57 protein-coding genes, 2 tRNA genes and 1 riboswitch (2 of these 60 running past the window's edge) are annotated in these 55,329 nt (G+C 61.0%); of the genes, 31 read left to right on the plus strand and 28 right to left on the minus strand.

Annotated elements, in window-relative coordinates:
- On the minus strand, positions 1-491 hold the 5' portion of the coding sequence (locus ELH03_RS10155) for a rhomboid family intramembrane serine protease (protein ID WP_128404133.1). 301 nt of this gene lie to the left of the window's left edge; only the first 491 of its 792 coding nucleotides appear in the window; its start codon is at positions 489-491; its stop codon lies beyond the left edge, outside the window.
- Between the two features lie 264 nt (positions 492-755).
- Here ELH03_RS10155 and ELH03_RS10160 point away from each other — a divergent pair, with 264 nt between their 5' ends.
- From ELH03_RS10160 to ELH03_RS10185, 7 genes are all read left to right on the plus strand, one after another.
- Complete coding sequence (locus ELH03_RS10160; RefSeq protein WP_128404132.1) at positions 756-1,400, plus strand: PAS domain-containing protein; 645 nt, start codon at positions 756-758, stop codon at positions 1,398-1,400.
- Between the two features lie 124 nt (positions 1,401-1,524).
- Positions 1,525-2,136, plus strand: a complete 612-nt coding sequence (locus ELH03_RS10165) for a PilZ domain-containing protein (RefSeq protein WP_018072182.1) — start codon at positions 1,525-1,527, stop codon at positions 2,134-2,136.
- A gap of 312 nt (positions 2,137-2,448) precedes the next feature.
- Entirely contained in the window at positions 2,449-3,414 is a 966-nt protein-coding gene (gene pip, locus ELH03_RS10170) for a prolyl aminopeptidase (protein WP_130658905.1), read from the plus strand.
- A gap of 31 nt (positions 3,415-3,445) precedes the next feature.
- Positions 3,446-3,571, plus strand: coding sequence for a hypothetical protein (locus tag ELH03_RS38490; protein ID WP_261319854.1), 126 nt, complete (start codon positions 3,446-3,448; stop codon positions 3,569-3,571).
- 227 nt (positions 3,572-3,798) lie between these two features.
- Positions 3,799-4,404 (plus strand): transglutaminase-like cysteine peptidase, encoded by a 606-nt coding sequence (locus ELH03_RS10175; RefSeq protein ID WP_011652094.1) that lies wholly within the window; start codon positions 3,799-3,801, stop codon positions 4,402-4,404.
- Between the two features lie 203 nt (positions 4,405-4,607).
- On the plus strand, positions 4,608-5,393 hold the full coding sequence (locus ELH03_RS10180) for a hypothetical protein (protein WP_128410013.1): 786 nt from the start codon (positions 4,608-4,610) through the stop codon (positions 5,391-5,393).
- A 134-nt stretch (positions 5,394-5,527) separates the two neighbouring features.
- Positions 5,528-7,129 carry a serine hydrolase gene (locus tag ELH03_RS10185; RefSeq protein ID WP_128404129.1) on the plus strand — a complete coding sequence of 534 codons (1,602 nt, stop codon included), beginning with the start codon at positions 5,528-5,530 and terminating at the stop codon, positions 7,127-7,129.
- Between the two features lies 1 nt (position 7,130).
- Here the strand turns inward: ELH03_RS10185 and ELH03_RS38495 are convergent, their stop codons facing one another.
- Positions 7,131-7,253: a hypothetical protein gene (locus ELH03_RS38495; RefSeq protein ID WP_261319857.1), complete on the minus strand. Its 123-nt coding sequence runs from the start codon at positions 7,251-7,253 to the stop codon at positions 7,131-7,133.
- Between ELH03_RS38495 and ELH03_RS10190 the strand changes: the two genes are divergently transcribed.
- Complete coding sequence (locus ELH03_RS10190; RefSeq protein WP_128404128.1) at positions 7,243-7,521, plus strand: hypothetical protein; 279 nt, start codon at positions 7,243-7,245, stop codon at positions 7,519-7,521. The two genes, ELH03_RS38495 and ELH03_RS10190, sit on opposite strands and share 11 nt — an antisense overlap.
- A 91-nt stretch (positions 7,522-7,612) precedes the next feature.
- On the opposite strand, the gene ELH03_RS10195 is transcribed toward ELH03_RS10190, so the two are convergent.
- Together ELH03_RS10195 and ELH03_RS10200 are read right to left on the minus strand one after the other, a co-directional pair.
- Complete coding sequence (locus ELH03_RS10195) at positions 7,613-8,050, minus strand: DUF1489 family protein (protein ID WP_105008146.1); 438 nt, start codon at positions 8,048-8,050, stop codon at positions 7,613-7,615.
- A 61-nt stretch (positions 8,051-8,111) separates the two neighbouring features.
- Positions 8,112-9,515: an L-serine ammonia-lyase gene (locus ELH03_RS10200; protein ID WP_128404127.1), complete on the minus strand. Its 1,404-nt coding sequence runs from the start codon at positions 9,513-9,515 to the stop codon at positions 8,112-8,114.
- A 514-nt stretch (positions 9,516-10,029) separates the two neighbouring features.
- On the opposite strand from ELH03_RS10200, the gene ELH03_RS10205 reads away from it, so the two are divergent.
- Positions 10,030-10,467, plus strand: coding sequence for a VOC family protein (locus ELH03_RS10205; protein WP_128404126.1), 438 nt, complete (start codon positions 10,030-10,032; stop codon positions 10,465-10,467).
- A 3-nt stretch (positions 10,468-10,470) separates the two neighbouring features.
- On the opposite strand, the gene ELH03_RS10210 is transcribed toward ELH03_RS10205, so the two are convergent.
- The 6 genes from ELH03_RS10210 to ELH03_RS10235 all read right to left on the minus strand — a co-directional run bounded on the left by ELH03_RS10210 (position 10,471) and on the right by ELH03_RS10235 (position 17,725).
- Positions 10,471-11,667 (minus strand): acyltransferase family protein, encoded by a 1,197-nt coding sequence (locus ELH03_RS10210; RefSeq protein ID WP_130766269.1) that lies wholly within the window; start codon positions 11,665-11,667, stop codon positions 10,471-10,473.
- Between the two features lie 435 nt (positions 11,668-12,102).
- The gene (locus ELH03_RS10215; protein ID WP_128410012.1) at positions 12,103-13,737 is read right to left on the minus strand and encodes an FGGY-family carbohydrate kinase; all 1,635 of its coding nucleotides are present in this window, start codon (positions 13,735-13,737) and stop codon (positions 12,103-12,105) included.
- Between the two features lie 52 nt (positions 13,738-13,789).
- Positions 13,790-14,518, minus strand: coding sequence for an SDR family oxidoreductase (locus ELH03_RS10220; protein ID WP_027667473.1), 729 nt, complete (start codon positions 14,516-14,518; stop codon positions 13,790-13,792).
- Positions 14,519-14,539: 21 nt separating this feature from the next.
- Positions 14,540-15,790 carry a sugar ABC transporter permease gene (locus ELH03_RS10225; protein WP_164902143.1) on the minus strand — a complete coding sequence of 417 codons (1,251 nt, stop codon included), beginning with the start codon at positions 15,788-15,790 and terminating at the stop codon, positions 14,540-14,542.
- Complete coding sequence (locus tag ELH03_RS10230; protein WP_128404123.1) at positions 15,787-16,605, minus strand: ATP-binding cassette domain-containing protein; 819 nt, start codon at positions 16,603-16,605, stop codon at positions 15,787-15,789. Before ELH03_RS10230 ends, ELH03_RS10225 begins: the two co-directional genes overlap by 4 nt.
- A gap of 73 nt (positions 16,606-16,678) precedes the next feature.
- Complete coding sequence (locus ELH03_RS10235; protein WP_128404122.1) at positions 16,679-17,725, minus strand: ABC transporter substrate-binding protein; 1,047 nt, start codon at positions 17,723-17,725, stop codon at positions 16,679-16,681.
- 283 nt (positions 17,726-18,008) lie between these two features.
- On the opposite strand from ELH03_RS10235, the gene ELH03_RS10240 reads away from it, so the two are divergent.
- From ELH03_RS10240 to ELH03_RS10255, 3 genes are all read left to right on the plus strand, one after another.
- On the plus strand, positions 18,009-19,055 hold the full coding sequence (locus tag ELH03_RS10240) for a LacI family DNA-binding transcriptional regulator (RefSeq protein ID WP_128404121.1): 1,047 nt from the start codon (positions 18,009-18,011) through the stop codon (positions 19,053-19,055).
- Positions 19,056-19,466: 411 nt separating this feature from the next.
- Complete coding sequence (locus ELH03_RS10250) at positions 19,467-20,231, plus strand: DUF599 domain-containing protein (RefSeq protein ID WP_128404139.1); 765 nt, start codon at positions 19,467-19,469, stop codon at positions 20,229-20,231.
- Positions 20,231-21,220, plus strand: coding sequence for a heparan-alpha-glucosaminide N-acetyltransferase (locus ELH03_RS10255; protein WP_130658908.1), 990 nt, complete (start codon positions 20,231-20,233; stop codon positions 21,218-21,220). The genes ELH03_RS10250 and ELH03_RS10255 overlap by 1 nt, the downstream gene beginning before the upstream one ends.
- Before the next feature lie 24 nt (positions 21,221-21,244).
- On the opposite strand, the gene ELH03_RS10260 is transcribed toward ELH03_RS10255, so the two are convergent.
- Both ELH03_RS10260 and mgtE read right to left on the minus strand, forming a co-directional pair.
- On the minus strand, positions 21,245-21,637 hold the full coding sequence (locus ELH03_RS10260; RefSeq protein ID WP_018242133.1) for a MerR family transcriptional regulator: 393 nt from the start codon (positions 21,635-21,637) through the stop codon (positions 21,245-21,247).
- Positions 21,638-21,700: 63 nt separating this feature from the next.
- On the minus strand, positions 21,701-23,116 hold the full coding sequence (gene mgtE, locus ELH03_RS10265) for a magnesium transporter (protein ID WP_128410009.1): 1,416 nt from the start codon (positions 23,114-23,116) through the stop codon (positions 21,701-21,703).
- 242 nt (positions 23,117-23,358) lie between these two features.
- Here mgtE and ELH03_RS10270 point away from each other — a divergent pair, with 242 nt between their 5' ends.
- From ELH03_RS10270 to ELH03_RS10280, 3 genes are all read left to right on the plus strand, one after another.
- Positions 23,359-23,853, plus strand: a complete 495-nt coding sequence (locus ELH03_RS10270) for a peptide deformylase (protein WP_130658909.1) — start codon at positions 23,359-23,361, stop codon at positions 23,851-23,853.
- Between the two features lie 83 nt (positions 23,854-23,936).
- The gene (locus tag ELH03_RS10275) at positions 23,937-24,446 is read left to right on the plus strand and encodes a BON domain-containing protein (protein WP_128404116.1); all 510 of its coding nucleotides are present in this window, start codon (positions 23,937-23,939) and stop codon (positions 24,444-24,446) included.
- A gap of 322 nt (positions 24,447-24,768) precedes the next feature.
- Positions 24,769-25,134 (plus strand): hypothetical protein, encoded by a 366-nt coding sequence (locus tag ELH03_RS10280; protein WP_128410007.1) that lies wholly within the window; start codon positions 24,769-24,771, stop codon positions 25,132-25,134.
- Positions 25,135-25,272: 138 nt separating this feature from the next.
- On the opposite strand, the gene lipB is transcribed toward ELH03_RS10280, so the two are convergent.
- Positions 25,273-25,992, minus strand: coding sequence for a lipoyl(octanoyl) transferase LipB (lipB, locus tag ELH03_RS10285; RefSeq protein WP_128410006.1), 720 nt, complete (start codon positions 25,990-25,992; stop codon positions 25,273-25,275).
- A 182-nt stretch (positions 25,993-26,174) separates the two neighbouring features.
- On the opposite strand from lipB, the gene ELH03_RS10290 reads away from it, so the two are divergent.
- From ELH03_RS10290 to sugE, 8 genes are all read left to right on the plus strand, one after another.
- Positions 26,175-26,259, plus strand: a tRNA-Leu gene (locus ELH03_RS10290).
- A 97-nt stretch (positions 26,260-26,356) separates the two neighbouring features.
- The gene (locus ELH03_RS10295) at positions 26,357-27,307 is read left to right on the plus strand and encodes a DMT family transporter (RefSeq protein ID WP_197729760.1); all 951 of its coding nucleotides are present in this window, start codon (positions 26,357-26,359) and stop codon (positions 27,305-27,307) included.
- 97 nt (positions 27,308-27,404) lie between these two features.
- A complete protein-coding gene (locus tag ELH03_RS10300; RefSeq protein ID WP_128410004.1) occupies positions 27,405-28,109 on the plus strand; it encodes a hypothetical protein in 705 nt (234 codons plus the stop codon).
- Positions 28,110-28,184: 75 nt separating this feature from the next.
- Positions 28,185-30,206, plus strand: a complete 2,022-nt coding sequence (locus ELH03_RS10305) for an acetyl-CoA carboxylase biotin carboxylase subunit (RefSeq protein WP_128410003.1) — start codon at positions 28,185-28,187, stop codon at positions 30,204-30,206.
- 113 nt (positions 30,207-30,319) lie between these two features.
- Positions 30,320-31,447 carry an S-(hydroxymethyl)glutathione dehydrogenase/class III alcohol dehydrogenase gene (locus ELH03_RS10310; RefSeq protein WP_018480245.1) on the plus strand — a complete coding sequence of 376 codons (1,128 nt, stop codon included), beginning with the start codon at positions 30,320-30,322 and terminating at the stop codon, positions 31,445-31,447.
- 290 nt (positions 31,448-31,737) lie between these two features.
- Positions 31,738-32,100, plus strand: a complete 363-nt coding sequence (locus ELH03_RS10315; RefSeq protein WP_020397550.1) for a hypothetical protein — start codon at positions 31,738-31,740, stop codon at positions 32,098-32,100.
- A gap of 43 nt (positions 32,101-32,143) precedes the next feature.
- On the plus strand, positions 32,144-32,611 hold the full coding sequence (locus ELH03_RS10320) for a YaiI/YqxD family protein (RefSeq protein WP_128411317.1): 468 nt from the start codon (positions 32,144-32,146) through the stop codon (positions 32,609-32,611).
- A gap of 213 nt (positions 32,612-32,824) precedes the next feature.
- A complete protein-coding gene (sugE, locus tag ELH03_RS10325) occupies positions 32,825-33,139 on the plus strand; it encodes a quaternary ammonium compound efflux SMR transporter SugE (protein ID WP_018072208.1) in 315 nt (104 codons plus the stop codon).
- Between the two features lie 42 nt (positions 33,140-33,181).
- Here the strand turns inward: sugE and ELH03_RS10330 are convergent, their stop codons facing one another.
- From ELH03_RS10330 to crcB, 7 genes are all read right to left on the minus strand, one after another.
- On the minus strand, positions 33,182-33,574 hold the full coding sequence (locus ELH03_RS10330; protein ID WP_128402577.1) for a DoxX family protein: 393 nt from the start codon (positions 33,572-33,574) through the stop codon (positions 33,182-33,184).
- A gap of 153 nt (positions 33,575-33,727) precedes the next feature.
- Complete coding sequence (locus ELH03_RS10335; RefSeq protein WP_130658913.1) at positions 33,728-35,260, minus strand: acyl-CoA carboxylase subunit beta; 1,533 nt, start codon at positions 35,258-35,260, stop codon at positions 33,728-33,730.
- Positions 35,261-35,367: 107 nt separating this feature from the next.
- On the minus strand, positions 35,368-35,826 hold the full coding sequence (locus tag ELH03_RS10340; protein WP_128402579.1) for a calponin homology domain-containing protein: 459 nt from the start codon (positions 35,824-35,826) through the stop codon (positions 35,368-35,370).
- A gap of 67 nt (positions 35,827-35,893) precedes the next feature.
- Positions 35,894-36,679, minus strand: a complete 786-nt coding sequence (locus ELH03_RS10345) for an ATP12 family chaperone protein (protein WP_128402580.1) — start codon at positions 36,677-36,679, stop codon at positions 35,894-35,896.
- Positions 36,680-36,688: 9 nt separating this feature from the next.
- Entirely contained in the window at positions 36,689-37,342 is a 654-nt protein-coding gene (locus tag ELH03_RS10350) for an HAD-IA family hydrolase (protein WP_128402581.1), read from the minus strand.
- Positions 37,339-38,331: an RluA family pseudouridine synthase gene (locus ELH03_RS10355; RefSeq protein WP_018242151.1), complete on the minus strand. Its 993-nt coding sequence runs from the start codon at positions 38,329-38,331 to the stop codon at positions 37,339-37,341. The genes ELH03_RS10350 and ELH03_RS10355 overlap by 4 nt, the downstream gene beginning before the upstream one ends.
- Before the next feature lie 94 nt (positions 38,332-38,425).
- The gene (gene crcB / locus ELH03_RS10360) at positions 38,426-38,803 is read right to left on the minus strand and encodes a fluoride efflux transporter CrcB (protein WP_128402582.1); all 378 of its coding nucleotides are present in this window, start codon (positions 38,801-38,803) and stop codon (positions 38,426-38,428) included.
- Positions 38,804-38,925: 122 nt separating this feature from the next.
- On the opposite strand from crcB, the gene ELH03_RS10365 reads away from it, so the two are divergent.
- Positions 38,926-39,192 carry a hypothetical protein gene (locus ELH03_RS10365; protein ID WP_128402583.1) on the plus strand — a complete coding sequence of 89 codons (267 nt, stop codon included), beginning with the start codon at positions 38,926-38,928 and terminating at the stop codon, positions 39,190-39,192.
- Positions 39,193-39,317: 125 nt separating this feature from the next.
- Here ELH03_RS10365 and ELH03_RS10370 read toward each other — a convergent pair whose 3' ends face one another.
- Positions 39,318-40,310, minus strand: coding sequence for a DUF1775 domain-containing protein (locus tag ELH03_RS10370; RefSeq protein WP_130766271.1), 993 nt, complete (start codon positions 40,308-40,310; stop codon positions 39,318-39,320).
- A gap of 73 nt (positions 40,311-40,383) precedes the next feature.
- On the minus strand, positions 40,384-40,764 hold the full coding sequence (locus ELH03_RS10375) for a hypothetical protein (RefSeq protein ID WP_128402585.1): 381 nt from the start codon (positions 40,762-40,764) through the stop codon (positions 40,384-40,386).
- Between the two features lie 157 nt (positions 40,765-40,921).
- Positions 40,922-41,014, plus strand: a riboswitch (glycine riboswitch).
- Positions 41,015-41,170: 156 nt separating this feature from the next.
- Between ELH03_RS10375 and gcvT the strand changes: the two genes are divergently transcribed.
- The 4 genes from gcvT (at position 41,171) to ELH03_RS10395 (ending at position 45,796) form a co-directional block, all read left to right on the plus strand.
- Positions 41,171-42,307: a glycine cleavage system aminomethyltransferase GcvT gene (gene gcvT / locus ELH03_RS10380; protein WP_130766272.1), complete on the plus strand. Its 1,137-nt coding sequence runs from the start codon at positions 41,171-41,173 to the stop codon at positions 42,305-42,307.
- A 23-nt stretch (positions 42,308-42,330) separates the two neighbouring features.
- Positions 42,331-42,693, plus strand: coding sequence for a glycine cleavage system protein GcvH (gcvH, locus tag ELH03_RS10385; RefSeq protein ID WP_017994172.1), 363 nt, complete (start codon positions 42,331-42,333; stop codon positions 42,691-42,693).
- Positions 42,693-45,557 carry an aminomethyl-transferring glycine dehydrogenase gene (gcvP, locus tag ELH03_RS10390; RefSeq protein WP_130766273.1) on the plus strand — a complete coding sequence of 955 codons (2,865 nt, stop codon included), beginning with the start codon at positions 42,693-42,695 and terminating at the stop codon, positions 45,555-45,557. Before gcvH ends, gcvP begins: the two co-directional genes overlap by 1 nt.
- Before the next feature lie 163 nt (positions 45,558-45,720).
- Positions 45,721-45,796 (plus strand) — tRNA-Thr (locus tag ELH03_RS10395).
- A gap of 51 nt (positions 45,797-45,847) precedes the next feature.
- Here the strand turns inward: ELH03_RS10395 and ELH03_RS10400 are convergent.
- On the minus strand, positions 45,848-46,813 hold the full coding sequence (locus tag ELH03_RS10400; protein ID WP_165447335.1) for an SDR family NAD(P)-dependent oxidoreductase: 966 nt from the start codon (positions 46,811-46,813) through the stop codon (positions 45,848-45,850).
- 95 nt (positions 46,814-46,908) lie between these two features.
- Here ELH03_RS10400 and ELH03_RS10405 point away from each other — a divergent pair, with 95 nt between their 5' ends.
- Both ELH03_RS10405 and ELH03_RS10410 read left to right on the plus strand, forming a co-directional pair.
- On the plus strand, positions 46,909-47,532 hold the full coding sequence (locus ELH03_RS10405; RefSeq protein WP_128402589.1) for a TetR/AcrR family transcriptional regulator: 624 nt from the start codon (positions 46,909-46,911) through the stop codon (positions 47,530-47,532).
- A gap of 332 nt (positions 47,533-47,864) precedes the next feature.
- Positions 47,865-48,911, plus strand: a complete 1,047-nt coding sequence (locus ELH03_RS10410) for a glycoside hydrolase family 25 protein (RefSeq protein WP_130766274.1) — start codon at positions 47,865-47,867, stop codon at positions 48,909-48,911.
- A 30-nt stretch (positions 48,912-48,941) separates the two neighbouring features.
- Here the strand turns inward: ELH03_RS10410 and ELH03_RS10415 are convergent, their stop codons facing one another.
- Positions 48,942-51,227, minus strand: a complete 2,286-nt coding sequence (locus ELH03_RS10415; protein ID WP_128411322.1) for an FdhF/YdeP family oxidoreductase — start codon at positions 51,225-51,227, stop codon at positions 48,942-48,944.
- Between the two features lie 694 nt (positions 51,228-51,921).
- On the opposite strand from ELH03_RS10415, the gene ELH03_RS10420 reads away from it, so the two are divergent.
- A complete protein-coding gene (locus ELH03_RS10420) occupies positions 51,922-52,227 on the plus strand; it encodes a flagellar basal body rod protein FlgC (RefSeq protein ID WP_128402592.1) in 306 nt (101 codons plus the stop codon).
- A 59-nt stretch (positions 52,228-52,286) separates the two neighbouring features.
- On the opposite strand, the gene sufA is transcribed toward ELH03_RS10420, so the two are convergent.
- From sufA to sufD, 4 genes are all read right to left on the minus strand, one after another.
- Positions 52,287-52,679, minus strand: a complete 393-nt coding sequence (gene sufA, locus ELH03_RS10425) for a Fe-S cluster assembly scaffold SufA (RefSeq protein ID WP_018483745.1) — start codon at positions 52,677-52,679, stop codon at positions 52,287-52,289.
- 93 nt (positions 52,680-52,772) lie between these two features.
- Positions 52,773-53,153, minus strand: coding sequence for an SUF system Fe-S cluster assembly protein (locus ELH03_RS10430; RefSeq protein WP_128402593.1), 381 nt, complete (start codon positions 53,151-53,153; stop codon positions 52,773-52,775).
- Positions 53,154-53,165: 12 nt separating this feature from the next.
- Complete coding sequence (locus ELH03_RS10435; RefSeq protein ID WP_130766275.1) at positions 53,166-54,407, minus strand: cysteine desulfurase; 1,242 nt, start codon at positions 54,405-54,407, stop codon at positions 53,166-53,168.
- 12 nt (positions 54,408-54,419) lie between these two features.
- Positions 54,420-55,329: the 3' portion of a Fe-S cluster assembly protein SufD gene (gene sufD / locus ELH03_RS10440; protein WP_130766276.1), read on the minus strand. 365 nt of this gene lie beyond the right edge of the window; the window shows 910 of its 1,275 coding nt (coding positions 366-1,275); the start codon falls outside the window, past its right edge — the gene reads right to left on this strand; it ends in the stop codon at positions 54,420-54,422.

Raw genomic sequence — 55,329 nt, forward strand, 5'->3', positions numbered from 1 at the left:
CAGGCGGCGCCCATCAGCCCGGAGATGACGCCCGACGCGCCGATCAGCAGTGACACGTCCCCCCAGTTCAGGACCGCGTGCAGGGCGGCGGACGCGACGGCGGAAAAAACCCAGAAGAGCACGAAACGCAGCGTCCCGATGCGGCGCACGACCGGCGCGCCGAAGGCCATCAGCCAGAAGGCGTTAAAGAGGATATGCTGGACGCTGCCGTGCAGCAGCGAATAGGTGACGGGCGTCCAGAACAGCTCCGGCCCCTGCTGCGACAGCGGAATCACATAACGGGCGGGAACGAAGCCGAAGGTGAAGAACAGCCAGTTCAGCGCATCGTCGGACAGCAACAGCTCCTGCACCGCATAGATGACACCAAGCAGGCAAAGACTGAAGAACAGCGCCGGTGGAAGGTTGAAGACCGGTTCGCGCGGTGGCCGTGCCGGCGGCTGGACCTCGGGAGGTTCGGGCGCCTTATGCGGCTCGGCCGTCTGCTCATTCATCTGTGTTTCGCCTCGTTGAGGCCACAGCCATACAGGAGCGACTGTCAAAAAAAAAGCCGTCCGAAGGGTCGGACGGCGTACCGGGAACTCCAGGGAAAGACCTCGGCCCGGGCAGGTTGTGCTGAACTTCGAAAGTCGAAGCGATGGCAGGACAGTGTCACGATAGGTACTGCATCTCAACCGAAACCATCTCTTAACCTTAACCGCCGTGATTTGGCATGAAATCCGCAAGGTAGAGTCTGTAAGGGCAATGACTGCCCGAAAATGCTCCGGAATGGGACAGGTTGGTGTGAAATGCGTGTGCAAACGACCATCGAAATTTTTGACTATTGGAACCGTATCCGCGGCGCTGCCGATGCGCCGCTGAAATCACAGGTCGAACCCTCCGCCGTCCCCCACCTGCTCCAGAGTCTGTTCATTCTTGAGCGGCGCGAGGGCGGCGACATCGGTTTCCGGCTCGCCGGCACCCGCATCTGTGATCTCTTCGGGCGAGACCTGCGCGGCGAACGTTTTTCGTCTCTCTGGGCAAATGGTCAGCTCGCGGACATCGAACGCACGGCGATGGGCGTCATGGACCATGCCATGCCGGCCCTGTTCAACGCCACCGGCTACAGCACCGTCGGTCATCAGGCCTCCTTCGAGATTATCATGATGCCGCTGCGTTCGCCGGACGGCGCCTGCGACAGGCTGCTCGGCGCAATCGCGCCGGCAGCGGCCGCGAGCTGGCTGGAGATCGTACCGCTCGAATTCCTGGCACTCGACCGCAGCCGGCTGCTGCCCGGAAAATTCGACAAGCCAGCACCGGCCGAACCGCGCCGCATCAACAGGATCGTCGCTGGCAAAAGCATCCATTTCGGGCAGGTCATGCGCCGCATGGTGTCGCAGCTGCTGAGCGTGGAGGCTCGCTGACGGTCCCACTTTAGGACATCGGGCATACTCGTTTTCCGCTATGTCGGGACTGGGCGAAACAACCTTCTGTTAATGGATTGTGGGTAAAGATCGGTCTCTGCGATTTTCATGAAGAAGCCCTTTGATGCACTCGTTCCAGCCAGCTCAGACGCAACGACCTGCGCCGCGCCCTGAACAGGGCGTTTTCCAGCGCGTGCCCATCAATATGCAGGGCCGGCTGATGCTTGCGAACTACGAGGAATTCGAATGCATGGTGATCGACATGTCGCCTGGCGACATGTACGTCACCTGCCCCGGCCGGCCGCGCGCCAACGAACGCGTCGTCGCCTATATCGACCATCTCGGCCGCGTCGAAGGTTACGTCCAGACGATCGATGGTCGTGGCTTCACCATGTCGATCAACGCCACCGATCGGAAACGCGAGAAACTCGCGGCCCAGCTCACCTGGCTTGCCAACAAGCATGAACTCGGCCTGCCCGAGGATCGCCGCCACGACCGTCTGACGCCGCGCGACACGAAGACCGAGCTGACGCTCGAGGACGGCACGCGTTATTCCTGCCGTATCATGGACCTTTCGCTGTCGGGCGCTGCCGTCGACGTCGAGATGCGCCCTTCGATCGGAACGGCCGTGCGCCTCGGCAACATGCGTGGTCGAGTCGTACGCCACTTCGTCGAAGGTGTGGCGATCGAATTCTTATCGATCCAGTCCCGCGAGACGCTGCGGGAATTCCTTTAACAGCTGCTGAAAATGGCGCTGCCCTCCGGTGCGCACCCGGTCAGGTCGTGTTGAAAAGCCTGCACTTCACGGCAAGAGATTTGCAAGCGGCAACAAATCTGGCTTTGGAAAGCAGGCGCGAATTCCTGTCGCAAGTCGTTCCACCCAGTCGGAAGGTAATATTATGTGTGGAACAAGCTGCGACACCGATTGGCATCCAGTTCGTTTGCCCAAAATTGTGCAGTGATTTGCGTCCCGGAGTGCCCGCCCTCGCCCGTCTTCCCTTTGTCAGCGATATGATGGATAAGGTCCGCTTCGACCGCAGGCGCACCGATGTCAGCTCTCTATCCGGAAATCGAACCTTATGATCATGGTCTGCTCGATACGGGCGACGGCAACCTGATCTACTGGGAGGCCTGCGGCAATCTGGCGGGTCGCCCGGTGCTGGTGCTTCATGGCGGCCCTGGCTCCGGCTGTTCGACCACGGCGCGCCGCTATTTCGATCCCGATGCCTACCGAATCATTCTGTTCGATCAGCGCAATTGCGGCCGCAGCCTGCCGAGTGCTGCCGATCCCGAAACTGATCTCTCCCTCAACACCACCTGGCATCTCGTTGCCGATATGGAACGGCTGCGGGCCTGTCTCGGCATCCACACCTGGCTGCTTTTCGGCAATTCATGGGGTTCGACGCTGGCGCTCGCCTATGCCGAAACCCATCCAGAGCGGGTCGCGGCGATCGTCCTGTCAGGCGTGACTACCACCCGACGCTCGGAAATCAACTGGCTCTATCGCGGCATGGCGCCGCTCTTTCCGGAAGAATGGCACCGTTTCCGCCAGGCGGTTTCCCCAGGCAGCCAGGAACGAGATGAGGACATGGTTGCCGCCTATCATCGTCTCCTCAACGATCCCGACCCGGAGACGCGCCTCAAGGCGGCGCGCGGCTGGCATGATTGGGAGGCGGCTTCGATTCTGCTCGCCGATCCCCAAGGCCTGCCGCGCCGCTGGGCCGATCCGGCCTATTTGCTGACGCGGGCCCGCATCATCACCCACTACTTCAGCAATGGCGCCTGGCTGGAGGACGCCCAGCTTTTGAAGAACGCCGCGCGGCTCACCGGCATCCCCGGTATCCTGCTGCAGGGAAGGTTCGACATCGAGGCGCCGCTTGTCACCGCCTGGGAACTGGCCCGCGCCTGGCCGCAAAGTGAGCTCAACATCCTTGCGCATGCTGCCCATTCCACCGCAAATCCCGATATGAGCGCGGCGATCGTCGCCGCCATCGATCGATTCCGCGATATCTAGCAAAAATAATTTTCCCGCCGGAATCGGGGATATGAGCGATATTCTGCTTTTGAACCGGCCGAATCGGCCCATTCCGGCGACATCGCCGGTCGGCTGCGCGCCGCCGCAGATCGCCGGCCGGCAGCTGAGATTTACCCGGCTCAACGAAATTCCTTAACATACGGACGGCAACGTAACCCTTTCGCGGGCGAAAGCCTTGTTGCGTGGATTACAATTTTAATCGATTTCGAGACAAATCCGCGTCAAATTTTATGCGCATTCGAATCTGTTTTTAGTCAAGTTTTCTCGGCATTTAAATCAACTAAGCCTTTAATTCTATTGCGTAATTTTGCGTGAGATAAAAACGTCTGTGCCATTGTCACCTCAACTTACGGGGAGACGGCAATGACAACTGCGAATATCCTGAAAGGCGGCCTTCTGGCCGGTGCCATCATGATGGCAATGGCGGGTTCGGGACAGGCGATGCCCGCCAGCATGGCACTGGCAGGCAATGCCAGCCCGCCGATCGGACACTATGAATTCTGCAAGGCGAATCCGACGGAATGTGTCGAAGTCGGCGGCGATGCCGGACCGGCCATTCTCACCGAGGATCGTTGGAAAGAAATTCTCAAGGTCAACTACACCGTCAATTCGACGATCCAGCCGATGACGGATGAGCAGATCTACGGAGTCGAAGAGCGCTGGGCCTATCCGCGCACCGTCGGCGACTGCGAGGACTACGCTCTGCTGAAGCGCAAGATGCTGATCGACGACGGTTTCTCGCCGTCCGACACGCTGATCACCGTCGTGCTGCAGCCGAATGGCGAAGGCCATGCCGTGCTGACGGTCCGCACCGATCACGGCGACTTCATCCTCGACAACATGCGCAACAAGGTGCTGCTGTGGTCGGATACCGAATATACCTATCTGAAGCGCCAGTCCGCCGACGATCCGGCCCGCTGGTCGAAGCTTCAGGACGGCCGCGCTGTCGCGGTCGGTAGCGTCAAGTAAGAACAGCCTGCCGGCCAATGCCGGCTGCTGCCTGCGGCCCGGTCAGTCCCCGCATCCCGTCCCCGACCGGTGCCCAAGAGCCGTTCCCGCTGTCCCGGGAACGGCTCGCCCCTTTTCAAGCCCTACCCACCAGCATCTTAGCGAATTGTTAACCCTGTCGGTCCGATCATGGCGATGAGATTCATCATCGGTACCGGCGGCTCATGTTCTTCCTGCGGCGGACCGAAACCCGAAGAACCGCCATGAGCCATGCCGCGCACAGCGCACCCGACGAGCAGCCGCTTCTTTCCATGGGGTTTCTCCTCCGCACGATGGCGGTGATTGCCGTTCTGGCGGTCCTGACTGTTGCCATCAGCATTGGCGGCCGTTGGTTCGGCCGGCATATCTCGCTTGCCGGCAACACCGACAGCACGGTTGAAATCAAGCTGGCCATCGGCCGCGACACCGTGAAATTCCCCGAGAATGCCATCCGCTTCCCGAGTCAAAGGCACGAAGGCGCCGCCGAGCGTGTCGATCTCTACCTCGCCTGGCCTGAGATGCAGGGTTACGGCAAGGAAAACCACCTTCGATTCGACGATATCGCCCAATCCTCCGGGCTGATCTTCCTGCAGATCACCCAGAGCACCATGTCGCGCGACATGTCCGGGCGGCTGGAACCGATCTATTCGCATCTGCTCGAGGGCCCGGCCGAGCCCTTCCGCGATGGGCTAACGCTGCACCGTCTTCGCGCCGATGCGGGGTACGGCGATGAAGTGCTGCTGACGGCGCCCGTCAAGGGCGGGCCGGATTACGTGGTGCGCTGCATATTGCCGTCAGCCCCGGATAAGGCGGCGGGCGGAGATTGTCAGCGCGATATCAAGGTCGGCAGGGATCTCAGCGTTCTCTACCGTTTCTCGAGCAGTCATCTCGGCGACTGGGAACATATTGATGCCGCTATCCGCACCTTTGTGGAAGGCCGTCTTATGAACCGTTCTACGACAAGTCCCTAAAATGCTCTCCGGACAGCGAAATAAACGATTCATCATAAACGGATTGGTAACGCCCAACCGGTAATTTTAGAAGACGAACTGTACGGCGGGAGGTGTGCGGTTCCTGCCAAAATCTGAAGTGCCAAATATCTGAAATGCAAGCGAAGAGTGGAATAGTGTCAAGGTCAGTCTCCTCCGTATCATCGTCCCGATCCGGCAGCTTTTTCGCAAAGTTGCTGGCGATCCTTTCGGTGGCCGTCACGATCGTCCTGGTCGATTCGGTGAATGCCGACGCGGAAGCGGCAAATCCGAAATATGCAGGCATCGTCGTCGACGCCAAGACCGGCAACGTTCTCTACAGTGAGAATGCCGACCGGCTGCAATACCCCGCCTCCCTGACCAAGATGATGACCCTCTACATGACCTTCGAGGCGTTGGAGCAGGGTCGCATCCGCCTCGATACGCCGGTCCCCTTCTCCGCCCATGCGGCAGCCCAGGCGCCGACCAAGCTCGGCGTTCGCGCCGGCGGCACGATCACCGTCGAGCAGGGCATTCTCGGTCTCGTCACCCTGTCGGCCAATGATGCAGCAACTGCGCTCGGCGAAATGCTGGGCGGCGGCAGCGAGGATCGCTTCGCCCAGCTGATGACCGCCAAGGCGCATGCGCTCGGCATGACGCGCACCACCTATCGCAATGCCAACGGCCTGCCGAATACGGCGCAGATGACGACAGCGCGCGACCAGGCCCGCCTCGGCATCGCCCTTCGCCAGCATTTCCCGCAATATTACGGCTATTTCTCCACCCGCGCCTTCAAGTTCGGCAGCCGCACGATCCGCAGTCACAACCGCCTGGTCGGTTCGGTGCGCGGCGTCGACGGCATCAAGACCGGTTACACGCGCGCTGCCGGTTTCAATCTGGTGAGCTCGGTGCAGGTCGACGGTAAGTCGATCGTCGGCGTCGTTCTCGGCGGAGCGTCGACGCCTGCCCGCGATGCCCAGATGCGCAATCTGATCGCCAGTTATCTGCCGAAGGCATCGAGCCGCAGCGGATCGTCGGCGCTGATCGCCCAAGCAGCCCCTGCCCCGGCGATGATCGAGACACCCGCTCCGGTCCAGCCGCAGAAGGCCCAGCAGAAAGCTCAGCCACAAATGGCTGAACAGCAGGTCGCAAAGACGATCACCGCAGCGCAGCCGCCGATTTCGGCAGCGGCTGCAGATCTCAGCCTGCCGCACAAAGGCCCGCTGCCGGATGCGCGCTATCAGGTCGCCGAGACCGAAGTCGCCTATGCTGAGACCGCTGCGCCGAAATCCGACAATCCACTGGTGGCGCAGCCGATGCCGGCGCCGAGCAAAGTCAAGACCATGACCTTCAAGCAGCAGGCATCGGTCGCCGTACCGACGCCGGCACCCGCCTACATGCCGCCGGAACAGGGCGATACTTCGGTCGATGAGGTCACCACCGCCTCGACCACTCCCTCCCCGACTCGTGCGGCTTCAACCAACAACGGTCCGACCGGCTGGGTAGTGCAGGTCGGCGTCTCGCCGAGCCGGCAGATGGCCATGGATCTTCTGGAAAGCGCCAAGAGCAAGGGCGGCAAGGCTCTGGCCTCGGCGAAGCCCTTCGCGGTCGCCTATGCCGCTGGTGGTGACCAGCTTTATCGCGCCCGCTTCGGCGGCTTCGACGATCAGCGCGACGCCGTCAACGCCTGCAAGGCCTTGAAGAAGGCCGGCATCAAGTGCTGGGCGGCTGCCCAATGAGCTATTCGATGCTGCCTGCAAGATGGCCGGCGGCATCGGTGACGGCCGGAGTCGGTGTTTGCGTTTCCGGCCACTTTTCTTGAACTCGATCAGTATTGCGTACGGGGAAAACAATGGCGATCAATGAGAATTTTCCAGGAATGCCTTCAGACCGTCGCATGGCGGCCAAAGGGCGGCGCTCATCGCTTCATCCGCTGCACGAGGCGGCTTTGCGCCTTGCCGAGATCGGCCTGCAGCGGCCGAAGGCGAAGTCTCCGAAGACCCGCGATCTCATCAATCTGCTGCTTTGCCATGGCGCCCGCGCCTGGCGCTACTCTCAGCCCGAAGCCCGCATCCATCTGCATGTGACCTCGCCGGACGGCAGCGCGCCGGTGCAGTTGCGCCTGCGCTGAACTTGCGGAGTGCCGCGCGTCCGAAAGGACGCGCGGAGGACGTTCAACCCACGCATAAGCCTTTCCGGAAATCGGCTCCGGTTTTCGGGGCTTACAGCAGACCAAGGTCCGTGAGTTCGCGGCGAAGATCAGCGGGCATTTCCGCAACGCCGGCGCCAAGGCTTGTCAGGTCGCGCGGCACGTCATCCTCAGTATAATAACGCCAGCCCTGGAACGGACGCTTCGGCTGCACGGCCGTCTCGATGACCTCCGGGCCGAGCATCAGGCGGCAGCGCGAAATCCCCTCGCCGTCGGTGAAGGTCTCGATGTCGAGCAGCTTCTGCCTCGCCTGCACCTGCCCCTTGATCACCCAGTAGAGCGAGCCGCCGTCAAGCAGCTCCTCCATCCGTTTCGGCGCCATGCGCGTCGTGTGCACCGAATGCGGCTCGAGCCCGGCGGCGATGGCGCGCAGTGAGCGTTCCGCCACCCATTCGCGCAGATCGTCTATTGAGTCGGCGCCGACACAGAGTTTGATGAGATGCAATGCCATGCTGCCGTTGAAATCCTTTTGGCAGCGAGCGTCAAGCTTCAAGCATCAAGCATCCACAAACTCAGCATTCGACGACGTTGACGGCGAGCCCCCCGGTCGAGGTTTCCTTGTATTTCTCGCTCATGTCGTGACCGGTCTGGCGCATTGTTTCGATGCAGGCATCGAGCGGCACGAAATGCTGGCCGTCGCCCTTGATGGCAAGTGATGCCGCGGTGACCGCCTTGACGGCACCGAGCGCGTTGCGCTCGATGCAGGGAACCTGCACTAGACCTGCGATCGGATCGCAGGTCATGCCGAGATGATGTTCGAGCGCGATCTCGGCAGCGTTCTCGATCTGCTCCGGCGTTCCGCCCATAACAGCCGCAAGGCCCGCGGCAGCCATCGCCGCTGCCGAGCCGACCTCGCCCTGACAGCCGACCTCGGCACCCGAGATCGAGGCATTGTGCTTGATGATCCCGCCGATGGCAGCGGCCGTCAGCAGATAGTCGCGGATGCCGTTCTGGTCCCAGTCCTCGTGGAAATGCTCGTAGTAGCGGATCGTTGCCGGAATGACGCCGGCCGCCCCGTTGGTCGGCGCCGTGACGACCCGCCCGCCGGCTGCATTCTCCTCGTTGACGGCCATCGCATAGACGCTCAGCCAGTCGTTGGCGAGCAACGGGTTGATGCGGTTGCTGCGCCATTCCTCTTCCAGCTTGTCGTGAATCCTGCGCGCGCGCCGCTTGACGTTGAGGCCGCCCGGCATGATGCCCTCGACCTTGAGGCCGCGCTCGATGCAGGAACGCATCGCCTCCCAGATGCGGTCGAGCCCCTGGTCGAGCTCCTCGGGGCTGCGCTGGCTTTCTTCGTTCGCCCGCTTCATCTGCGCGATCGACAGCCCGGAGCGCTCTGCCATCTCGAGCATCTGCTTGGCGGTGGAGAAGGGATAGGGCACGCGCGTCCCACCAGCCGCGTTCTTCTTTGCCCGCATCTGTTCCAGCTCGGTGTCGGTGACGACGAAGCCGCCGCCGACCGAATAATAGATGCGCTTGACGAGCAGCCGGCCGTCCCTGTCATAGGCGGAAAAGACCATGCCGTTGGCATGCCCCGGCAGCGGCTGTTTCTTGTCGAAGATCAGGTCGGTTTTCGGCTGGAACTGATAGCCGGGATGGCCCTCCGGCGTGATGCGGCCGGTGCGCTCCACCGTGTCGACGATGCCGTCCATTCTATCGGGATCGACGCTGTCGGGCGCTTCGCCCATCAGCCCGAGAATGACAGCCCTGCCCGTGCCGTGGCCGATACCAGTGTGGGCGAGCGAGCCGTGCAGGCTAACCTTGATGGCTGTGACTTGTGCGCCCGATGACGGGCGCGGCCATTCGTTCGACAGGATCAGCTCGAGGAACCGGTTGGCCGCCGACATCGGACCCATCGTGTGCGAGCTCGACGGCCCGACACCAATCTTGAAGACATCGAATACCGAGAGAAACATGGGTGCGCCTTCTGAATATGAGATGCAAGCTTAAGCGAGGCCGGTTTCGAATCCGTGCGGCGCACCGACATCGCATGGAGCCGGTGCGACATTCGGACTGCAGACTAGAGCGCCGCGACTCCAATAGGACGCGCTAGGACGTTCTAGCACTTTGAGCTTGCGCATAATCCTCTCCGAAAATCGAATCCGATTTTCGGAATAGCTTTGTGCCGATATCGGCGTGGAACCCATTGGACAAAGCGTCGGAAAAGACTGGATCGCGATCTGAGCGTAAGCGCAGGGGTGATGAGGGCTATGCGGCGGAAGAAATGGTTGCCTTATCTTGACAGTCTGCACCGGCTCCCAATGTCCTACGGACGTCGATGCACCAGGACTGACGGGCGCCGGCTTGGACAGCGCCCGGCAAGTTGAACTCCTTCGTTGATGCGGGCTCCCCGGATGAGGGCCGGGCAAGGTTGAGCAACCTGTCCGTTCTTAGATTAGACGACACCTTGCAGATTGGGAGATTGGACATATGGCGCTCAAACGGATGGACAACGTGGGAATCGTCGTCGAAGACCTCGGAGTGACGATTGATTTCTTTCGCGAACTCGGCCTCGAACTCGAAGGGCGGGCCACGATCGAAGGAGAATGGGCCGGACGCGTCACTGGACTGGGCGATCAGCATGTCGAGATTGCCATGATGCGCACACCTGATGGCCATAGCCGGCTCGAGCTCTCCCGCTTCCTCACGCCGCCTGCCGTCGAGGATCACCGCAACGCCCCGGTCAACGCCCTGGGCTACCTCCGCGTCATGTTCACCGTGGACGACATCAATGACACGCTTGAAAGGCTCCGCAAGCGCGGCGCGCAGCTCGTAGGCGACGTAGTGGACTATCAAGACACGTATCGGCTCTGCTACATTCGCGGGCCTGAAGGGCTTCTTATCGGACTCGCCCAAGAACTCAGCTGAGCGCTATGCGCGAAGCTTCTCGTTGCGATTATCCTGAATGACCGTGCCGTCGGCCCCATCGGGTTCGGGCGTCGTCGAGATTTGTCGTTGATCGGCCGTGGTTGAAGTTGCGCTGCTCTGCAGGCGCTTTTCGATCTGTTGCAGATTGAGGATCGCGCGGTCCATTTGATCAGCCGGAGTTTCGCGCGAAACCATACGCGAGCGATTATCCTGCCATATCAGGACCAGCCGCCGCCGGCCGGGAACCTCGATCGTCTCGTGGATGAACCATGCCCCGACCGCCGCAACGAAAAGCGTCACCACGATGAGCGCCGGTTCTGGGATCAAGGCATCAAAAGTCAGACGCGCCAGGAACATTATGGGGACATGAAAAAGGTAAAGTGAGAAGCTGATCTTCCCTAGAAACCGTACTGGTGCAGCTGCCAGGACATGTGCGGCGATGGGCGGCTGTCGAGCGACGAGCCCGACAATGACGGCCGCGGCCACCGCACTTTGCAGGCTCCAAAATTCAGGGGAAAAGCCCGACAGGACATGCCTGTAAGTGAAGAACACCGCCAGAAGGAAAAGCGTTAAAATTCCTGTGAGGGCAGATGGAATCCATCCTTTCCAGTAGGAATGCATCATCCCGGCAATTGCGCCGAAAAGAAAGTAAGGAAGCTTGGAGACGAGCATTATTCCCGGGCCTGGCAATTCAACCAGCCCATCCACGACGACGACCACCGTGAGGCCGACAATCACGCCGCTATAGCGGTGCGGTTGGGCCAGGCAAAGCCACAGGACAGGAAAGAGCAGATAGAATTGGATCTCGGGTGGTATCGACCAGAAAACACCACTCGAGCCGAGAAGAAAGACATGACGCACGAAATCTGTGACGCCAACGATAGGCTGAACAAAATCCAGATTGTGCATGATCGACAGCACCGCCACGAAAACGACGGCCGCCAGGTAAACCGGATAGATGCGAGCAAAGCGGCTCACAAGAAAATCCAACACGTTTTCTCTCGTGAATGCCCGTGAGCCGTAGAGATGAGCCATCAGGAAGCCACTGAGAGCAAAAAACAAACCGACAGCTTCGTCGCCCAGCGTCACGAGATGTGGCGCTGTGATTGGAAAGATAAAGCCAATATGGGCTTCAACGACCAGAAGCGCAGCGACACCGCGCAGGCCATCGAGACTGGGAATGTAATCCGGCCGGCTCATGGGTCACTTTTGAATCAAGTTTTCAGTCCTGAACAATTGGCTATCACGACTTTACAAGCGGTTAACACGGCGCCCCGCCCGTGCACCTCTAGACTGGTGCGGCGCTAGAGCGGGATTGTTTTGGTCGGAATAGGGATTCCCTTTCCTGTGCAAATCAGATTCACCGTTCTGGCCGGTGAAGAAAGCCGGCCTGAATGGCGAGACCTTTTTCGGATGATCTTCGTGAGCGCGTTGTTGGTGCGGTGACACGTGGTTGTCGTGCCAGACGGCGGGCAAAAGCCGCGTCCGACTGCGGGAGACCACCGGGTCACGCCCGAAGAGTGCCAAAACTACTTCAGCGAAGCCGGATATGAACGGACCTAAAACAATCCCCGCCCTAGCCGGTGTATTTGCCGGCGGCGACTTCGCGACCGCCGGGGCGGCTCTGAGCAAAACTCAACTATCTTTCAGCCCTCTGGCCAGCTTCTGTAATGCAGCAAAGGCCGAGTAGCGTTTGGCATGAATCTCTGCCAACGCGCCCACCGCCGGCCTATAAACATACGCGGGACTGCAGAGCCGTTTCATCGCCGAGACTACGTCCGGAAAGGCACCGCCTGCGACCGCTCCAAGGATAGCCGAACCAAGCAGAACCGGCTCTTCCGATACGGTCCCCACCACCGGCGTGCCACAGGCGTCGGCAAGTATCTGTCGGACCAGTTCATGCTGCCCCGCACCGCCGCTGATGACGACGTTTTCGATATGCGCACCGGACTGAGCTTGGGTCTCGATGATCTGTCGCAGACCGTAACCGATGCCACAGAGCCCTGCCACATACAGCGCCACGAGACTGTCGAAATCGCGTTCCATGCCAAGGCCTGCGATCACCGCTCGGGCATGCGGATCGGCAAAAGGTGCGCGATTGCCAAGAAATTCTGGAACGACATGCAGGCCAGTCGCCAGACGTACGGCCTCCGAAGTGGTGCCGGCTTTTTCAGCGGCGGCATTTGCGATCAGGACTGGCAGCGGCACACGTCGTTGTTCTGCCATCCCATGCGCTTCGACTGCGGCAGGATGAAACGCCAGCAGTTGATCGATCGCGGCACCGGCCGCGCTTTGTCCCCCTTCGTTGAGCCACATGCCAGGGACCATGGCTGAATAATACGGTCCCCAAACACCCGGCACGAAGACGGGCTCGATGGTCGAAGTCATGGTACAGGACGAGGTTCCGAAGACATAGGCAAGATTGGCACCCGGGCGGCCCCCGATACCAACGGTGCCGATGCCGCCAGCATGAGCGTCGATCATACCAGCAGCGACTGCAATTCCTGACTGCAATCCCATGGCCTTCGCGGCCTCCGCCGTCAGCCCCTGCCCTAGCGGCGTTCCTGGCTCGACGATGCGCGTGCCGATCCGGGCGAAGCCTTCGTCGGCAAGCGACCCGAGACCGATTTCTTGGAAATAGGTTGAGTCCCATCTTTGCTCGTGGGCAAGATAGGTCCATTTGCAGGTCACGGTGCAGGTGGAGCGCGCGAGGTCGCCGGTCGCCTTCCAGGTGAGGAAATCGGCGAGGTCGAAAAATTGCCACGCCGCATCGAAAGTTTCCGGACGATTCTCCTTTAGCCAAAGGATCTTCGGCGTCTCCATCTCGGGCGAAATCCGCCCGCCCACATATCGCAGGACATCGTGCCCCATATCGTTGATCCGTTCCGCTTGGGCGACAGCGCGGTGGTCCATCCAGACGATGATGTCGCGGTTGGGATTCTCCGACGAACCAATAGCCAGGGGGCGCCCGCCCTCGCCGAGCACGACCAGCGAGCACGTCGCATCAAAACCAAGACCAATGATCGCCGTCGTATCCACCCCGGCAGTCATGACCACCTCACGGACAACAGTACAGACGGCGTCCCAGATTTCAGTACTCGACTGCTCGACAATGGTGCCGGCTTCCCGGAAGAGGGAAATGTCGCGCTTGGCCACCGCCAGCAGCCGGCCCGCCAGATCAAAGAGCCCGGCACGCGCGCTTCCAGTGCCGACATCGACGCCGATGAGATAGCGTGAGGCGGGCGCTGTGGTGTTCGCTGCGTCGATCATGATGTTGGCTCTTGCATATCTTGGGATGTTGGGAAGGTGCCGTCGGCGTCGATCAGAGATCGACGCTGTTGGGCAGGATGACGAGGTCGCGGATGGTGACATTGCGAGGGCGAGACAGCATGAAGAGCACGGCATCCGCTACTTCCTTCGGCTGCATCAGACTGCCATTGGCTAGCGCTTCCTCCATCTTCGCCTTCGGCCAGTCGTCGAGCAGAGCGGTGACCACCGGACCAGGCAGAATGGCGCCCACGCGCACCCCATCCTTTGCGACCTGCCGGCGGGTCGAATGAACAAAAGCCTGAACCGCGAATTTCGACGCCGTGTAGATCGGCTCCCAGACAACCGGCACGACACCGGCAATCGAACTGGTGAACAGGATGTCGCCCGACTTTTGCGCGATCATGTACGGCAGCACTGCGTGGACAGAGCGGAAGGCGGCGTTGATATTGAGGTTGAGCATACGGTCCCAGGCATCCGGATCGCCTTCCGCGACCGGACCGCCAATATAGCCACCGGCATTGGCATGGAAGATGTCGAGACTGCCGGCGACCTCGAGAATGCGCGGCAGAATGCCGGACAATTCCTTACCGTCGAGCAGATCGACCACCAGCGGCTTGGCACGGTCTCCGAGTTCCGAGCACAGCGCTTCGAGCTTGTCCTTGGCCCGGTCGATCAGCACTACGGTTGCGCCTTCCGCCAGCAGGGTACGGGCGCATTCCAGACCGATGCCCGATGCGGCGCCGGTGATTGCGGCAACTTTGCCCTTCATGAGTTCAGCCATGAGATTTCCTCCAGTTTATTGTTAGGCACGGCCATGGCTGACACGCGAACGGCGCGCAAGCGAGTCGACGATGACAGCAATCGCCAGCACCGCGCCGGTGATCATGTAGCGCAGGGACGAACTGAGATTGAGCAGGGTAAGGCCGTTGGAGATCGCCTGGATGACAATGATGCCAAGCAGGGCCGAATAAGCGCTGCCACGGCCGCCAAACAGGCTCGTCCCGCCGATGACGGCTGCCGCGATCGCATTCAGATTGACATCACCGGTGCCGGCCTGCTGGCTGGATGATGCCAGGCGAGATGCCGAGAGGATGCCACCGAGGGCGCCCAAGGTCGAGCAGAGCATGAAGGCGCTCAGGTAGATGCGACGGACATTGATGCCCGAGCGGCGGGCCGCTTCACGGTTTCCGCCGACGGCGAACATCGACCGTCCCCACTGCGTCTTCGTCAGCGCATAGTTCAAGATGACGACCAGCGCGACGAACAGGCCGAACATCCACGGCACGCCGCGGCCGAGGTTCAGATAATAAACAGCGAATTCCAGAGCGACCGTTAGCACGGCCACCTTGACCAGGAGATTACTCAACGGTCGCGAGGAGAGATTGACCGATTGCCTGCGCTTGCGAATGGCAAAGCCGGCAATGACCATGACGAGACCCGGCACCAATGCCAGAATATGCGACATCCAATCCGGCATCACCAGGATCTGACCGAAGCGCACCAGGGGTGAGGCATAGGGAAGATTGATGCTTCCGGTCGCGCCAAGGATATAGAGCTGCAAACCGAGGAGTGCGAGTAGGCCTGCAAGCGTGGCAACGAAGCTCGGCATGCCCAGTCGGTTGTACATCAGGGCGTAGAGCGCGCCGACAAAAGCGCCGGTTGCGAGCGCCGCGAAAATCGCGACGATGACAGGCAGACCCGAGTTGACCCAGAGCACACCGATGATAGCCGATGACAGGCCGCTCATCGAACCGACAGACAGGTCGATCTCGCCCAACAGTAGGACGCAGACGATGCCGAGCGAGATGATGCCCACGGTCGCGCAATCGAACAGCAGATTCACGAGATTGTTCGGTGCCAGGAAGATCGGGTTGAGAATGCTGAAGACCGTTGAGATGACGATCAGCCCCACCGCCACCGGCAGCATGCCGAGATCGCCGGAGCGCACGCGATTAACGAAACTCCTGAGCATGCCGGCCAGGCCATCATCATGTTTGACCCTGATGTCGCCGCGGTCCAGGGCCTGATCCTTGTTTGACATATTCTCGCTCATACGATGCTCCCGCTGCTTTCGTTTTGGCCCACCTTACGATCCAGGCGGCGCGACACGGAGTTTTCCATGGCTCCGGTGATGGATGCGACGAGTTCCTGATTGGATGCGTCGGGGCTGAAGATGCCGTTGTTGCGCCCGAGGCGCAGGACAACGATGCGGTCAGCAACCGCACGCACATCTTCCATGTTGTGGCTGATGATGATGACGCCCAACCCGCGATCACGGACGCGTTCGATGAGGTTCAGCACCTCGGCTGTCTGCGCCACGCCGAGAGCCGCGGTGGGTTCGTCGAGCATGATAATTTTCGGGTCGAGAAGCAGGGATCGCGCGATGGCCACTGTCTGGCGCTGACCACCCGACAGAGAAGCAATGGGCTCTCGTACCGATGGAATGCGCGCCGCCAGCTCTTTCAAGAGCGTCCAGGCGCGGACCTCCATGGCGATTTCATCGAGATTCCACGGCGACAGTTCATGACCCAGGAAGAGATTGGCGACGACGTCGAGATTCTCGCAGAGGGCCAGATCCTGAAACACTGTGGCGATGCCGAGTTCAAGGGCGCGGCTTGGACTGTCGAGCGACACCTCCTGGCCACAGAACTCGATTTTTCCGGACGAGGGCTGGTGCACGCCTGCCAGAACCTTGATCAGGGTCGACTTGCCCGCGCCATTGTCTCCGACGAGAGCAACGACTTCACCGGCACGCACTTCCAGATCAATATCGGTCAGCGCCGACACCGCACCAAAATTCTTTGAGATATTGGTGAGCCGGAGAATGGGACTATCTTTCTCCGGGTTCGCCCTGTGTTCTTGCACCATGGTTTGACGCTCTTTTTAGGTTCGGGGTATCTCCGACCACGCCTTGGCGCGGCCGGAGATCTTGGGAGAACTATTACTTGGTAATGCCGAGCTTCTTGCAGCCTTCGGCGTATTCACCGGTGCAGACCTCTTCAGGAGTCTGGATCTTCTTGTCGAAGATTTCTGCCTTGATGTTGTCTGCCGTCACGACGGCCGGCACGAAGAGTTCGGACGGCGTGTCGTAAAGCGAGGTCTTCGCCTTCGGCTTTTCGCCCTTCAGAAGCTGTACCGCCACCTTGGCGGCAGCGGCAGCCACGATTTCCGACGGTTTGGAAATCGTGTTGTACTGGTCTCCGGAGATGATCAGCTGCAAGGCCGCGATCGTCGCGTCATTGCCGGTGATGGGCGGAACAGGGTTTACGCCTGCAGCCTTGAAGGCAGCGATCGCGCCGCCGCCCGTGCCGTCATTGGCGGCGACAACGCCCTTGATATCTGCGCCAAAGCGGGTAACCTGACCGGCGGCCCATTCCTGGGCCTTCGGCGGCGCCCACTCCGGCGTGTCGAATTCCGCAAGTGTCTTGTAGCCGGAATCCTTCAGGCCGCGATGGATACCGTCACGGATAAGACCAGCCGCCGCGTCGGTCGGAGAGCCATTGATCTGCAGTAGCCCGGCGCCCTCTGCAACGCCGCTTGCCTTGAGATGCTGAACCAGCGACTCGGCGATGGCATGGCCGATGCCTTCATTGTCGAAGGACACATAGAAATCCGCTGGCTTGGCAGGGATCGGACGGTCATAGGCAATGACCTTGACGTCCTGGGACTGTGCGATCTCGACGAGCGCAGCCGCAGCGGCCGAGTCGACCGGGTCGATCACGACAACCTTGGCGCCCTGGGCGATGACCGAATTGAACTGCTGCTGTTGAAGCGCCGTATCGGCATTGGCATTTTGGTAGATGACCGTGCATTTCGCGCACAGCTTCTCCATCTCCGCCTTGAACCCAGGATAGTCATGGTTCTCGTAGCGCGTCGACGCCTGGTCCGGCATCAGGAATGCGACCGTAGCGGCCTCCTGCGCATAGGCCGAACCGGCAAACATGGCGGCGGCAGCAACCGACACCATCATCATTGAACGGAATTTCATGTTTTCCTCCTTTTTGAATGCATAAACCCGTGCCGAGAGGCGCGTTCCGGTTTCATGCCCAAGCCTCTCCTCAAGCCTTGCTGCAAAAGCAGCAAAGCGTGCATATCACCGCCCCGCCAACCCAGGTCGACGTGGGTCATGATCGTGGATTTTCCCGGACACCTCCCGGTCGACTCTCCACAGCCAACCAACTTCATCGATTGAGCAACGGTGCTCAATCGATGAAGCAACAATTGCCACCTTCCTTCAATAATGTCAAGCTGCGCTCGAAGTGGAGATATCAGTGAATCAGGACAGGCCGACAAAAAAGACCACGATCTATGATCTGGCCGAGCTTGCGGGAACGTCGGCCAGTGCTGTCAGCGCCGTGCTGAACGGGAATTGGAAGAAGCGCAGAATCAGCAGCCAATTGGCGGAAAAGATCACCCGGCTAGCGGAGGAGCAGGGTTATGCCATCAACATGCAGGCCAGCCTGCTTCGACGAGAGAAGTCGAAAATCATCGGCATGATCGTGCCCAAATACGACAACCGCTATTTCGGATCAATTGTCGAGACCTTCGAAACCATGGCACGCGAGCGGGGTCTTTTCCCGATCATCACCTGTACACGCCGCGACCCTGAACTGGAGGTCGAAGCGGCCCGGACCATGCTTTCCTATCAGGTCGAATGGCTGGTCTCGACCGGCGCCACGGATCCCGACCGCATCAGTGATATCTGCGGGGCCGCGGGCGTCGGAAGCCTCAATCTCGATCTGCCCGGCACCAAAGCGCCTTCCATCATTTCCGACAATTTCACCGGCGCCCGAGAATTGACGCGGCGCATCCTCGTCAACAGCAAGCGCAAGCTGGGCGCGGCTCGCCCGCTTCTCTTCATCGGTGGCCGCGGCAGCGATCACAACACAGTGGAGCGCGTGCGCGGCTTTCGCGCGGCCCATGCCGATATCGGTGTAGCGATCGACGAGAGGCATATCCTGACCTGCGGATACGCTCCGGAAAAAGCCGAGATATCTCTTCAGGCGCTGGCCATGGCAGAGCGTGAACTGCCGAGCGGCATGTTCGTGAATTCCACCATTTCGCTCGAAGGCGTCATGCATTGGATCAAGCGCTCCGGCCACTATGTCAATCACTCGCCTGTCATAGGCTGCTTCGACTGGGACCCCTTCGCGGCACTGCTCGGCGACGAGATCGAGATGGTGCGGCAGGACGTTCAGGGCATGCTGAGCGCCGTATTCGAGGTCATCGACCATGGAGCCAAAGGCGCCTCGCTGATCGAGATCCCGCCTATCTTTGTGGATAGCAACTATGCCCTCATCAATGATCCAATGGCGTGAGAGGCATCGAGCCGTACCGGCGTCAGAGACGTAGTTCCGTCTTCTTTGTTTGGGGGCCTGACCGGCGGTATGAAGGTCCTTCGCGGGACGATGGATGAAGTGAATTCGGTGCAAGCATGGGTATGTCATGCGACGCGGGTGGGGATGATTGAGGCGCTGGAGGGATAGCGCCGTCCTTTTCTCCTTCTTTGGGTTCCATCCCTAATCCCCAAGCTGAAGGATGACCGCATTGTTGTCATTACTTCCAGAAGATGCCAGTCCGCTGTCCACCAAGCCTTGTCGTTTCCCGACGGCTCGATTATGCCGAACTGCCGCATGGCCAAAAACTCGCGTAAAGCCGCCGAACTCGGCCATGCAGCACAATCCGGCTTGCGGCATAATGGCCGCGTTCATGCGGAGACTGAATCACTGATGACGACGGCGGATTATATCGCTCTGGCCTTCTTTGCCTTTGTCTGGATGGGCTATTCCTGGCTGCTGCACGGCCGCACCTTCTTCGGACGCACCAGCCTGACCCATGCGATGACCGAACGGCGCCGGGAGTGGATCTATAATTCGCTGCGCCGCGACCTGAAGATGATCGACACGCAGATCATGGCCGGCCTGCAGAACGGCACCGCCTTCTTCGCTTCGACCTCGATCTTCGCGATCGGCAGCTGCTTTGCTTTGCTCGGCGCGACGGAGAAAGTCGACGCGGTCTTCGCTGACCTGCCCTTCGTCTTCCATGGCGGCCATGCCGTCTTCGAGATGAAGGTCGGCGGGCTGGCAGCGCTTTTCGGCTATGCCTTCTTCAAGTTCGGCTGGTCCTACCGGCTGTTCAACTATTGCACCATTCTCTTCGGCTCGATCCCGATGATGCGCGACAGCGAGCGCGACATCATCGCCGCCGAGCGGGCCGCCGAACGCGTCATCCGCATGAATGTCATTGCCGGCAGCAATTTCAACGAGGGCCTCAGGGCGATCTTCCTGTCGATCGGGTATCTCGGCTGGTTCATCAACCCTTATGTCTTCATGATGACGACGGCGATCGTCATCTTCGTGCTGGCACGGCGGCAATTCTTCTCGGAGGCGCGACTGGCGATCATGGATGCCGGCCCGCCATCAAATCTCCACCTTTCTGCTATTCGCCGCGATATGCCGTCGAGCGACGGACGTGATTTGCCCGAGGGACTTTGATGACATTGCCGGCAACGGAAACCGATGCGGCGGCAAGGCCACCGCGCATCGGTCTATTGGATACGGCGCGCGGCGTCGCGCTGATCGCCATGGCGAGCTACCATTTCAGCTGGGATATGGAGTTCATGGGCTATCTCGCGCCGGGCACGGCCGAGACCGGCTGGCTGAAGATCTATGCCCGGGCGATCGCCACGACCTTTCTCTTCATCGTCGGCATCAGCCTGGTGCTGTCGAGCAAGCCCGAGATTCGCTGGCCCTCCTTCTGGAAGCGCTTCGGCATGATCGCGGCGGCAGCCGCGGTGATCTCGATCGCCACGCGCATCGCGATGCCGGACGAGTGGATCTATTTCGGCATCCTGCATTGTATCGCGGTGCTCACCCTCATCGGCGTCGTTTTCTTGAGACTGCCGCACGCCTTCACCCTCATCGCCACGCTCGCGCTCTTTGCCGCCTGGATCACCGATAATTTCGGCCCACCCGGCCTACTGCGCTCATCCTTCTTCGATCCCCGATATCTCGCCTGGATCGGCCTTGCGGTGATGCCGGAACGGTCCAACGACTACGTGCCGCTGTTTCCCTGGGCAACGCCCTTCTTCGCTGGATTGAGTATCGCCTCGATCGCCATCAGAACCAGGCTGCTGCACCGGCTTGCCGCCATCGGCACCGGCTCCTGGTGGCCGGCAAGGCTTGGCCGCCACAGCCTTGCCTTTTACCTCATCCACCAGCCGGTGTTGATCGGTATCGCCTATGGGCTGTCCCTCGTCGTCCCACCGCAGGCGCCTGATCCGGTTGCGACTTACCTAAGGCAATGCAACGCCTCTTGCGTCATGCAGCAAGGCGAAGCGCTCTGCCGCAGCTTCTGCCAGTGCACGCTGGAGAAATTGCAGGCGCAAGCCCTGTTCACGCCGCTGCAGGCGGGCGCGATCGATATACAGAACGACGAGCGGGTCCAGACGATTGCCGCCGAATGCAGCGCCGAGGCTGAATGAATTCGCCGGCAATACGGCGTGTGATCAGGTGGTGACGCCGATTTCGGCGAGGCGGCCGAGGCAGGTCTCTTCGATAGCGTCGAGTTCCGCCAGCGTGTCGTCGATATCCTTGCGCTTCTGGCGCAGGTCGTCGCGCTTCTCGTCGACGCGCTTCATCAGGAGCTTCAGCTGGCCAAGTTCGCCCGGCGGCTCCTTGTAAACCTGAATGATCTCGCGGATTTCGGCGATGGTGAAACCGATGCGCCGGCCGCGGAGGATTTCGGCAATGAGCCGCCGGTCGGCTTGCCGGAACAGACGGGTGCGCCCGCGCCGCTCCGGATGGATCAGTCCCTCGTCCTCGTAGAAGCGGAGCGTGCGCGTCGAGACCCCGAATTCGCGCGTCAGCTCCGTTATGCTATAAAACTTGTTCACCGGCATGTGTTCCCCGTCGTCGGACAGACGATAATATTGACTTTTACGTAATAGTCAATTTTGGGCGGTTCAGATGCCGAACCACCAGGTGGCGATGCCGAGAAAGGCGAAGAAGCCGGTACAGTCCGTCACCGTCGTGACGAAGACGGAAGAGGCGATCGCCGGGTCTGCCCCCATCTTGTCGAGCAGCAGTGGCAAGAGGATGCCGGCAAGGGCTGCCGCTATCAGATTGATGATCATAGCCGCCGCAATCACCCCGCCGAGCTGGTAGTCGTGGAACCAGGTGCCGGCGATCGCGCCCATGATCGTCGCAAAGACGATGCCGTTCAGGATGCCGACGCCCGCCTCCCTGCGGATGATGCGGCCGGCATTGTAGATATCGAGATCGCGGGTGGCGAGCGCGCGCACCGTCACCGTCATCGTCTGCGTGCCGGCATTGCCGCCCATCGAGGCGACGATCGGCATCAGCACCGCAAGTGCGATCATCTTTTCGATCGAGGCGTCGAACAGGCCGATGACGCTTGCCGACAGCATCGCCGTGCCGAGGTTGATCAAAAGCCACAGGAAGCGCGAACGCACCGTCGAAAGCACATTGTCCGACAGCTCTTCATCACCGACGCCGCCGAGGCGCTTGATGTCCTCGTCCGCCTCCTCGTGGATGACGTCGACGACGTCGTCGATGGTCAGCACGCCGACCAGCCGGCCGTTCTCGTCGACGACGGCAGCCGACAGAAGGTCGTACTGCTCGAACAGCTGGGCCGCCTCCTCCTGGTCCATCTCGGCCGGAACCGGATGGTTGGTCTCGCGCATGATCTGCTCGATCTTCGTCTGCCGCTTGGTGCGCAGGATCTGATCGAGATCGACGGCGCCGAGCAGCTTGAAGGTCGGATCGATGACGAAGATCTGCGAGAAGGAATAGGGCAGATCCTCCTCGTCGCGCATGTAGTCGATCGTCTGGCCGACCGTCCAGAATGGCGGCACGGCGACGAATTCCGTCTGCATGCGGCGCCCGGCCGAGCTTTCGGGATAGTCGAGCGCCCGGCGCAGCCGCACCCGCTCGGTGAACGGCAGCTGGGCGAGGATTTCCTCCCGATCCTCCTTGTCGAGGTCCTCGAGAATGTAGACGGCATCGTCCGAATCGAGCTCGCCGATCGCGGCGGCGATCTGCGCATTCGGCATCTGGTCGACGATTTCGCGGCGGATCGCCTCGTCGACCTCGGTTAGCGCCGTCATGTCGAAATCGTCGCCGAGCAAGCGCACCAGCGCCAGGCGCTGATCCGGCTGGATGGATTCCAGCAGGTCGCCTATTTCGGATTCATGCAGGCGGGCAACGTTCTGGCGTAGGAACAGCGTGTCGCGGTCGGCGATCGCAGCACCGACGAGCGCCAGGAAATCGCTGCGGACATTGCCGTCCTCGTCGTAGATATCGGCTTCCTCGTCATCGGGACGCCTGCGAATGCGGTCTTCCCCATCGGTCGTCGTCATCTGCCGCCCTCGCATCTGGTTCGAATTTCAACGACTGCCGCGCCGCATTCATAAATGTCGGCCGAAAACACATTATCAACAAGCGGATAAGCGAATCCCGCGCGAGGCTCCCGCAGCCGGAATTCTTGGCCCCTGCTAGCCCAAAGCACCCGTGTCGTAAAGCGGCAAACCGTGCTTCATGATGACAATGCCCGCGGCCGGCGATAGTTTCCTCACCCGTCCAAGCAGAGGAAGCCTGCCCCATGCCCATCCGTCCAATTCTGCGCTATCCACATCCGGGCCTGAAGACTGTTTGCGCGCCGGTGACGGCCTTCGATTCCTCGCTCGCCGCGCTTGCCGACGACCTGCTGGCGACGATGCGCGCAGCGCCCGGCGTCGGCATCACCGCCGCCCACATCGGCGTCTTCACCCGTGTCACGGTGCTGGAGCTCGACAAGGCCGACGACGTGCGCCTCTACGTCAATCCTCATATCACCTGGTTTTCGAAGGAGACGATGAGCCATACTGAAGGCAGCGTCTCCATGCCCGGTGCGACCGATGAGGTCACGCGCCCGCGGGCCATCCGCTTCCGCTATCAGGATACTGAGGGCGCCGTGCACGAGGACGGTGTCGAAGATTTCCTCGCCATCTGCATCCAGCACGAAGTCGACCAGCTCGATGGCATTTTCTGGCTGCAGCGCCTCTCACGGCTGAAACGCGACCGTCTCGTGAAGAAATGGGAGAAGGCGCAGGGCTGACAATCGCGGCTGACAAATCGCCGTCCGCACCGAACCATTCGCCATTGCCGGCGTTTCCAGCAAAGAAACAAGGAGCGACTGCAATGACAAGGATCCGTGACAAGACCCCGATTTCCCGGGAAAAGCCTGAGCTTTCCCGGGAGGAAGATTATCGCGACCTCGAAGAGCGCAACCTCGATGACGGCTGGCCCTATGCCGACGGCAGCGGCGCCGACCCCGCCAACCGCCCTTATGGCGAGACCGCGGCCAATTTCGACAGCGATCCCAATAAGGGCTTCCGGGTCGATGGCACGGATGAGGACGGCAACGAGAATCGCCTGAAGGATTCGTTGCGCGCCGATACGATCGACCGTGATGAAAGCGACGACCTTGAAGCGCGGGTGAACGACAATCTCGAAAACATTCCTGAGGTCGACATCGACAGTATCGAGGTTCATGCGGATGGTCACGTCGTCACCCTGGAAGGGTCGGTGGAGACGATCGGCATCGCTCGCAAGGTCGAACTCGGCGCGCTTTCGGTCGATGGCGTCCGTCACGTCCGCAACAAACTGCAGCTCACCGGTGTCGATGCGCATATCCCGAACGAGGACTGACTTCACGCACAAGGCGCAGATCACTAACGGGAGACGGGCTGCCGCCTCCCCGTTAGTGACCCTTCACAACATTACCAAAAGTTAACAATTTACGATTGTAGCACCAGCTGTCCCATTCGTGAGATTAATTGCCCATTTTTGTTAGGCGGCTTCTGTAACGCGAACGTCAATTTCGTTGACAACACTGTGATTTCATTTGGACAAAAGGTCGCGGGTACGTCGCCATATTATCACAAAATTGCCTGAATTGGGGCGCGAACTCGTGTGTGCCGAGGGTTAGTTTATGTTGTGGAATTCAACAGCAGATTGAGGAGATAGACCCATGCGCATCAAATTTGCCCTTGCCGCGTCCCTGTTCGCCGTCAGCCTTGCAGGCGCTGCCTTCGCCCAGCCGACTTACTCCGACGACTACACCAACGACAGCGACGGCTTCGCGCCGAGCCCGACGTCGAAGCCGGCCCCGGTGCACTACAACAGCCGCAAGGCCCCGGCCTACTCCAGCGACTACACCAATGACAGCGACGGCTTCGCACCGAGCGCCATGGCCGCCCCTGCCGTCGACAAGACCGCAACGGCCAGCATCACGCAGCTGCCCCCCTGCCATAGCATGATCGGCCCGAAGGGCTCCCATACCAAGGGTGCCGACAGCGGCGCTTCCCGCACCGAAGCATGCCGCGCAACCCATTGATCCGATAAAAGACAGGGATCCGATAAAAGACAGGGATCCGATAAAAAAAGGGCCGGAAACGGCCCTTCTCTTTTTCAATGCATCAGACGCCCGGTTCAATGCATCTCTAGACGCCCCGCGAGCCGTTCCCCCAAAGGGTCAGGTTTCTCCCGTCGTTTCGCCAAAAACCGCTTCGAAGGCGGTGCGCAGCCGGATATCGACATCAGCCATCATCACAGGCAGGCCAAGATCGACGAGGCTGGTCACGCCATAGGCTGATATCCCGCAGGGCACGATGCCGCCGAAATGATCGAGATCGGGATCGACGTTGAGCGACAGTCCGTGGAAGGTCACCCATTTTCGCAGCCTTATGCCGAGGGCGGCGATCTTGTCCTCGGCCATCGTCCCATCGGCCAGCAATGGTTTTTCCGGCCGGCGCACCCAGACGCCGACGCGATCTTCACGTCGCTCGCCGCGGACATTCATCATGTCGAGCGTGCGGATGACGACATCTTCAAGGGCGGCGACGAAGGCGCGCACGTCCTGCCGCCGCCTTTTCAGGTCGAGCATGACATAGGCGACGCGCTGGCCGGGTCCATGATAGGTGTATTCACCGCCACGCCCTGTCGCAAAGACCGGAAACCGGTTCGGCTGGACGAGGTCCCTGGCATTGGCGCTGGTGCCGGCAGTATAGAGCGGCGGATGTTCGACGAGCCAGACGAGCTCATCGCCGCCATCTGATATCACCGCCACCTCGCGCTCCATCGTCTCCACCGCCTCCTCATAGGGAACGAGGCCATCGGCGATGCGCCAGCGTACCGGCCGGGTACCGAGTTGGGGAAGCATGGAGAATTCGAGATCGGTGCGAAGCATGGCCATTCCTTGCCGCTCTCCCCGAAATGCCTGTGAAAAGGGGGCGGCAGGACAGCTATATGGACCCGTTTCAGGGCCAATTCAAATGCTGTGAGCGGTTTTAAAAAAAACTGTCATATCGCCCTTGTGCACCCCAGATGCTTTTGCTACATGCTGCCCCGCCGACGCAAATCGGCACCTACCACGATGCGGTCGTGGCGGAATTGGTAGACGCGCAGCGTTGAGGTCGCTGTGGGGCAACCCGTGGAAGTTCGAGTCTTCTCGACCGCACCATCTCCCTTCAGGGAAACGCTCTCTAAGCGACGATTTCGATTTTACCTCGACGCTATTGGCGGCTGCTTGGCTTGATCGCCTGGCCTGCCCATGGTTGATGGCGTCATCCTTGCAAGAATCGGCAGCCATGTCAGAGCCCCATCAAAATTCCCTGCAGGGCATGGCCATCATGTCGGGCGCCATGCTCATCCTGCCGATCATGGATGCGATCGCCAAATACATGGCGACCTTCGAGGCGATGTCGCCGGGTCAGGTGACCTTCTACCGATTCTTCTTCCAGATCGCCTGCACTCTGCCGATTCTTTTCGCCCTTTTCGGGCTGAAGGCGCTCTCGGCCCAACGGCCGTGGATGAACCTGCTGCGCGGTGTGCTGCATGGTGCTGCGAGCCTGCTTTTCTTCGTCGCCGTCAAATACATGCCGCTCGCCGATGTCTTCGCCATCTATTTCGTCGAGCCCTTCATGCTGACCGCCCTATCGGCGCTGTTTCTCGGAGAGAAGGTCGGCTGGCGGCGCTGGATGGCGATCGTCGTCGGTTTCGGCGGCGCGATGATCGTCATTCAGCCGAGCTACGAAATCTTCGGCCTGAAGGCGCTGCTGCCGGTCGCCTGCGCCTTTCTGTTCTCGCTCTATCTCTTCCTCAACCGCGCCATCGGCGAGGCCGATTCGCCGCTGACCATGCAGACGATGGCCGGCATCGGCGGAACGGTCTTCATGGCGGCCGCCCTTCTCGTGGGCAGCGGTTCCGGCAATGCCGATTTTGCTGTCTCCCTGCCCTCCTCCGGTCTCGGCCTTGTCCTGCTTCTCGCCCTCGGCACGATCTCGGGTTATGCGCATATGCTCGTGGTCCGGGCTTTTCGTCTCGCGCCCTTGTCGCTGCTTGCGCCGTTCCAGTACTTCGAGATCATCTCGGCGACCGTTCTCGGCTATGCGTTGTTCAACGATTTCCCGAGCTTTCCCAAATGGATCGGCATCTTCATCATCGTTGCATCAGGCCTCTTCATCATCTGGCGCGAGCGGCTGCAGGCACAATCGTTAAAATCTTCCTGACCTCGGGAATATCGGGTTAACTCCTCTTCTTGAGGGATCGTCAATTCGCAGGCGCTAAAACTGTCTCCGGTTTCATGATGAAGCCTGGAGTTAAAACATGAGCGAATTTCGCCTCGCTTTTCCGGCCTGTGTCGTGGCCGGCAAGCATCGGCTGACGGCCGAAGATATAGTACTGCTGCGCAAACATAGTTTTCCGGAGGGTATCCGGACATCCGACGACGTCGTGGCGATGTTGGCGCTCAACAATTCCTGCCCTGAAAAATGTGCCGACTGGAACGCTTTCTTCGTGGAGCAGCTCGCCGGTTTCATCGTCCATTACACCTATCCACAGGGCTCGCTGGATGAAATCAACGTCGCCTGGATCATGCGCATGTTCACGACCGATGGTGTCGTCAACTCGGCGCTCGAGCTCGAGCTCATTCTCCACGTCATGGAGATTTCGGCCGATGTCCCAGTTGAGTTGAGAGCGCTCGCCCTCGATCAGCTTCGCCTGGCGATCACCGACAATATCGGTGGCTACAAGCTGTCGCGCGCCATCGATCGCCGGGGCATCAGCCGCCAGGACGTCGACTACGCGATGCGCATCTTCAGAAGCGTCGCCGAAGGCGGCATCATCCCCGTCTCATCTGTCGAATACGGCGTTCTCCAGCAGATCGAGCAGGCAACGCTGTCCGGCGCCAATCATCCGCACTGGGCGGGGATCATGGCTGCCGTCGAGTTGCGCGCTTATGCCGAGCCGCGTCGCAGCCGCTGGCTGCGTATCGTCGACGAGGAACCCGTCTCGGAAGCTGCCGTCGCCTGACGCTCCGCAAGCCTGATTGTGCGTTCCGGTGTTTTGTGCGTAAAACTCCGGAATGCATTTCTGGGTGGAGTCTCGATGTTCAAGAAAATCCTGATCGCGAATCGCGGCGAAATCGCCTGCCGCGTGATCAAGACTGCGCGCCGCATGGGAATTCTGACCGTCGCGGTCTATTCGGATGCGGATCGGGACGCGCTGCATGTCGAGATGGCCGACGAGGCCGTGCATATCGGCCCGGCCGCGGCGTCCGAGAGTTATCTGGTTGCCGAAAAGATCATCGCCGCCTGCAAGGCTACCGGTGCCGAGGCCGTCCACCCCGGTTACGGCTTTCTCTCCGAACGCGCCTCCTTCTGCGCTGACCTGGAAAAACAGGGCATCGTCTTCATCGGCCCGAAGCCGAAGGCCATCATGGCGATGGGCGACAAGATCGAATCGAAGAAATTCGCCAATGCCGCCGGTGTCTCCACAGTGCCCGGCCATCTCGGCATCATCGAGGATGCAGCCCATGCGGAGGTGATCGCTGGCGGGATCGGTTATCCCGTCATGATCAAGGCGTCGGCCGGCGGCGGCGGCAAGGGCATGCGCATCGCCTGGAACAAGGCTGATGTGCGCGACGGCTTCGAGCGCGCCCGCTCGGAGGCAAAAAGCTCCTTCGGCGACGACCGCGTCTTCATCGAGAAGTTCATCGTCGAACCCCGCCATATCGAGATCCAGGTCCTGGCCGATGCGCATGGAAACGTCGTCTATCTCGGCGAGCGCGAATGCTCGATCCAGCGGCGGAACCAGAAAGTGGCGGAAGAGGCGCCCTCGCCCTTCCTCGATGAGGCCACCCGCAAGGCCATGGGCGAACAATCGGTGGCGCTGGCGAAAGCCGTCGATTACCAGAGCGCCGGCACCGTCGAATTCATCGTCGACCGCGACCGCAATTTCTATTTCCTGGAAATGAACACCCGCCTGCAGGTCGAGCATCCCGTGACCGAACTCGTCACCGGCATCGATCTCGTCGAGCAAATGATCCGGGTCGCAGCGGGAGAGCCCCTACCCTTTGCCCAGAAGGACATCGGGCTCGACGGCTGGGCGATCGAGAGCCGGCTCTATGCCGAAGATCCCTACCGCAACTTCCTGCCCTCGATCGGCCGCCTGACGCGCTACCGCCCGCCGGCGGAAGGCAGGACCGGCAATGTCGTCATCCGCAACGATACCGGCGTCTTCGAGGGTGCCGAGATCTCGATGTACTACGATCCGATGATCGCCAAGCTCTGCACCTGGGCGCCGACGCGGCTCGAGGCGATCGACGCCATGGGCCGGGCGCTCGACGGCTTCGTCGTCGATGGTATCGAGCACAATGTGCCTTTCCTGTCGGCGCTGATGAAACATCCGCGCTGGCGCGAGGGCCGGCTTTCCACAGGCTTCATCGCCGAGGAATATCCCGATGGTTTTGCGCCGATGAAACCGGATCCGGCGGAAGAAGCCGTGCTTGCCGGCATTGCCCTCTCCGCCTCGCTGATCGAGGCGAACCGCCGCGAACGTTTCGCCGATCGTCTGCGCGCCGCATCGGGCGCGCTACGCGAACACTGGGTGGTCAAGATCGGCGACAACCACGTCGCTGCAAGATTGCTCGACGGCCTCGTCACCATCCCCTTCGATATGGACATCGCGATCGAGGGGGCGATAGAGGGCGAGAGCAAGAGCGTTGTCACCGATTGGAGACCGGGTGATCCTGTCTGGAGCGGCAAGGTCGGCGGTCGCGACATCACCGCGCAGATTCGCCCCGTTTTGAACGGGTTGCGTATCGACTGGCAGGGGCTTTCGGTGATTACCAAGGTCTTCTCGCCGCGTCATGCCGAACTCGACAGACTGATGCCGGTGAAACTGCCGCCCGATACCTCCAAGCTCCTGCTCTGCCCGATGCCCGGCCTCGTCGTCGCCATCGCGGTTGCCGAGGGCCAGGAGGTCAAGGCCGGTGAGACGCTTGCGATCGTCGAAGCGATGAAGATGGAAAACGTACTGCGCGCCGACCGCGATCTCGTCGTCTCGAAGATCAATGCCGCAGCCGGCGAAAGCCTGGCCGTCGATGCCGTGATCATGGAATTCGCCTGAGAGGAAAAGACCGGGCGACCGGCCATTTTCGCTTGAGCCGAGTTCGCCGACCATGCCAAGCTCAGCCCGATAAATCAGCTGGGAACCAACAAAATCGACAGGGAGATGTGAAGATGGACGTTCGCGCCGCCGTTGCCGTTCAGGCAGGAAAACCGCTGGAAGTGATGACCGTGCAGCTGGAGGGGCCGCGGGCCGGCGAAGTGCTGGTCGAGGTCAAGGCGACGGGCATCTGCCATACCGACGATTTCACCCTGTCGGGCGCCGATCCGGAAGGTCTCTTCCCTGCTATCCTCGGCCATGAGGGCGCCGGCATCGTCGTCGATGTCGGCCCCGGCGTCACCTCGGTGAAGAAGGGCGACCATGTCATTCCGCTCTACACCCCGGAATGCCGCGAGTGCTATTCCTGCCTTTCCCGCAAGACCAATCTCTGCACTTCGATCCGCGCCACCCAGGGCCAGGGGCTGATGCCGGATGGAACGAGCCGCTTCTCGATCGGCAAGGACAAGATCCACCATTATATGGGGTGCTCGACCTTTTCGAACTTCACCGTGCTGCCGGAGATCGCCCTTGCCAAGGTCAATCCCGACGCGCCGTTCGACAAGATCTGCTACATCGGCTGCGGCGTCACCACCGGCATCGGTGCGGTCATCAACACTGCCAAGGTGGAGATCGGCGCCACGGCAATCGTCTTCGGTCTCGGCGGCATCGGTCTCAACGTGCTTCAGGGTCTGAAGCTTGCCGGTGCCGACATGATCATCGGCGTCGATATCAACAATGATCGCAAGGCCTGGGGCGAAAAGTTCGGCATGACGCATTTCGTCAATCCGAAGGAGGTAGGTGACGACATCGTGCCTTACCTCGTCAACCTGACCAAACGCAACGGCGACCTGATCGGCGGCGCCGACTACACCTTCGACTGCACCGGCAACACCAAGGTGATGCGCCAGGCACTGGAAGCCTCGCATCGCGGCTGGGGCAAGTCGGTTATCATCGGCGTTGCCGGCGCCGGCCAGGAAATCTCCACGCGTCCGTTCCAGCTGGTCACCGGCCGCAACTGGATGGGTACGGCCTTCGGCGGCGCGCGCGGCCGCACCGATGTGCCGAAGATCGTCGAATGGTACATGCAAGGCAAGATCCAGATCGATCCGATGATCACCCACACCATGCCGCTAGAAGACATCAACAAGGGCTTCGAGCTGATGCATTCGGGCAAGAGCATCCGCGGCGTGGTGGTGTACTGATGCATGTCGCCCAAAAGTGCGCAGCGGTTTTGGGATAACGGCATGCATAAATCAAAGACTTAAAGCGCATCGCATGAATCCAGATTGATGCGATGCGCTTTAACCCATGACAATAAGACTGCGGGCTTGAAGTAAAACTGCTCGCTACCCCAAAAATAACGGGCCGGATCTGCAAAGGGCTTCACCAAGTATGAAGCCCTTTCATGTTACTGCTTCGGTGCTTGGCAATCATGCTTCGCCAAAAGGGGGACCCTATGATTTTTCGGACTGTTATTTCGGCTTGCGCATTTGTGTTACTGCCCGCCATCGCACTTGCAGACCCCACAGGTTCCTACAAGGTCGCCGGCACCAGCGAGGACGGCAGCAAGTATCAGGGCACCGTCAAGGTGCTTCGCAACGGCGAGACCTATATCGTCGACTGGATGATCGGCAAGAACGAGTCGATCGGCACCGGCCTCGGCGCAAAATTCAGCGGCGATCGTTTCGAAATGGGTCCGGCAAGCGACGAGGACACGGCGATCTCCGTCGGTTACGTCTCCAAGGAGAATTTCGGCATCGCCATGTATTTCGAGCAGCCGGACGGCAGCTGGCAGGGTGTCTGGACCTATGGCGGCTCGGAAAAGGTTGCGAGCGAAATCTGGACTCGCGAGTAAACCGCGCGTATCAGGCGTCGGGATTGAATGAGGTAAACAGCCTTTGATCTATGTCGACGCCGATGCCTGCCCGGTGAAACCGGAAATCCTGAAGGTGGCCGAACGTCACGGCCTCGAAGTCACCTTCGTTGCCAATTCCGGCTTACGCCCCTCGCGCGATCCGATGATCCACAACGTCATCGTCTCCAATGCCTTTGACGCCGCCGACAACTGGATCGCCGAACGCGCCGGCGCGGGCGATGTCGTTGTCACTGCCGATGTGCCGCTTGCCGTGCGCTGTGTCGCGACCGGCGCCTTCGTCAGCGGCCCCACAGGGCGCGTCTTCGACGAGACCAATATCGGCATGGCAAGCGCCATGCGCGATCTCGGTGCCCACTTGCGCGAAACCGGCGAGAGCAAGGGCTACAACGCCGCCTTCAGCCCGAAAGACCGTTCACGCTTCCTCGAAACCTTCGATCGTCTCTGCCGCCGCGCCAAAAGCCTTGCCGCGGAGGCTGACGGGCAGCCGTGATGCAGCAACTAAAGGTGCTACAGCCTCCTTTGCACGTCTAAAAGACGCGCGGCGCTGTAGCCCACAAGAAACGGCTGGCATGGCAGCCGTGCCGATTCCGACCTTGAACACCGCCGCCGCCTCACGCATATAGGCGTTATCGCAGACGACTGCGGCATCCTCTCGGATGCAACTGTCGCGGGGACGGCCTCGCTCTTGAACAAGGAGAGTCGCATGGCCTGGTTTCTGCTTTTTCTCGCCGGTCTTTTTGAATGTGGTTGGGCGATCGGCCTTAAATATACCGATGGCTTCACCCGGCCGCTGCCGACGGCGCTGACTGTCATATCCATGGTAGTGAGCATCGTGCTGCTCGGCTTGGCCGTGAAGCACCTGCCGATCGGCACCGCCTATGCGGTCTGGACCGGCATCGGCACGGTTGGCACCGTATTTCTCGGCATCTGGCTGCTTGGCGATGAGGCAAGTGTCTCCCGTCTTGCCTGCATCACGCTGATCGTCGCCGGCATCGCCGGTCTCAAGCTTACCGCCTGATGTGAAGGTTGAGGGGCGTCGCGACGCCCCTCAGTCTATCGTTCAGGCTGCCTTGCGATTATCGACGGCAAAAGCGCCGGGACCGGAGAAGAACAGGTAGAGGAAGACGAAGCAGAACAGGATCGCGGCGTCGCCCTGGTTGACGGCCGGGAAGAAGCTGTTCGGGGCATGCGCCATGAAATAGGCAACGGCCATTTCGCCGGCGAGGAGGAAGGCAACAGGGCGCGTCAGCAGGCCGACGAGAATGAGGATACCGCCGACAAGCTCCAGAAGGGCGGCGAACAGCATCAACGGCGGCAGCGCGCCGGCCATCTGCGCAGCCGGGAAAGCGAAAAGCTTCATCGTGCCGTGTTCGATGAACAGCAGCGCGGTGATGATTCTGAGAGCGGCCAGCCCATAGGGGCGATAGGCAGAAAGACGCTCGAAAGTTGACATTAAACCTCTCCATTAAAACAATAAGAGCCGAGCGTTAGCCTGTCCCTCGCAAGGATTGAACACACGGATCACTGACGGCCGTTCACTTTTTCGACAGTGGTTAGAGCCTTTCCTCTAAACACCTGACCGGACAGTTTTATTCGCCGGCAGCCGTCAAAGCGGGATGTTGTCGTGTTTCTTCCATGGATTGGCGAGATCCTTGTTGCGCAGCATCTTCAGCCCGCGCGCCAGCCGCCGCCGGGTGGAATGCGGCATGATCACCTCGTCGACATAACCGCGCTCGGCGGCAACGAAGGGCGAGAGGAACCGGTCCTCATACATTTTCGTATGGGCGGCGATCTTTTCGGGATCGGCGATATCCTTGCGGAAGATGATCTCGACGGCGCCCCTGGCGCCCATCACGGCGATCTGCGCCGTCGGCCAGGCATAGTTGAGATCCCCGCGCAGATGCTTCGACGCCATCACGTCATAGGCGCCGCCGAAGGCCTTGCGGGTGATGACGGTGAGCTTCGGCACCGTCGCCTCGGCATAAGCAAAGAGCAGCTTGGCGCCGTGCTTGATGAGGCCGCCATATTCCTGCGCCGTACCCGGCAGGAAACCCGGCACGTCGACGAAGGTGACGATCGGAATGTTGAAGCAGTCGCAGAAGCGCACGAAACGGGCCGCCTTGCGCGAGGCGTCGCTGTCGAGAACGCCGGCCAGCACCATCGGCTGGTTGGCGACGAAGCCGACGGTGGAGCCTTCGACGCGACCGAAGCCGCAGACGATGTTTCCGGCAAAACTTGCCTGGATTTCGAAGAAATCCCCCTCATCCGCTACCTTCCGGATCAGTTCCTTGATGTCGTAAGGCTTGTTGGAGCTCGCCGGCACCAGCGTATCGAGCGACATGTCGACCTCTGTCACCGACTGGTAACATTCGATCTCGGGCAGCGGCGCGGTGTTCGAAAGCGGCAGGAAATCGATCAGCCGGCGCACCTGCAAGAGCGTTTCGACATCATTGTCGTAGGCGCCGTCGGCAATCGACGAGCGCACCGTATGCACGATAGCGCCGCCGAGTTCTTCGGCTGTCACCGTCTCGTTGGTGACGGTTTTCACCACGTCGGGACCGGTGACGAACATGTAGGAGGTATCACGCACCATGAAGATGAAATCGGTCATCGCAGGCGAATAGACGTCGCCGCCAGCGCAGGGACCCATGATCACCGAGATCTGCGGTATGACGCCGGAGGCAAGCACATTGCGCTGGAATACCTCGGCATAGCCGCCGAGAGCCGCCACGCCCTCCTGGATGCGGGCGCCGCCGGCATCATAGATACCGACGATCGGCGCGCGGTTCTTCAGCGCCATGTCCTGCACCTTCATGATCTTCTCGGCATGCGCTTCCGATAGCGAGCCACCGAAGACGGTGAAGTCCTTGGCGAAGACGAACACCGTGCGGCCGTTGACCGTGCCCCAGCCGGTGACGACACCGTCGCCGGCAATCCGGCTCTTATCCATGCCGAAATCGGTGGAGCGATGTTCGACGAACATGTCGAATTCCTCGAAGGAGCCTTCGTCGAGGAAGAGGTCGATACGCTCGCGCGCCGTCAGCTTGCCGCGTTTGTGCTGGGCGTCGATGCGCACTTCGCCGCCGCCGAGGCGGGCGATGCCGCGGCGCCGTTCCAGTTCCTCGAGAATTTCCTTCATGCGATCTCCCTCGCCGCTGCGGGCGGCAATCCGGCGATTAGATTATGCGCTAGAGCATGATGCCGAAAAGTGTGCGCGGTTTTCGGACAACATCATGCTCTAACTATTTAGCGCCCGCGCCCGCTGAGTGAGAAAACCGAGCGTATCCTTGCCGCGACGTCCTCGGCCAGGATCTCATCGGCAAGCTTGGGATCGGCAGCGATGCTGGTCACGTCGAAGGCGCTGACGGCGATGACCGAGCCGTCCTCGACCGAGGCCGCGTCGATGCTGATCTTGGCGACGTTGCGGTCCTTCTGGAAGCCGAGGCCCTTTTGGATGGAAACCACGCGGATCGTCAGCACCACCCGCGGCAGCACGGTGTCGCGTACGGTGGCGTTGATCGCCACGTTGACGCGGTCGTTGATGCCCGAAAGCAGCTCGGCCGGCATGTTCGGACCGGACAGAACAACGGCGCTGCGCACATCATAGACCGGCGCCTCCGGCTTGGTGGCCGAGAGGCTGACGCAGGCCGTGAGCGCGATACAGACAAGTGCGGCCCGGCAAAAACACGACCTCAGCCAATTCATTGCAAAATCCCGCACCACCCCGTTGGAGTCGCAGACTTCGTCATAATGCATTGGAAGGCAATATGTTTCAGGCGCTTAGGGCGAAAAAAACATCCGCTGCGGCTTTGAACTCGGCAAAGCGCTTGGCCCGCCGTTCCTCGGCCTCCTCGTCGCTGCCCCAATGCTCGATCGTCCAATCCTCGTCGAGATGGGCAAGCGACCAGGCCTCCTCAGTCGTTACCCGGCCCTCTGCGAAGGCAAGCGCCAGGATCGCCGAACCGGTGAGCGTGGTGACCGTGTGGAGCGCTGCAAGTGCCATCGGGCTATCATATCTCGCGAGCGTGACGGCGAAGGCGGCAGTCGCCTCGCGCGGCTGCTCCTGAGGCATCACCCCTTCGACGAGGATGAACCGGGCGCCGAGGTCATTCGCCGCCCAGTCGATCACGGGATCCCAGTGCTCGGCCTGGCGCTCGACCAGCAGTTCCGGCGCCTCGGCGCGGTAGCAGATCAGGTCGCTGGAGGAAAAGCGCAGGATATCCTCGAAGATCGCCTGCGCGTTGGCGGCAACGCCATCGAGTGCGGTGTTGACGAGCCGTGTCACCGGCATGCTCACGGGGTTGATCTCTTCGCCCTGCGCCTGCCATTCGGCGGCGACAAGCCGCGCGAGCGCCTCGGTCGGCACGGCGAGAACCTGCCGTGCCGGCGTGCGCACCATCTTGCCGTCGAGCGTGATCGCAAAACCGCCCTCGTGCTCGGCAACGGAGACGTCGGTATAGAAGCGCTTGGGCAGCGGCTTCTTCATCTGGATCTGCGCGCGGCGGATGGGATCGGGATGGCTCAGGCCTTCGGAAAGGTCGTTCAGCAAATCGCGCATGGGCTCACCTCAGGAAAAATGACGCAATATCTCGTTCGGATGGTAGGCGATCGCATCAGCGCCGTTGGCGATCAGCTCATCCACGCTGGCATAGCCCCAGGCAACGCCGATCGCCTTGGCGCCGGCAGCCTTTGCCATCTGCATATCGTAAACCGCGTCGCCGATGACAATAGTGTCGGCAGCATTCATGCCGGTTTCATCGCAGCATTCCGTCACCATGGCTGGATGCGGCTTGGAAGGGCAATCGTCGGCGGTGCGTGCGACGATGAAATGCGCCTCGAAACCATGTGTCTCCATCACGAGCTTGAGCCCGCGGCGGGATTTGCCCGTCACCGCGCCGATCAGCAGGTCGTCGCGCCCGCTGATCGCGTCGATCATCTCGCGGATGCCTGGAAACAGCGGCTCCTTGTAATCGAGATCCTGACGCACGATCGAGAACAGCGATTTGTAATGCGCCGTCATGTCGATGTCTTCCTGCTCCACATGCTGCCTGCCCTGCATGCGGGCAATGGCAATATCGAGGGACAGGCCGATAATGGCCTTGGTGTCTTCAAAGCGCGGTTCCGACTTGCCGAACTTATCGAAGGTCCTGCGCATGGTTTCGTGGATCAGACCGGCGCTATCGACCAGTGTGCCATCGCAATCAAAAAGCGCCAGTTTCATTCGGCGTCCCTTTCGGCACTGGCGAGATCGAGGCCGAGAAGGTTCCAGGTCTGCACCATATGCGACGGCAGCGGCGCACTGATGCGCAGGCGCCCGCCGGAGGGATGAGGGATGTCGATGTGACGCGCGTGCAGATGCAGCTTCTTCTGGACGCCGCCTGGAAAATCCCAATTCGGATCGTCGTCGAAATATTTCGGATCGCCGATGATCGGATGGCCGATATGCAGCGCGTGCACACGCAGCTGATGGGTCCGTCCAGTATAGGGTTCCATCTCCAGCCAGGCGAGGTTCTGGGCGGCGGTTTCGAGCACGCGATAGAAGGAAACGGCGTGATCTGCTCCGTCCTCGCCGTGTTTGGCGATCCGCATGCGGTCGCCATCGGCCGTCGGCTCCTTGACGAGCCAGGTCGAGATCTTGTCCTCGTGTTTGCGCGGCACGCCCTTGACCAGCGCCCAGTAGGTCTTCTTGGTGTCGCGCTCGCGGAAGGCTGCCGTCAGCTTCTGCGCGGCGCCGCGCGTGCGGGCGATGACGAGAACGCCCGAGGTGTCGCGGTCGAGACGGTGAACGAGGCGCGGCTTCTCGCCCTTCGGGCTGGTCCAGGCTTCGAGCATCTGGTCGATATGCCTGGCCACACCCGAGCCGCCCTGCACGGCAAGGCCGGGTGGCTTGTTGAGAACGATCACCTTTTCGTCCTCATGCAGCACCATGCGCGACAGTAGTTCGAAATCCGTCGAATGCTTGAGATCCTTGCCGGCGATCGGTCCGGATTTCAGCTTGGCATCGACATCGAGCGGCGGCACGCGCACCGTCTGGCCGGGCTGCACGCGCGCATCCGATTTGACGCGCCCGCCGTCGACGCGCACTTGGCCGGAGCGCAGCAGCTTCTGCAGCGGGCCGAAACCGAGCCCCGGAAAGTGTACCTTGAACCAGCGATCGAGCCGCATGCCGGCTTCGTCGGGTTCAACCTTGATATGTTCTATGCCAGCCATAAGAAATCTTTCGGAAATTGCAGCGCGGGCCAAGCCGGCGTTCTTGCCGCAGCCTTTAGAGCATTTTCACGCAAAACGGAAACCGGAAAAGAGATCAGGCCAAAGCGCGTATGACGGCGAGGCCGGCGATGACGGCTACCATCGAAAATCCGACGCTCGCCGCGATATAAATGCCGCCGGCGACAGCCTCGCCGCGTTCGAACAGCGAGATGGCATCCAGCGAGAAGGCCGAGAAGGTGGTGAAGCCACCAAGGAAGCCGGTGATCAGCAACAGGCGCAGTTCCGTCGAGGCGTTGAACTTCCGCGCGATGAGCTCGGCGAAGACGCCGATGACGAAGCAGCCGACGACATTGACGGCGAGCGTGCCCCAGGGGAATGCCGGGCCCATCAGCCTCAGCGCCCACTGGCCGACATAATACCTGAGAACGGAACCGATAGCGCCGCCGAAGGCGACAAGGAGAGCCTGGATCATGAGCCGGATTTACCGCGTTTGCGAAAGTGATTCCAATCGAGCCTTATGAATTCTTACCATTTTGTAAAATGCCAATGATTTTCTTATGATGGCGCCAAGATCATACCGATACGGTGACTGGCATGACCCAGCTCCTGTCCATATCGGCCAACACTGCCGCTGTTGCTTTCGAGTCGCTCCGAATCCCGCAGCGTGTCGCGACGAGCACTGCGGCGCGCGACGCACGGCGCGTTGCCGACCGGCAGTTGAAGGCTGAAGGCACTGAGGACATAGACGAGCCCTCCAGCATCATCCAGTCGACCGAAGTTGCGCTCGACTTGATGGCGAAGGGCAACCGCCAACCGCAGTCCGGCCTGAAACAGGCGCTGCGATCCTACGAAGACTTCTGAGGCGATCGCCTTCCAAACGAAAGCCCGCGACTGCGATTGTTGTCGCGGGCTTTTTTGTTTTAACTACAGCGCCGCGCGTCCTTTCAGACGCGCAAAGGACGCTGTAGCACTTTGAATCGCTGCTCTCACTTGCCCTGGGCGGAGAGCACCTGCAGGACCAGATCGACCTTGCCGGCCTTTTCGAAGGTCAGCGTCACCGGCACGGTGCCGCCCTGCTTGAACGGCGTCTTCACCTTCTGGAACATCAGGTGCAGGTTGCCGGGCTCAAGCTTGACCGTCTCGCCAGCGGCAATGGCGATGCCGTCCTTCAGCTGGCGCATCCGCATGACGTTATCCTTGGTCTCCATCTCGTGGATCTGAACCTCGCCTGATACGGGCGACGTCACGGACAGCAAGCGATCGTCCGTCTTGCCGTTGTTTTTCACCGTGAAAAAGCCGCCGCCGACTGGCTGGCCGGGCAGCATCGCCTTGGCGAAGCCGCCGGAAATTTCGAGATCGCCGGCCTTGACCGTTTCGCCGGCAGGTGCGGCAGCGCCCATGCCGGACATGTCCATGCCGGCCATATCGTCATGGTCGTGACCATGGTCTTCGCCGGCGACGACCTTCAACAGCGGCGCCGGGCTTTTCAGCCCATGCGCGTCGCCGCCTTCCGCCGCCACCTGATCCCAGGCCGTGACCGTCTCGCCGCACATCTGCGTCACCGGAAAGGCGAGCGAGGTGCCGGCCTCGACGCCTGATACCTTACCCTGGATGACGAAGGTATCGTAGAAATCGTCGGAGAGATTGCCGTTCCTCCAGCGCACTTCGATCACGCCCGCCTTCACCTTGTCGCCGTGATTGTCGTAGGTCTTCTGGTAGTCGCCCTTGATCACCTCGAGCTCCCAGCCGGCCTTCGGCTGCGGCTTGGCGAAGACGAAGCCTTCGGGCAGCTTGACTCGCACTTCCGTGGTCGCCTTGCCGTCGCAGCCATGCGGCACCTGCAGCGTGGCGAGAATGGTGCTGTCCTGCTTCGCCTCTCTATCGAGGAAGCTCACATGCGCCTCGGCGCCGGCAAAGGCGGTCGCGGAAAGAAGGGCGGCGAGCCCGAAGGTCTTGCCAAATGTCTTGATAGTTTTCATCGGATATCTCCTCGCCGGCCACGGACCTCTCTCGGGCGGACCGGCATGCTGCATCATGGGTTGCGGAAGCAGATCAGGCGAGGATGGGAGGTGCGCGGGAATTCGGCCGGCTGACAGCGCTTGCGCCTGTTATGGCTGATGTTTCGATCGGCGCGTTGTTCAACGCTGCGAGCTTGCGCTCGAGCCAGGAGTCCGTATTCGGAGCCGGCAGGATGACGGAGGCCGACAGCCGGCAGGCTTCGCAATTTGGCTTGAAGGCGACGGTCTTGCCGTCGGTGTCCTTCACGGTAACGCAGAGCGAGGCGAAGGTACCGTCGGGCAGCACATAGGCCGCTGCATCGTAGCCTTCGGAGGCGACAGCCTCTGGTGCCTGATGGGCAAGCCCAAGCAAAAGCAGGCTCAATGCGCAAAGCATGCGCAGGAAGAGCGTCGCTTTCAGTCCGGTCTGCCGCATGAGATCCCCTTCAACAGCATGTCGCGATAGCCGTTTTCCCCACGGAATGCAAAAACAGATTTGCCGCAGATCAGGGCTTGGCCGGGATATGGCGACAAAAAATTGTCCGGTCACGACATTTGGCCTTGCCAAGCGCTGCACCCGCCGGATAATTGCGCCAACCTTGTTGGGAGAAGCCGGTGCTTTCGCCACCGGTGCCGAAGGAGCAACCGCCCCGGAAACTCTCAGGCAAAAGGACCAGCAAGGGGCAGACGGAACTCTGGAGAGAAGCGTTCTCGAAACGCTCGCCGAAGGGATAACAATCTCAGGCAAAGGGACAGAGGGGGCTCAGGAGAGAAGTGCGCAGCCGCGCCTTCAGATTTGAGCCCGCGCCTTCGTGAGAAGGCGCAAACCCCGGAGGCGTCTTTTGGACGATACTGCTGCCCTGAAGAAAACCCCGCTGCATGCCCTGCATCTTTCGCTCGGCGCCCGCATGGTGCCGTTCGCGGGTTACGACATGCCGGTGCAATATCCCGCAGGCGTCATGAAGGAGCATCTTCATACCCGCGCCGAAGCCGGCCTCTTCGATGTCTCCCACATGGGCCAGCTTATCGTGAAGGCGAAATCTGGCAGCTACGAGGATGCGGCGCTGGCGCTCGAAAGCCTGGTGCCGGTCGATATCCTTGGCCTTGCCGAAGGCCGCCAGCGTTATGGCTTCTTCACCGATGATACCGGCTGCATTCTCGACGATCTGATGATCACCCATCTCGACGATCACCTTTTCATCGTCGTCAACGCTTCCTGCAAGGAGGCCGATCTCGCTCACCTGCAGGCCCATATCGGCGACCAGTGCGACATCACTCTTCTTAATCGCGCTTTAATCGCGCTGCAGGGACCGCGCGCGGTCGAGGTTCTCGCCGAACTCTGGGCCGACGTCGCGGCGATGAAATTCATGGATGTGCGCCATTGCCACCTGCACGATGTTTCCTGTCTGGTCTCGCGCTCCGGCTATAGCGGCGAGGACGGCTTCGAGATTTCGATCCCCGTCGACAAGGCCGAGGATGTCACCATGCGGTTGCTCGAACATCCCGATGTCCAGGCGATCGGCCTTGGCGCCCGCGATTCGCTGCGCCTCGAAGCCGGCCTCTGCCTCTACGGCAACGATATCGACACGACCACCTCGCCGGTCGAGGCGGCGCTTGAATGGGCCATGCAGAAGGCAAGGCGGGGCAATGGTGCGCGCGCCGGCGGCTTCCCTGGCTCTGGCCGCATCCTGTCCGAACTCGAAAACGGCGCCGCGCGCCGCCGAGTCGGCCTGAAGCCGGAAGGCAAGGCGCCGGTGCGCGGCCATGCCAAGCTCTATGCCGATGCCGAGGGCAAGGTCGAAATCGGCGAAGTCACCTCGGGCGGCTTTGGCCCCAGCGTCGAAGGCCCCGTCGCCATGGGCTACGTACCCGTCTCCCATGCCGCGGCAGGCACACTGGTCTATGCCGAAGTGCGCGGCAAATATCTGCCGACCACCGTCAGCGCCCTGCCCTTCGTCACACCGACCTACAAACGCTAAACCTTTTCCAGAGAGGACGAACAATGCTGAAATTTACCGAAGAACACGAATGGCTGAAGATCGAAGGCGGCGTTGCGACGGTCGGAATCACCACCTATGCCGTCGATCAACTCGGCGACCTGGTTTTCGTCGAACTGCCGGAAGTTGGCGCGACCTTCTCCAAGAACGGCAATGCCGCGACCGTTGAATCCGTCAAGGCTGCTTCCGACGTCTATTGTCCGCTTGATGGCGAGATCACCGAGGTCAACCCGGCCATCGTTGCAGATCCGTCGCTGGTCAATTCCGATCCTCAGGGCGCTGGCTGGTTCTTCAAGCTGAAGCTTGCAAATGCTGCCGACGCCGATGGCCTGCTCGACGAGGCGGCCTACAAGGAGCTCACTGCGTAATGACGACGCCGACAGAATTCCAGTTCACCGACTATCAGCCCTACGATTTCGCCAATCGCCGCCATATCGGCCCCTCGCCGGCTGAGATGACCGACATGCTGAAGGTGATCGGTTATAACAGCCTCGACGGCCTGATCGACGCGACGCTACCGCCCTCGATCCGCCAGAAGGAGCCGCTCGTCTGGGGCGCGCCGATGACCGAGCGCGAGGCGCTCGACAAGCTGCGCGAGACGGCCAACAAGAACAAGGTGCTGGTCTCGCTGATCGGTCAGGGTTATTACGGCACGATCACGCCGCCTGTCATCCAGCGCAACATCCTCGAAAACCCGGCCTGGTACACCGCCTATACGCCTTACCAGCCGGAGATCAGCCAGGGCCGCCTGGAAGCGCTGCTGAACTACCAGACGATGGTCTGCGACCTCACCGGCCTCGACGTCGCCAACGCCTCGCTGCTCGACGAGGCGACCGCCGCTGCCGAAGGCATGGCGATTGCCGAGCGCGTCGCCAAGTCGAAGGCAAAGGCCTTCTTCGTCGATGCCGACTGCCATCCGCAGACGATCGCCCTCATCCGCACCCGCGCCGAACCGCTCGGCTGGAGCGTCATCGTCGGCAATCCCTTCACCGATCTCGATCCTGTCGACGTCTTTGGCGCGATCTTCCAGTATCCCGGCACGCACGGTCACGTGCATGATTTTACCGGCCTGATCTCGCGCCTGCACCAAACTGGCGCCATAGCAATCGTCGCCGCCGATATCCTGGCGCTGACGCTGCTGAAATCGCCCGGCGAAATGGGTGCCGATATCGCCGTCGGCTCCTCGCAGCGCTTCGGCGTCCCGGTCGGCTATGGCGGCCCGCATGCAGCCTATATGTCGGTCAAAGATGCCATCAAGCGCTCCATGCCCGGCCGCCTCGTTGGCGTTTCCGTCGACGCCCGCGGCAACCGCGCCTATCGCCTGTCGCTGCAGACCCGCGAACAGCATATCCGCCGCGAGAAGGCGACGTCGAACATCTGCACCGCTCAGGTGCTGCTTGCCGTCATGGCCTCGATGTACGCCGTCTTCCACGGCCCGAAGGGCATCAAGGCGATCGCCCAGCAGGTGCACCAGAAGGCCGTGCTGATGGCCAAGGGCCTGGAAAAGCTCGGTTATAAGGTCGAACCCGACACCTTCTTCGACACGATCACCGTCGATGTCGGCCACATGCAGGGTCTCATCCTGCGCGCCGCCGTCGCCGAAGGCGTCAATCTGCGCAAGGTCGGCGAAACCAAAATCGGCATGAGCCTCGACGAACGCACCCGGCCGGCGACGCTCGAAGCCGTCTGGCGCGCCTTCGGCGGCATTTTTACCATTGCCGATTTCGAGCCTTCCTACCGCCTGCCGAAGGGCCTGCTCAGAACCAGCGATTACTTCACCCATCCGATCTTCCACATGAACCGCGCCGAAAGCGAGATGACGCGTTACATCCGCCGGCTCTCCGACCGGGATCTGGCGCTCGACCGCTCGATGATCCCGCTCGGTTCCTGCACGATGAAGCTCAATGCGACGGCGGAAATGCTGCCGATCACCTGGCCGGAATTTTCCGACATCCATCCCTTCGTGCCGGCCGACCAAGCGCTCGGCTACCGCGAGATGATCGACGACCTGATCGAAAAGCTCTGCGCCGTCACCGGCTACGACGCCTTCTCCATGCAGCCGAATTCCGGCGCGCAGGGCGAATATGCCGGCCTGCTGACGATCCGCAACTATCATATCGCCAATGGCGACGGCCATCGCGACGTCTGCCTGATCCCGACATCTGCGCATGGCACCAACCCGGCCTCGGCCCAGATGGTCGGCATGAAGGTCGTCGTCGTCAAGGTGCGCGAAAATGGCGATATCGATCTCGACGATTTCCGCGCCAAGGCGGAGGAGCATGCTGCAAATCTTTCGTGCTGCATGATCACCTATCCCTCGACGCACGGCGTCTTTGAGGAGACCGTCAAGGAGATCTGCGATCTGGTGCACGACCATGGCGGCCAAGTCTATCTCGACGGCGCCAACATGAATGCCATGGTCGGCCTGTCCCGCCCCGGTGACATCGGCTCCGACGTTTCGCATCTCAACCTGCACAAGACCTTCTGCATCCCGCATGGCGGCGGCGGACCCGGCATGGGCCCGATCGGCGTCAAGGCGCATCTGGCCCCCTACCTGCCCGGCCATCCAGAAACCGACGGCCGTTCGGGTGCGGTCTCGGCCGCCGCCTTCGGCTCCGCCTCGATCCTGCCGATCTCCTGGAGCTATTGCCTGATGATGGGCGGCGAAGGCCTGACGCAGGCGACCAAGGTGGCGATCCTCAACGCCAACTATATCGCCACCCGGCTGAAGGGCGCCTATGACGTGCTCTACAAGTCGGCTGCCGGCCGCGTCGCGCATGAATGCATCATCGACACCCGCCCGCTGGTCGACAGCTCGGGCGTCACCGTCGACGACGTCGCCAAGCGGCTGATCGATTGCGGCTTCCATGCGCCGACCATGAGCTGGCCAGTCGCCGGCACGCTGATGATCGAGCCGACGGAAAGCGAGACCAAGGCCGAACTCGACCGTTTCTGCGAGGCGATGCTGGCGATCCGCGAGGAAGCCCGCGCCATTGAGGATGGCCGCATGGACAAGGTGAACAACCCGCTGAAGAACGCTCCGCACACGGTGGAAGACCTCGTCGGCGAATGGGATCGTCCCTACAGCCGCGAACAGGCCTGCTTCCCGCCCGGCGCCTTCCGCGTCGATAAATACTGGTCACCGGTCAACCGCGTCGACAACGTCTATGGCGACCGCAACCTGATCTGCACTTGCCCGCCGGTGGAAAGCTACGCAGAGGCAGCCGAATAGCGGTCAAGCCTGATGCTGTAGCGACGGGCCGAGCAATCCAAGCCCCTTCCATCATGGGAGGGGCTTTCCTAATTCTGATAGAAATGCGCGGCTAACCTTGCTCTCTAACCGTCTATCGAAGCTCCGTTCGTCTGCGAACGTCATTTCTGGCATAACACGCTACGCCCCGCGTAGCTCAACGTAAGAGCAGCTGTCTGGTTAGCAGCCGATCCAGGTTCAATTCCTCGGCAGGGGCACCAGTTTCCCAGTTCCCCTGCTCTCTATCAGCGTCGAAGCGTGCCGGTTTACGGCTAGAAGCGCTCGCCGACCATATCCTCGCTTTTGGCCCACAATGCCCTGGCCGTCTCGGGATCGAGCGCGTAGGTGCGCACACCTTCGGAAATTGGGCTGATCTCCGCATCCGTCACTTCGGAGACGTGGCAGTTCTCGCAATATCTGCCGCCGACCGCGTCTGCCGGGGCGACGAAACCTGCCCAGACGGAGGTAGCCGCACCCTGCGGGATCGTCTTCCACTGGAAGGGCGGCTTGCCCTCGGCGGCGAGCGCTGCGTTGATCTGCGTTATCATGCCTTCAATCATATCAGGGTCGAGATGACGGTCGAGCTCGGTCTGGATGCCGCCGGGATGCAGTGCCGTTGCACGGATGCCGCGCTCCTTGAGGCGCCGGTCGAGTTCCACCGCGAACAGGATATTTGCGGTTTTCGACTGGGCATAGGCCGCCCAGGGCTCATAGGTCTTGCTCTCGAAATTGAGGTCGTCAAGGCTGAAAGGTGCCATGCGATGGCCCGAGGATGCGACGATCACCACACGGCCGCCCGATTTGACGAGCGATGCGATGCGGTTGACCAGCACGAAATGACCGAGATGGTTGGTGCCGAACTGCGTTTCGAAGCCATCGGCGGTGCGGCCGAAGGGAGCGGCCATCACGCCGGCATTGGCAATGACAACATCGAAGGGGCGGCCATCCGAAATGAGCGCATCGGCACAGGCGCGCACGCTTGCCAGAGAGGCAAGATCAAGCTCGACGATATCCAGGCTGCCGCCATTGGCCGCACCGGTGCGCACGACTTCCGTTGCCGCCCTCGCCTTTGCAAGGTCACGCGCCGTACCCGTCACCTGCGCTCCATGGGCCAGCACACGCGCGGTTTCCAAGCCGAGGCCGGCCGAAATACCCGTCACCAGAACACGCTTGCCCTTGAGATCGACGCCGGCGAGCACCTCATCGGTGGTTGATGTCGCGCCAAAAAGTCCACTCATGATTATCTCCTTGATCATGGACGCACCGCTCCAGGCTGGTGGACCATTGCCCGCCGGCCTCAAATGAAATAAAAGGAGGGTGCCTCCAGATAAATATGGAGGGCGCCTCCGCTTATCAAGGGGACCTCTCGGAAATGGCCAAAAAAAGTGAAGAGCCCACCGTCCGAAAGCCGCGCGCGGATGCCGAACGCAATCGTCTTCTGCTGATGGAAACGGCAAAGACCGTCTTTGCCGACAAGGGTTCCAGCGCCAGCCTGGAGGAAATCGCCCGCATCGCCGGCGTCGGCATCGGCACACTCTATCGCCATTTCCCGACGCGCGATGCACTGGTTTCCGCCGTCTACCGCAACGAGACGACGCAGCTTGCCGCTGCCGCCAAAAGCCTTGCCGAGACACATCCGCCCGTCGAAGCACTTCGCCTGTGGCTGGTGCAGTTCGTGGATTATGTCGTGACGAAACACGGCATGTCCGAGGTGCTGGATTCTTTGGTCGGCGGCACCTCCGAGCTCTATGCCGATTCTGCCGATTTGATCATAGGTGCCGTCAATCTGCTGGTGGATCGCGCAGTCGCCACCGGTGAAATCCGTCTGGCGATGGACCCGCTCGATATCCTGCGCGCCCTGGCGGGCGGCGCGAGCATCAGCTGTGGCCCCGCCTGGCGGAATGCGGCAAGACAACTCATCGATATTCTGATAGCGGGCATGAGAGCCAGTCGCTGAGATTGTCGTACCACTCCGGCACGGCCGTCTCAGATCCGGCTTCCTGCCCGGCGCCTTCCGCGTCGACAAATACTGGTCGCCGGTCAACCGCGTCGACAACGCCTAGGGCGACCGCAATCTGATCTGCACCTGCCCGCCGGTGGAAAGCTACGCCGAGGCGGCTGGGTAGCAGCGCCAGGCAAAGCCCCTTCCGCAGGTTGGGAGGAGCTGCATGCTTTTGGCGCTCAAGGATCAAATTTAACCTTTCTTAGCAAGTCTCTGTTAGCAATTCATAAAGGCGGCTTCCATCAACATGGATCACCGTCGATCCCTTGTTTTGCGTGCAGGTTCTTATGCGTCCATCGGCTGTGCCAGCAATCCTCCTCGCCGCCCTGATCCTCTCGGGATGCGCCGCCAGTTCTGGCGCCGAAGATGTGCTCACCCCTGTACCGTCGCGGGAAACGACCAACGCCATCACCCAGCCGAGCGGCCCGATACCGGCTGCCGCCGTGGGCGATCCTGCGCCGCAGGCAAGCCCGCCGCAGCAGGCGTTGAGCTGGACAGGAGAGGTTCCAGAGCCGCAGGCGCTCGTGCCCGCAGACAGGCCGGTCGGCATGCCGATGCCGACGGAAAAGCCGGTCGCCCTGCTGATGCCGACCAACCCCGCGGGCAATGCGATGCCCGATGTCGGTACGAGGTCGCCGACACGCGGGCAAATTTACGGTCACCGGTTCCGCGATGCCAAGCCGATCAACTTCGGCTCCACTTCCCCGAGAAAGCTTGCCGTGCACGGCGTTGACGTGTCGCGCTGGCAGGGCGAGATCGATTGGGAGACGTTGCGGAGGCAAGGCGCGAACTTCGTCTACATCAAGGCGACCGACGGCGGCGATCACCTCGATCCGATGTTCAAGAAGAACTGGCGCCGGGCCAAGGAAGCCGGCCTGAAACACGGCGCCTATCACTTCTTCTATTGGTGCCGGACAGCCGGCGAGCAGGCCGACTGGTTCATCCGCAACGTGCCAAGGGAAGCCAACGCTCTTCCGCCCGTCATCGACGTTGAATGGAACAGCGAATCGAGCTGCAAGAGGCGCATCTCACCTGCCCGTGTCCGGGAAAAGATGCAGGTCTTCATGGACAAGCTGGAGCGCTATTACGGCCAGCGCCCGATCATCTACACGGCGCCGGACTTCTACCGCGATAATTTGAAGGGCCAACTGCTCGACTACCCCTTCTGGCTGCGCTCTGTGGCCGCCCACCCCTCCAAGGTCTACCCCGGCCGCAAGTGGCTCTTCTGGCAGTATTCCGGTTCCGGCCTCTCCGAAGGAGTCGATGGCAAGATCGACCTCAACGTGTTCAACGGCAATGAAAGCGATTGGCACGACTGGGTGGCGTCGCGATAGCCGAAGCCCGCCAGGCCGCTTGCCCCGTCGTCACGCGGACTTCTGCACCTTCACCGGCACGCCTTTGTAAGCAGGCGTTCCCGATTTCCGGTCGTAATCGCCAAGCGCGATGACCCTGTTCATCTCGGGATAATATCCGGCGATGGAGCCAACAGGGATGTCGTAGGCCACTGCGGTGAAGCCTCTAACCGCCCTGCTGCCGGTTTCAGCGACCGACTCGATATCAACCTTATCGCCATCGGTGAGGCCGCGTGCGGAGAGATCCCCGCTGTTCATGAAGATCACGTCACGGCGGCCGAAGACACCTCGATAGCGGTCGTCAAGGCTGTAGATTGTCGTGTTGTACTGGTCGTGACTGCGCAGCGTTGTCAGAACCAGCGTGTCTGCGTCTGCAAGGCGCGGATCTTCCTCCAGGCCAGGCGCTATGAGGAACTGTGCTTTTCCTGAGGGCGTGCGCCATTGCCGGTCGGAGGCCGCCACCGTCAGCCGGAAGCCACCGGGTTTTCTGACCCGGCTGTTGAAATCTTGGAAATCGGGAAAGACCACTTCGATCTTTTCCCGAATGCGATTGTAATCGGCGACCATCCCGTCCCAGTCGATATCGTATTTAGCGCCAAGCGTTGCCTTGGCGATGCCGGCAATAATGGCCGGTTCGGACTTCAGCTGATCGCCGGGCGGCTTCAGGAAACCGCGCGAGGCGTGCACCATCGACATGGAATCCTCGACGGTCACCGATTGCGGGCCTGTCTTCTGGATATCCTGGTCGGTGCGGCCGAGAACCGGAAGGATGATAGAGGTCCGGGCGATTAGCAGGTGCGAGCGATTGAGTTTGGTCGCGAGATGGACGGCAAGGTCGAGCTTGCGCATGCCTTCGAACGTCACCTCGGGATCGGATATGGCGACGGCCAGATTGCCGCCGAGGCAGACCAGCGCCTTCGACCGGCCTTCGATGATCGCCTCGATGGCCTCGACGGCGTTATGGCCCTTCTCCTCCGGCGGGCGGAAGCCGAAGGCCTTCTCCATGCCGTCGAGAAGCGCCTTGTTGGGGATCTCGGTGATCCCGACCGTGCGGTCGCCTTGAACGTTCGAATGGCCTCGCAGCGGGCAGATGCCGGCGCCCTTTCGGCCGATATTCCCGCGCAGCATCAGGAAATTGGCAAGCTGCTGGACATTGGCGGTGCCATGGCTGTGCTGGGTGATGCCCATGCCGTAGCAGAGGATGACGTTGCGTGCGTTGAGATAGACATCGACGGCGCTATCCAGCGCTTCGAACGTCAGTCCCGATCTCCTGAGGATTTCGGTCCACTCCGTCTTTGCGACATCGGCTTTCAGAGCCTCCAGTCCGATCGTGTTGGCCTCGATGAATTCCCGGTCGAGAAAGCCTTTGCCGCCTGCCGCGATATCGGCATCGTCGCGCTCGAATATCCGCTTCATCAGGCCCTTGAGGGCAGCGAGATCCCCGCCGGTGCGAACCTGGTGATAGGCCGATGCGATCGGCGTGGACGACATCGTCGCCATCTCCACCGGGTTCTGCGGTGCGGCGAATTTTTCGAGCGCCCGTTCTTTCAAGGGATTGAAGACCACGATCGGCACGCCGCGCCTTGCGGCATCATGCAGGGTGGTCATCATCCGGGGATGGTTGGTGCCGGGATTATGGCCGAAGCTGAAGATCGCATCGGCATGATCGAAATCCTCGAGCGTCACCGTGCCCTTGCCGACCCCGATCGAGTCGGGCAGGCCGACGCTGGTTGCCTCATGGCACATGTTCGAGCAGTCGGGAAAATTATTGGTGCCGTAGGCTCTGACAAAAAGCTGGAACAGGAATGCCGCCTCGTTCGAGGCGCGGCCCGATGTATAGAACTCGGCCATGTCAGGATCGGGCAATTTCCGCAATTCCGTGCCGGTCAGCGCAAAGGCCTCGTCCCAGCCGATCGGCCGGTAGCGGTCGCTGGCATGATCATAGATCAGCGGGTGCGTCAGGCGGCCCTGGTCTTCCAGCTGGTGATCGTTCCATTGCCAGAGTTCGGCAACGCCGTGCGCTGCAAAAAAGTCAGGCCCGGCGCGTTTCGCCGTCGATTCCCAGGTGATCGCCTTGGCGCCATTTTCGCAGAATTCGAACGAGCTCGTATGTTTGGGATCGGGCCATGCGCAGCCGGGGCAATCGAAACCCTCGGGCTGATTGGCTTTCAGCAGCGTCGCCGCACCCTGGGCGATGACCTGCTGGCGCGCAAGAGTCTCGGCAACGGCTTTGAGTGCACCCCAGCCGCCGGCAGGGGCCGTATATTTCTCTATGCCTTTCGGCCGCTTCTTGGTCATCACCTGCTCCACAAATCCGCCGAGGGTCAGCGCCTATTATCAATGCAAAAGGATGCCATGCGATAGATGGCGCGGACATCCTCTTAAAAAAGATCGGACCGCTCCGAGGGGCGGCGGAGCGGTCCTGGCGGATCGTCGGATCCACAAGACTTCGGCGCGGGAGGGACATGCCGATGTCTATCGGCACATTCGCGGTGCCGGTCTCCACATGGAAGTCACTTCCGAGAGACACCCAGACCTTACCGTCCCGATAGCAGGCCACGAAACTATACATAGGTATTGGGGATGATCTTGTTGATCCGGTCATCCCATCCCAATCTCGTCGGCCCCGCAGAAACCTGGACAGAAGTATAGGTCCGGCTACACCAGCATTGAATGTCCTGCTTTCGAACCTGCTCTACGATTCTTTCGAGGCCAGCGAAGCAGGAACGCAAAATTGCCAGCCGCGCAGCCAGATCGCCCCATCTCCAAAATTCGTTCATTCCAGCCAAGAGAATAGCCATGGACCGTATCAAACTCGAAAACCGTCGTAAGGCGCTCCACTGCCGCCTATCCGGGATATAGTCCCGTGCCAATCCGGAACAGAGGCGACGGCACAAGGCCCTGACCTAAGGCTTTTGCTAACGCAAAGCCTTCAGCATTTCCTAAATCCTCGCAGCTAGAAGGTTACCATCCAGTTCTGGGGAAACGGCTGATGAGCATATCGGGTATTACGAGCATTGCTCTTTCGGGAATGCGGGCGCAGACCACACGTGTCGGCGCAATTGCCAACAATATCGCAAACAGCAGCACGCCGGGCTATGCAAGGCTGAATACCAGCCTCACCTCCGTTGAGACCGGCGGCGTCCAGGCCGTCGTCAGCCCGACCGCATCAGATGTCGATCCTGCCACCGAACTCACCGACCTGATCGAAGCCGAGCAGAGCTACAAGGCAAACGCCGTGGTCTTCGAGACCGGTGCCGACATGTGGGAAATGCTGATGAGCATCAAGCGCGACTGAACACGCCCGATTTTATCGGAGAGTTGCTGGCGGAGAATTTTCCGCTGGCCTGAAGCCTATCAGGAATGCGCCGGCTCGCCCTGGCGCTGGGCGGCAAGGGCCGCAAGATCGGCGGGCTTCAGCTCGACGGATTCACCGCAGCCGCAGGCCGACGTCTGGTTCGGATTGGTGAAGGTGAAGCCGGAGCGTAGCGTGGTAGTCTCGAAGCCCATTTCGGTGCCGAGCAGATAGAGGGCTGCCGACGGCTCGACCCAGACTTTTGCACCGTCGCGCTCGATCAGGTCGTCCTTGGCATTGGGCTCGGTCACCAGGTCGATGGTATATTCCATCCCGGCGCAGCCGCCCTTCTTGATGCCGACGCGGACACCCTTGGCCTCCGGCCCCGAGTTCTCGACGATCGCCTTGACGCGGGCCGCAGCCCCGTCCGTCATGCTCATGATTGCAAAGCCCATCGACTCATTCTCCTTCCGCAACCGGGGTCAAGATCCGGCGCATCGTGACTCAAATGTAGTACCCTGAAGTAAACGGATCAATACCGTGGGATGTCAGTACCAGCCGACGGCGACTTGCGCCTCCTCCGACATGCGGTCCGGCGTCCACGGCGGATCGAAGGTCATGGCCACCTCGACGCCCGACACGCCTTCGACGGCACCGACGGCGTTTTCGACCCAGCCGGGCATCTCGCCGGCAACCGGGCAGCCGGGGGCGGTCAGCGTCATCATGATCTTCACCATCCGGTCGTCTTCGATGTCGATCTTGTAGATCAGACCAAGTTCGAAGATGTCGGCTGGAATCTCCGGATCGTAGACGGTCTTCAGCGCGCTGATGACGTCGTCGCTCAGCCGCGCCAGCTCATCGGCCGGGATGCTGGAATGCACGATGTCTTCGCGCACGTCGATCTTCTGTTCGCTTTCGTCCAGGCTCATCACGGACACTCCTCAAGCAAAGAACTTGCGCGCATAATCAAGCGCATCGGCCAGGGCATCGACCTCGGCACGGGTATTATACATGCCGAAGGATGCACGGCATGTGGATGTGACGCCGAAGCGTTTCAAGAGCGGCATGGCGCAATGTGTGCCGGCCCTCACCGCAACACCCTGCCGGTCGATCACCATCGAGACGTCATGGGCATGGATGCCGGCAAGCTCGAAGGAGAAGATACTCCCCTTGTCGGGCGCCGTCCCGAAGACCCGCAGCGAATTGACCAATTTCAGCCGCTCAACCGCATAGGCAGAAAGATCGGCCTCGTGGCGCGAAATCGCCTCGCGTCCGACCTTCTCCATATAGTCGAGTGCATAACCGAGCCCGATCGCCTGCACGATCGGCGGCGTGCCGGCCTCAAAGCGATGCGGCGGGTCGTTATAGGTCACCATATCCTCGGCGACTTCGAAGATCATCTCGCCGCCGCCCTGGAACGGACGCATCTCGAAAAGCCGCTCCTTCTTGCCGTAGAGCACGCCGATGCCGGACGGTCCGTAGAGCTTGTGACCGGTCATGACGTACCAGTCGCAATCGATATCCTGCACGTCGACCGGCAGATGCACTGCGCCCTGGCTGCCGTCGATCAGCACCGGGATGCCGCGTTCATGCGCGATCCGGCAGACTTCCTTGACGGGAACGATCGTGCCGAGCGCATTCGACATATGGGTGATGGCGACGAGCTTGGTGCGCTCCGTCAGGCTTTTCTCGAAATCTTCGATATGGAAAGCGCCCTCGTCGTCGACGGGCACCCAGACAAGCTTGGCGCCCTGCCGCTCGCGGATGAAGTGCCAGGGCACGATGTTGGAATGGTGCTCCATGATCGTCAAGACGATCTCGTCGCCTTCGCCAATCCTAGGCATGCCCCAGCCATAGGCAACAGTATTGATCGCTTCCGTCGAATTCTTGGTGAAGACGATGTCGTTCACCGAGGGCGCATTGAGGAAGCGGCGAACTTTTTCGCGCGCGGCCTCATAGGCGTCCGTCGCGGCATTCGAGAGATAGTGCAGCCCGCGATGCACATTGGCATATTCATGGCTATAGGCATGCGAGATTGCGTCGATCACCACCTGCGGCTTCTGCGCCGATGCGCCGTTGTCGAGATAGACCAGCGGCTTGCCGTGCACCTTCTCCGCCAGGATCGGAAAATCCCGACGGATGGCTTCAACGTCGTATTGGGTGGCCGGCGCTATCTTGTCCATTGATATATCCGATCAGGCGTGCTTTTCGAGCCAGGCCGAAATCACGCCTTCCAGCGCCTCGACCAGGGCTTCGTCTTCCAGTTCCTCGACGATCTCGGCGACGAAGGCGTTGACGAGCATCGCCCGCGCCTTGTTCTCCGGAATGCCGCGCGCCATCATGTAATAGAGGTGATTGGCGTCGATATCGGTCACCGTCGCGCCGTGGCCGCACTGCACGTCGTCGGCGAAGATTTCAAGCTCGGGCTTGACCGAGAATTCGGCATCGTCGGACATCAGCAGCGTGTTGCAAGCCATCTTGGCATCGGTCTTCTGCGCATCGGGCGCCACCCGGATCATGCCCTGGAACACACCCTTGGCGCGGTCGAAGACGACATTGCGGATCACTTCGGTCGAGCCGGTGTTCGGCACGTCGTGGCCAAGCACCATCGTCACGTCGGTATGGCTGTCGCCGCCGAGCAGGTTGATGCCGCGCAGCGTCAGATCGGCGCCCTCGCCCGTCACCTTGATGTTCAGCTCCTGGCGCACCAGCCTGCCGCCGGCATTGATGACGAAAAGCCGAAGCTTGGCGTCAACGCCGAGATCGATGCGGATCTGCCCGAGATGTGTATCGTCGGCCCCCTGCTGCTGCAGGATGATCCAGGTCAGTTCTGTGCCTTCGCCCACCGTGATGTCGCTGACGTGGGACACGAGGGCCGCATCACCGGTCACCGTCAGGTGACGCTCGATGACGGTCGCCTTGACACCGGCGCCGAAGGACACGGGAAGGCGCGTATGTATCTGCCCGCCCGCATGGATGAACTGGATTTCAAGGGGGGTTTCAAGCTCGGCATCGGCAGGCACGTCGATGACATAGCCGTCACGCACGAAGCTGCCATTGATACGGCCGACGGCATCGTCGCTGCCGAGCGCATCGAGCCCGCCT

It is taken from the genome of Rhizobium beringeri, assembly GCF_004306515.1.
GTDB classification, from domain to species: domain Bacteria; phylum Pseudomonadota; class Alphaproteobacteria; order Rhizobiales; family Rhizobiaceae; genus Rhizobium; species Rhizobium beringeri.

What these genes read in the sequence shown, in the direction of transcription:
- ELH03_RS10160 (WP_128404132.1), top strand. Translation starts at nt 756, where the DNA reads ATGCTCCGGAATGGGACAGGTTGGTGTGAAATGCGTGTGCAAACGACC.
- ELH03_RS10165 (WP_018072182.1), top strand. Translation starts at nt 1,525, where the DNA reads ATGCACTCGTTCCAGCCAGCTCAGACGCAACGACCTGCGCCGCGCCCT.
- pip (WP_130658905.1), top strand. Translation starts at nt 2,449, where the DNA reads ATGTCAGCTCTCTATCCGGAAATCGAACCTTATGATCATGGTCTGCTC.
- ELH03_RS38490 (WP_261319854.1), top strand. Translation starts at nt 3,446, where the DNA reads ATGAGCGATATTCTGCTTTTGAACCGGCCGAATCGGCCCATTCCGGCG.
- ELH03_RS10175 (WP_011652094.1), top strand. Translation starts at nt 3,799, where the DNA reads ATGACAACTGCGAATATCCTGAAAGGCGGCCTTCTGGCCGGTGCCATC.
- ELH03_RS10180 (WP_128410013.1), top strand. Translation starts at nt 4,608, where the DNA reads ATGTTCTTCCTGCGGCGGACCGAAACCCGAAGAACCGCCATGAGCCAT.
- ELH03_RS10185 (WP_128404129.1), top strand. Translation starts at nt 5,528, where the DNA reads ATGCAAGCGAAGAGTGGAATAGTGTCAAGGTCAGTCTCCTCCGTATCA.
- ELH03_RS10190 (WP_128404128.1), top strand. Translation starts at nt 7,243, where the DNA reads ATGGCGATCAATGAGAATTTTCCAGGAATGCCTTCAGACCGTCGCATG.
- ELH03_RS10195 (WP_105008146.1), bottom strand. Translation starts at nt 8,050, where the DNA reads ATGGCATTGCATCTCATCAAACTCTGTGTCGGCGCCGACTCAATAGAC.
- ELH03_RS10200 (WP_128404127.1), bottom strand. Translation starts at nt 9,515, where the DNA reads ATGTTTCTCTCGGTATTCGATGTCTTCAAGATTGGTGTCGGGCCGTCG.
- ELH03_RS10205 (WP_128404126.1), top strand. Translation starts at nt 10,030, where the DNA reads ATGGCGCTCAAACGGATGGACAACGTGGGAATCGTCGTCGAAGACCTC.
- ELH03_RS10210 (WP_130766269.1), bottom strand. Translation starts at nt 11,667, where the DNA reads ATGAGCCGGCCGGATTACATTCCCAGTCTCGATGGCCTGCGCGGTGTC.
- ELH03_RS10215 (WP_128410012.1), bottom strand. Translation starts at nt 13,737, where the DNA reads ATGATCGACGCAGCGAACACCACAGCGCCCGCCTCACGCTATCTCATC.
- ELH03_RS10220 (WP_027667473.1), bottom strand. Translation starts at nt 14,518, where the DNA reads ATGGCTGAACTCATGAAGGGCAAAGTTGCCGCAATCACCGGCGCCGCA.
- ELH03_RS10225 (WP_164902143.1), bottom strand. Translation starts at nt 15,790, where the DNA reads ATGAGCGAGAATATGTCAAACAAGGATCAGGCCCTGGACCGCGGCGAC.
- ELH03_RS10230 (WP_128404123.1), bottom strand. Translation starts at nt 16,605, where the DNA reads ATGGTGCAAGAACACAGGGCGAACCCGGAGAAAGATAGTCCCATTCTC.
- ELH03_RS10235 (WP_128404122.1), bottom strand. Translation starts at nt 17,725, where the DNA reads ATGAAATTCCGTTCAATGATGATGGTGTCGGTTGCTGCCGCCGCCATG.
- ELH03_RS10250 (WP_128404139.1), top strand. Translation starts at nt 19,467, where the DNA reads ATGACGACGGCGGATTATATCGCTCTGGCCTTCTTTGCCTTTGTCTGG.
- ELH03_RS10255 (WP_130658908.1), top strand. Translation starts at nt 20,231, where the DNA reads ATGACATTGCCGGCAACGGAAACCGATGCGGCGGCAAGGCCACCGCGC.
- ELH03_RS10260 (WP_018242133.1), bottom strand. Translation starts at nt 21,637, where the DNA reads ATGCCGGTGAACAAGTTTTATAGCATAACGGAGCTGACGCGCGAATTC.
- mgtE (WP_128410009.1), bottom strand. Translation starts at nt 23,116, where the DNA reads ATGACGACGACCGATGGGGAAGACCGCATTCGCAGGCGTCCCGATGAC.
- ELH03_RS10270 (WP_130658909.1), top strand. Translation starts at nt 23,359, where the DNA reads ATGCCCATCCGTCCAATTCTGCGCTATCCACATCCGGGCCTGAAGACT.
- ELH03_RS10275 (WP_128404116.1), top strand. Translation starts at nt 23,937, where the DNA reads ATGACAAGGATCCGTGACAAGACCCCGATTTCCCGGGAAAAGCCTGAG.
- ELH03_RS10280 (WP_128410007.1), top strand. Translation starts at nt 24,769, where the DNA reads ATGCGCATCAAATTTGCCCTTGCCGCGTCCCTGTTCGCCGTCAGCCTT.
- lipB (WP_128410006.1), bottom strand. Translation starts at nt 25,992, where the DNA reads ATGGCCATGCTTCGCACCGATCTCGAATTCTCCATGCTTCCCCAACTC.
- ELH03_RS10295 (WP_197729760.1), top strand. Translation starts at nt 26,357, where the DNA reads ATGGCGTCATCCTTGCAAGAATCGGCAGCCATGTCAGAGCCCCATCAA.
- ELH03_RS10300 (WP_128410004.1), top strand. Translation starts at nt 27,405, where the DNA reads ATGAGCGAATTTCGCCTCGCTTTTCCGGCCTGTGTCGTGGCCGGCAAG.
- ELH03_RS10305 (WP_128410003.1), top strand. Translation starts at nt 28,185, where the DNA reads ATGTTCAAGAAAATCCTGATCGCGAATCGCGGCGAAATCGCCTGCCGC.
- ELH03_RS10310 (WP_018480245.1), top strand. Translation starts at nt 30,320, where the DNA reads ATGGACGTTCGCGCCGCCGTTGCCGTTCAGGCAGGAAAACCGCTGGAA.
- sugE (WP_018072208.1), top strand. Translation starts at nt 32,825, where the DNA reads ATGGCCTGGTTTCTGCTTTTTCTCGCCGGTCTTTTTGAATGTGGTTGG.
- ELH03_RS10330 (WP_128402577.1), bottom strand. Translation starts at nt 33,574, where the DNA reads ATGTCAACTTTCGAGCGTCTTTCTGCCTATCGCCCCTATGGGCTGGCC.
- ELH03_RS10335 (WP_130658913.1), bottom strand. Translation starts at nt 35,260, where the DNA reads ATGAAGGAAATTCTCGAGGAACTGGAACGGCGCCGCGGCATCGCCCGC.
- ELH03_RS10340 (WP_128402579.1), bottom strand. Translation starts at nt 35,826, where the DNA reads ATGAATTGGCTGAGGTCGTGTTTTTGCCGGGCCGCACTTGTCTGTATC.
- ELH03_RS10345 (WP_128402580.1), bottom strand. Translation starts at nt 36,679, where the DNA reads ATGCGCGATTTGCTGAACGACCTTTCCGAAGGCCTGAGCCATCCCGAT.
- ELH03_RS10350 (WP_128402581.1), bottom strand. Translation starts at nt 37,342, where the DNA reads ATGAAACTGGCGCTTTTTGATTGCGATGGCACACTGGTCGATAGCGCC.
- ELH03_RS10355 (WP_018242151.1), bottom strand. Translation starts at nt 38,331, where the DNA reads ATGGCTGGCATAGAACATATCAAGGTTGAACCCGACGAAGCCGGCATG.
- crcB (WP_128402582.1), bottom strand. Translation starts at nt 38,803, where the DNA reads ATGATCCAGGCTCTCCTTGTCGCCTTCGGCGGCGCTATCGGTTCCGTT.
- ELH03_RS10365 (WP_128402583.1), top strand. Translation starts at nt 38,926, where the DNA reads ATGACCCAGCTCCTGTCCATATCGGCCAACACTGCCGCTGTTGCTTTC.
- ELH03_RS10370 (WP_130766271.1), bottom strand. Translation starts at nt 40,310, where the DNA reads ATGAAAACTATCAAGACATTTGGCAAGACCTTCGGGCTCGCCGCCCTT.
- ELH03_RS10375 (WP_128402585.1), bottom strand. Translation starts at nt 40,764, where the DNA reads ATGCGGCAGACCGGACTGAAAGCGACGCTCTTCCTGCGCATGCTTTGC.
- gcvH (WP_017994172.1), top strand. Translation starts at nt 42,331, where the DNA reads ATGCTGAAATTTACCGAAGAACACGAATGGCTGAAGATCGAAGGCGGC.
- gcvP (WP_130766273.1), top strand. Translation starts at nt 42,693, where the DNA reads ATGACGACGCCGACAGAATTCCAGTTCACCGACTATCAGCCCTACGAT.
- ELH03_RS10400 (WP_165447335.1), bottom strand. Translation starts at nt 46,813, where the DNA reads ATGAGTGGACTTTTTGGCGCGACATCAACCACCGATGAGGTGCTCGCC.
- ELH03_RS10405 (WP_128402589.1), top strand. Translation starts at nt 46,909, where the DNA reads ATGGAGGGCGCCTCCGCTTATCAAGGGGACCTCTCGGAAATGGCCAAA.
- ELH03_RS10410 (WP_130766274.1), top strand. Translation starts at nt 47,865, where the DNA reads ATGCGTCCATCGGCTGTGCCAGCAATCCTCCTCGCCGCCCTGATCCTC.
- ELH03_RS10415 (WP_128411322.1), bottom strand. Translation starts at nt 51,227, where the DNA reads ATGACCAAGAAGCGGCCGAAAGGCATAGAGAAATATACGGCCCCTGCC.
- ELH03_RS10420 (WP_128402592.1), top strand. Translation starts at nt 51,922, where the DNA reads ATGAGCATATCGGGTATTACGAGCATTGCTCTTTCGGGAATGCGGGCG.
- sufA (WP_018483745.1), bottom strand. Translation starts at nt 52,679, where the DNA reads ATGGGCTTTGCAATCATGAGCATGACGGACGGGGCTGCGGCCCGCGTC.
- ELH03_RS10430 (WP_128402593.1), bottom strand. Translation starts at nt 53,153, where the DNA reads ATGAGCCTGGACGAAAGCGAACAGAAGATCGACGTGCGCGAAGACATC.
- ELH03_RS10435 (WP_130766275.1), bottom strand. Translation starts at nt 54,407, where the DNA reads ATGGACAAGATAGCGCCGGCCACCCAATACGACGTTGAAGCCATCCGT.